Genomic DNA, 55,591 nt, shown 5'->3' on the forward strand with positions numbered 1-55,591 from the left:
ACGACCGCCTTGGCGGCGGGCGCGGTGTCGGCGAGGTCCCAGCCCAGCGGCGCCTTCTCCGGCCAGCTCTCCTCGAACTCCTTGAAGCCCGGGATCGACTTGGCCGCCATCGTGCGCAGCGGCCCGGCCGAGACCAGGTTGACGCGGATGCCGTGCTTGCCGAGGTCGCGGGCGAGGTAGCGGTTGGCCGACTCCAGGCCCGCCTTGGCCACGCCCATCCAGTCGTAGACCGGCCAGGCCTTGGTGGCGTCGAAGTCGAGGCCGACGACCGAGCCGCCGGCCTTCATCAGCGGCAGGCAGGCCACCGCCAGCGACTTGTAGGAGAAGGTCGAGGCGTGCAGCGCGGTGGCCACGTCCTCCCAGCTCGTGTTGAGGAAGTTGCCGCCGAGGGCGGTCTGCGGCGCGAAGCCGATGGCGTGGACCACGCCGTCGAGGCCGTCGAGGTGCTCGCCCACCCGGTCGGCGAGGGTGCCGAGCTGGTCGGGGGAGGTCACGTCGAGCTCCAGCACCGGCGGCGGCTCGGGGAGCCGCTTGGCGATGCGCTCGACCAGGCTGAGCCTGCCGTACCCGGTCAGGACGACCTGAGCGCCCTGCTCCTGGGCGATCTTGGCCACCTGGAAGGCGATGGAGGCGTCGGTGAGGACGCCGGTGACGAGCAGGCGCTTGCCGTCGAGGATGCCCATGGTCAGTGCCCCATTCCCAGTCCGCCGTCGACGGGGATCACGGCCCCGGTGATGTAGGAGGCGTCGTCGCTCGCCAGGAAGCGCACGACGCGCGCGATCTCCGCCGATTCGGCCTGGCGGCCCAGCGGGATGTTCTTGATGATCGCCTCGCCGTCGAGCTCGGCGGTCATGTCGGTCTTGACGAAGCCGGGGGCCACCACGTTGACGGTGATGCCCCGCGAGCCGTACTCCCTGGCCAGGGAGCGGCCGAAGCCGACCAGGCCGGCCTTGGAGGCGGCGTAGTTGGCCTGCCCCGCCTGGCCGGACAGGCCCACGACGGAGGAGATGAGGATGATGCGGCCGCGCTTGAGCTTCATCATCGGGCGGATCGCGCGCTTGGCCACCCGGAAGGCGCCGGTGAGGTTGGCGTCGATCACCTCGGTGAAGGTCTCCTCCTTCATCATCGCCAGGAGCGTGTCCTTGGTGATGCCGGCGTTGGAGACGAGCACCTCGACGGGGCCCTGCTCGGCCTCGACCTTCGCGAAGGCGGCGTCGACGTCCTCGGCGCTGGTCACGTCGCAGCGGACGCCGAACAGGCCCTCGGGGGGCTCGCCCGATCGGTAGGTGACCGCGACGGCGTCGCCGCCCGCGGCCAGTTCTCTGGCGATCGCGAGGCCGATGCCGCGATTGCCGCCGGTGACGAGTACAGAGCGTGCCATAGGACCTGACGCTATCCCCTACCCGCGGGTATCCCCTTGTCCGGCCCGTACAAGATCGTAGGGCTAGGATCGTTGACATGCGCCAGATCGACGACGACTTCCGAGCTCTGCCGCTCGCCCGCCTGGCCGACGCCGCGCTGCAGCGGGCGCGTGAGCTGGGCGCCGAGCACGCGGACTTCCGGCTGGAGCGGGTGCGAGCCGAGTCCCTCAGCCTGTACGACGCCCGGCTCGAAGGCGCGATGGACGCCGACGACCTGGGCCTGGCGGTCCGGGTGGTGAAGGACGGCACCTGGGGCTTCGCCTCGGGCGTCGAGCTCACCCCCGAGGCGGCGGTCCGGGTGGCCGAGCAGGCGGTCCGGGTGGCCGAGGTGAGCGCGCCGATCAACCGCGAGCGGATCGAGCTGGCCGCCGAGCCGGTCTACCGCGACGTGGTCTGGGTCTCGCCCTACGAGGTGGACCCGTTCGAGGTGCCGCAGAGCGAGAAGGTCGCGCTGCTGGCCGAGTGGTCGGCGGGGCTGCTCAAGGGGCTCGACCACGCCAGCGCCCGGCTGCTGCAGGTCAAGGAGCAGAAGTTCTACGCCGACAGCGCGGGCACCAGCACGCTGCAGCAACGGGTGCGGGTGCATCCGGAGCTGACCGGCGTGAAGATCGGCGAGACCGGCTTCGAGGACATGTCGACGATCGCCCCGCCGGTCGGCCGGGGGTACGAGTACCTCACCGGCGCCCACTGGGACTGGGCCGGCGAGCTGGGCCGGCTGCCCGAGCTGCTGGCCGAGAAGCTGGCCGCGCCGAGCGTCGAGGCCGGGCCGCACGACCTGGTCATCGACCCCTCGAACCTGTGGCTGACCATCCACGAGTCGATCGGCCACGCCACCGAGCTCGACCGCGCCCTCGGCTACGAGGCCGCCTACGCCGGCACCTCGTTCGCCACCTTCGACCAGCTCGGCTCGCTGGTGTACGGCTCGCCGGTGATGAACGTGACCGGCGACCGCACCGTCGAGCACGGCCTGGCGACGATCGGCTACGACGACGAGGGGGTCGAGGCGCAGAGCTTCGACCTGATCCGCGACGGCATCCTGGTCGGCTACCAGCTCGACCGGCGGATGGCGCTGATGCAGGGCCTCGGCCGCTCCAACGGCTGCTCCTTCGCCGACTCGCCCGGCCACATGCCGATGCAGCGCATGGCCAACGTGTCGCTCCAGCCCGCGCCCGGCGGCCCCTCGACCGAGGAGCTCATCGGCCGCGTCGAGCACGGCCTCTACCTGGTCGGCGACAAGAGCTGGTCGATCGACATGCAGCGCTACAACTTCCAGTTCACCGCCCAGCGCGCCTACCGCATCGTCGACGGGCAGCTCGCCGGGCAGGTGCGCGACTTCGCCTACACCGCGACCACGACCGACTTCTGGGGGGCCATGGAGGCGGTGGGCGGGCCGCAGACCTATGTGCTCGGCGGCGCGTTCAACTGCGGCAAGGGCCAGCCCGGCCAGGTCGCGCCGGTCAGCCACGGCTGCCCCTCGGCGTTGTTCCGCGGCGTCCGGATCCTCAACACGGTGCAGGAGGGTGGCAAGTGATGGGCATGCAGGGCATGGTCGACAAGGCTCTGGAGTTGTCGCGGGCCGACGACTGCGTGGTCATCGCCGAGCACTCCTCCACGGCCAACCTGCGGTTCGCGGGCAACACGCTGACGACCAACGGCATGGCCGAGTCGACGCGGGTCACGGTGATCTCGGTGGTGGGCGGCGCGACCGGGGTGGTGTCCCGCTCCGCCGTACTGCCTGAGCAGTTGGAGGACCTGGTCGCGGCGGCCGACCGGGCGGCGCGCGAGGCGCAGCCGGCCGAGGACGCGCGGCCGCTGGTGTCCGGGCTGCCGGAGAGCCCGGGCTGGGCGCAGCCGCTCGCGCCGACCGACATCGGGGTCTTCGACCGGTTCGCCGCAGACCTCGGGCGCGCCTTCACCGCCGCCGAGGGCGCCGGCCGCCGGTTGTACGGCTTCGCCGAGCACTCGCTGACCTCGACCTTCCTCGGCACCTCCAGCGGCCTGCGGCTGCGTCACGACCAGCCGGGCGGGCGGCTGGAGCTCAACGGCAAGTCGGCCGACCTCAAGCGCTCGGCCTGGACCGGCGTCTACACCCGCGACTTCACCGACGTCGAGGTGGGCGCGCTGGAGGAGAGCCTGGCGACGCGGCTGGAGTGGGCCCGCACCCGGGTCGAGCTGCCGGCGGGCCGCTACGAGACCATCCTGCCGCCGAGCGCGGTCGCCGACCTGATGATCTACCTCTACTGGTCGGCCGGGGCGCGCGACGCCCTCGACGGGCAGAGCGTGTTCGCCAAGCCCGGCGGCGGCACGCGCGTCGGCGACCGGCTCTCGTCGCTGCCGGTGCGGCTCTACAGCGACCCGGCCGAGCCGGCACTCGACTGCGCGCCGTTCGCCGTGGTGCACGCCTCCGGGCGGGATTCGTCGGTCTTCGACAACGGCCTGCCGACCCCGGCGGTGGACTGGATCTCCGGCGGCAGCCTCTCGGCGCTCCGGCAGACCCGCTACTCCGCCGAGCTCAGCGGCCTGCCCGCGACGCTGCCGGTGGACAACCTGATCATGACCGGCCCCGAGGGCGGGCGTTCGGTCGAGGAGATGGTGGCCGCCACCGAGCGCGGGCTGCTGCTGACCTGCCTGTGGTACATCCGCGCGGTCGACCCGCAGACGCTCCTGCTGACCGGGCTCACCCGCGACGGCGTCTACCTCGTCGAGGACGGGCAGGTCGTGGGCGAGGTCACCAACTACCGGTTCAACGAGAGCCCGGTGGACCTGCTCGGGCGGGTGACCGAGGTCGGGGCCAGCGAGCTGACCCTGCCCCGGGAGTGGAACGACTACTTCACCCGCACCCGGATGCCCGCGCTGCGGGTGCCCGACTTCAACATGTCGACGGTCAGCCAGGCGAGCTGAGCCGGAAGGTGTGCACCCGCTCCCAGCGCTTGGCGGTGACGAGGCGGGCGTCGAGCTTGGCCAGGTCGTAGACCACCGACCACCTCGTGTGGCCCTGGGCGACCTGGCTGAGCAGGTCCAGGCCGCCCGCCGGGCTCTCGGCCAGCGTGCGGTAGCGGGTGTCGCGCAGGCGGTCGGCGACGGTCGTGCCGGCCATCGTGATGTTGGTCAGCTTGTCGTCGTCGATCACGTTGAGCTTGCCGTCGCCGTACTCCACCACCACCGAGTCGCCCGAGCGATCGGCGATCAGGTAGTGCACCTGGATGCCGCTGCTGAAGTCGAGGTGGTAGCGGCCCATCAGCTCCACGGCCTCGCGCACGGTCGCGGCGCGGTCGAGGATCAGCCGGATGATGCGCGCGCTGGAGACCGTCGTACGGCCGGCCGGCTTCGGCAGGATCGCGGTGGGCGTCGTCGCCAGGCCGATCGCCAGGCCCTTCTCGTTCATCCCGTCGAACGGCACCAGCACCGCGTGCGCCAGCCGCCGGGCGTCGGCCTTCAGGTCGGCCGGGCCCTTGCGGTTGAGCACGTAGAAGGCGTCCACCAGCGAGATCGAGGCGTACCCGTCGGGCGGGTCGGCGTGCACCACCATCGCGGGGTTGGCGTGCCAGTCGAAGTTGCGGCCGAACTCGGTGCCGCGCAGGAACAGCGAGCACGCCCAGCCGTCCTCGCGCCTGGCCAGCTCGGCCTCCGTCATCGGGGCGTCGGCCTCGTAGCCGCCGTGGTAGGTCATCTCGTACAGCGGCAGGTCGTCCACCTGGCGCAGGCTCGCGGCGGTGGCGGCTCGCTGCTCGGCGGTCTGGTGTAACAGGCTCTTCGGGGCGGCGGCCGTCGCCGACGCGGGCGCGCCTTGTCCAGGTGCGCTTGTGCCTGACGCGGCTGTTCCGGACGCGGCTGTTCCGGACGTGCCCTTTCCGGGCGCGGCTTTCCCAGGCGCGGCGCCGGTGGCCGGCGCGCACGCCGCTGTCCCGAGCGCGACGGCGACGAGCAGGGCGGCGGTACGGCGGAGCCTCACCCCAGCAGTGTCGCGCCTGCCGCGGCGGCTGTCACGCCCCGGTTCCGTCGCCCTCCCCGCACCGACGGTCACGCGCCTGGTCCGGCTGCCTCGATCCGGTGGGCCTCTGTCAGGCGTCTTCGAGCCGGAAGCCGACCTTCATCCCGACCTGGAAGTGCGCGACCTCCCCCTGGTCGATGTGCCCCCGGATCTCGGTGACCTCGAACCAGTCGAGGTGCCTGAGGGTCTGCGAGGCCCGCCGGATACCGTTACGTATGGCCTGGTCGACGGAGTCTGACGAGGTGCCGACGATTTCGGTCACCCGGTAAGTTCGATCGGTCATATCGGCATGATCGCACGTGAGGCGTAGGGTGGAAGGCGTGAAGGGCTGGCACAGGAAACCGGTCGTCCATCAGGTGACCGACGCACGGCCGTCGCTCAGCACGGACATCGGGCGGCGGGAGAAGCGGTACCTCATCCAGATGGGGATCCGCACCCTCTGCCTGATCCTGGCGGTCGCACTGCCGGTGCCGTGGCCGTACCGGCTGCTGTTCATCGCGGCGGCGGTGTTTTTGCCATACATAGCGGTAATCGGTGCCAATGAGCGTGGCAAGGATCTTCCTCCGCCTAGCTTTGACACACCGGAGGCTAACCAAAGCGAGATACCACTCCATCGACGCGAGATCGGGTCGTGACTTAGTCTTGACGCATCCCACGGGTACTAGGTGTACGCTTTAGCCAAGCGCTCCGGTCCCCCGTCGGAGTGCTGGTGCCGGCGTTCCGGGCCCCCGTCGGAACGCCGATGAAGCGACGCCGGGTGGTTTGCCCCCGTAACCACCCGGCGTCGCCCTTTTCCAGAACCCCTTATGGACGGTCGGTCCGATAGGGCGACTTTCCGAAATCGTTTACAGTCCCCGGCTGGATATTCACAGCTAATCCTCAGCTTGGGTTGACAAGTACTGATTTGTCGGGAGTCAGCCGTCGGTCAGGGTCTCGGTCGTCGCCCGCTCCCAATTGCGGGCCAGCGTCGTCAGTTTCGCCACCGCGTCTTCCGGCGCCGTCCCTGCCCCTTGTGCCAGGCCCAGCAGATAGGCCGTCAGCGGCGCCGCCGGCCTGGCCACGCCGTGGGCCACTTCCTTGGTCAGGTCCAGGATCAGGTCCCGGTCCACCGCCGCCGGGTCCACGCCCAGTTCCTTGCAGACCAGCGCGGTCCACTCGGTCAACACGTTCATGCGTGCCTCCTCCAGATCGTCCATAGTGTCGCAGTCGAACCACGCCCGCCCCGGCAGCGCCACCCGCCGCGGTTCCAGGGGGCCGAGCAGCCCCCGCAGCGAGTCCCCCTCATACCGCGCCAACGCCTCCCGCAGCACGCTGGTGGGCCACACGCTCGTCAACCACTGTTCCCGCCCACCCTCATCCACCAGCACCACCCCGCCACTGCTTTCAGCCTCACCGCCCCCGCCGAGGCCCAGGGCGCTGTCTCCCCCCCGGCTAGAGATCGTGTCCTCGCTGCGGCCCGCGCTGGGTCCCCGCCTCTGCCCCGTCCTCGCGCCCGGCCCCTCCGAGCCGGTCGCGCCACCGCCCACGCCGACCGCTGGGTCCCCGCCCTCGCTCCCCGCCGCCGTCGCGATCGGTGGGACAGCTCCGGCCGCCGCGGCCCGGAGCGCGACCACGTGGTCGGGCAGCAGGAACGGCAGGTCCGCCGCCAGCACCACCACCTGCGGGGCCGTCACCTCCGCCAGCCCGGCCCGCAACGCCCGCACCGGCCCACCACCCGGCGGGTCCTCCCTGGTGAACACCACCCCGTCCAGATCTCGCGCGGGCCCGACCACCACCACCCGCCCGGCATCCGCAACCGCCGCAACCACCCGTTCCAGCAGGGATCTAGCCCCTACCGTCATCCCAGGCTTGTCCGCCCCGGACATCCGCCGAGCCGCTCCCCCGGCCAACACGACCGCGTCATAACCGATCACCCGCCCAGGCTACGCCCGCCCCTCTCCCCACCACTCAGGGCCGAGCCTTCCTCAGAGCCAGGCTCGCCGAAGGTGCTCGGGTGCTGGGGGCTGGACGTGGGTGCTCGGGAGCTGGACGTGGGTGCTCGGGAGCACAGTGGCGGCTCCGGACATTCGGCTGGGGTGTCTGTCGGATCGTGACGTCCGTCCGTCTGACCCGTAGCCAGGGTTCCCGCCAGCCCTCCCCGGCGGCCTCAGCGTCCCGGTTACCGCGCCACCCGGCACCACGGGCAGCCGCTCCGGCCGAAAGGGACGAGCGCCGGAACGGGGAGCGGCCACCCACTCCGGCGTACAACGGCCCAGCCGGGGGGCCGAGTCCGGCCGCCCCGGACAACCCAGGGGGTGGTCAGCCGCCGATGGCCGACATGGGACGGTTGGGCTGCAGGAAGCTGGGGTCGTCGATCCCGTGCCCGGCCCGCTTCCCCCGCACAGCCACGATCCACCGCTCGGCCAGCTCCTCGTCCGAGGCCCCACCGCGAAGGGCGGCCCGGAGGTCGGACTCCTCGGTGGCGAAGAGGCAGTTGCGCACCTGCCCGTCCGCGGTCAGCCGTACCCGGTCACAAGACCCGCAGAACGGCCGCGTGACCGACCCGATGACGCCCACCCGAGCAGGCCCCCCGTCCACCACGAACCGCTCGGCCGGAGCGCTCCCGCGCTCCTCAGCATCATCGGGGGCGAGGTCGAAAGAACCAGAGAGCAGGTCGAGGATCTCGTCGGCGGTCACCATGCTCGCCCGATCCCACCCGTGCTGGGCGTCCAGCGGCATCTGCTCGATGAAGCGAAGCTCATACCCCTGCTCCAGGCAGAACCGCAGCAACGGCACCGCCTCGCCCTCGTTGATCCCCCGCATGAGGACCGCGTTGACCTTCACCGGCCGCAGCCCGGCGGTGTGCGCCGCGGCGAGGCCGGCGATGACGTCGTCGAAGCGGTCGCGGTGGGTCAGGCGCTTGAAGTGGTCGCGGTCGAGGGTGTCGAGCGAGACGTTCACCCGGTCGAGCCCGGCGTCCTTCAGCGGGACCGCCAGGCGCGACAGCCCGATGCCGTTGGTGGTGAGCGAGATCTGCGGCCGGGGACGGAGCTCGGCGGTACGCCGGACGATGTCGACCAGCTCGCGCCGGATGAGCGGCTCGCCCCCGGTGTAGCGGACCTCGGTGATGCCCAGCATCTCCACGCCGATCCGCACGAGACGGACGATCTCGTCGGCGGTCAGCAGTTTGGCGTTGGGCAGCCAGTCGAGCCCTTCGGGTGGCATGCAGTACGTGCAGCGCAGATTGCACTTGTCGGTGAGAGACACCCGAAGATCCGTGCTCACCCGCCCGAACGTGTCCTTCAACAAGGGTGCCACCTCCCATCCCGTGAGTGGCTTCAGCCTACGGCCTGCCTCCGACAGGAAAACCGGAGGGATCTACCAAGCGGCGGTCACCCCTTGATCGAGACGGGTTGCCACAGCCCCGCTGCCACGTCCACCAGGTCGTCCGGGCCCTCGTCGATCGGCCGGCCGGGTTAAGCCCGGCGCGGGCGCATCAGCCAGACGGCGGCGGCGATGGTGAGCACCCAGCCGACCACTTCGATGAGCAGGTGGTCCGTCGCGCTGGGGACGGACTGCAGCAGGTACACCCGGACGCTGTTGATCGCTCCGTGCGTCAGGACCGCGGGCCAGACGCTCCCCGACCGCCGGCGAAGGGCGAGCAGCAGCGGCGCCCAGGGCAGCATGCCGGCGAAGTAGATGACGATGTCCCGGAGCGGCCGGTCACCGATGACGGCGAGGACCGGCAGGTGCCAGACGATCCAGACCAGGCCGCTGACGAAGGCCAGCGGCCAGAACCCCCATGACGCGGCGCGCGTGGCCAGCCAGCCGCGCCAGCCGAACTCCTCTCCGATGGCGAAGACGGACTGCATGACGAAGACCGGGAGGATCCAGATGGTCGCCGCGAGGATCTGGTCGAGCGGGTTGAGCGGCCAGATCCCCGTCGCCAGGGCGATGGCGGTCTGGATCGCGGCGATCAGGGCGATGAGGCCGATGCCGATGCCGGCCCACTTGGGCGTGCCGCGCCACGTGGTGGCGAACGTCTCCCGGAACGTCCCCGGCCGTCGGGCGAGCCACATGATGATCGCCGCGAGCATCGGGGTCAGCTGCAGGATCGGCGTGATCAGGTTGTTGAGGTCCGGGGAGACGAGCCGGAAGACCATCGGAACGGACAGCGCGAAGCACAGCAGGACGGCGATCGCGAAGAACCACGTGACTTCGGCGACAGTGGATCTGGAAGAGCTGGGGCGCGTGCGGGACGCGGTCATGAGGATCTCGTTTCGTGCGGGCGCGAGGGTCTAGCTCGACGGGTGAACTGTGGTGCGGCCCGGAGCGGCCGTCCTGGACTCGGGAAGAGGCGTGACGACGCCGGGAGGCGGGAAACGCACAAGCTCGACGCTAGGACCGGCGGAGGCGGTCCTGCCTCACCCGAAGGGGTGAACCGGTACCGCCCGTCCGGATGGAATTCGTGGCGGGTGACGAGCCCCCGGCCCGTGTGCTCGCACGGCTGGAACCGGGCGGCCTCGATAAAATGAGTGGGATTTCCTTTCTGGTCAGGCCACACTGATCACCAACCAGAAGGAGAGACTTTCAAATGTCGCCCAACCAGCCCGCACCGAACCTGCTGTCGTGGGCCAGCGAGATCGACGAAGCCGCGATCATGCAGGCCGCACGTGCCGCCCGCCTGCCATTCGTTTCCGGTCACGTCGCTCTAATGCCGGACGCGCATGTCGGCATCGGTGCGACGGTGGGCTCGGTAATTCCGACCAAGAATGCCATCATCCCCGCCGCGGTCGGCGTGGATATCGGCTGCGGAATGGTCGCCACGGAAACGACGCTCACCGCCGCCGATCTGCCGGACACCTTGGCCGCGCTGATGCCGATGGTGGAGCGCCGCATTCCCGCCGGGGTGGGGAAGGGTCACAGCGATCCGTCGATGGACCGCGCTCTGGGCGAGCTCGGGCTGCCCCACACCGCCCTGGACGCCCGGCTCACCAAGAAGGTGTCCGACCAGTTCGGGACCCTCGGCTCCGGCAACCACTTCGTGGAGGTCTGCCTCGACGAGCGCGACCGGGTCTGGACCGTCCTGCACTCGGGCTCGCGCGGCATCGGCAACCAGCTCGCCACGATGCACATCGTGGGTGCGAAGAAGCTGATGAAGAAGCAGGAGATCGGCCTGGAGGACCCGGACCTGGCCTACCTCGTCCAGAACACTCCGGAGTTCACCGCGTACATCGAGGACATGCTGTGGTCGCAGCGCTACGCCATGGCCTCGCGGGCGCGGATGGACAAGGTCCTGATCAACGCGCTGTTCCACGTCGTCGGCACGGGCCGGCGCGTCCGCACGATCAACTGCCACCACAACTTCACCCAGCAGGAGACCCACTACGGCAAGTCGTTGTGGATCACCCGCAAGGGCGCGATCAAGGCCGACCACGGTGACGAGGGCGTCATTCCCGGGTCCATGGGGACCCAGTCGTACATCGTGCGTGGGCGGGGGAATCCGGAGTCGTACAACTCGTGCTCGCACGGGGCGGGGCGCCGGATGTCGCGGACCAAGGCGAAGAAGGAGCTTTCGGCGGCTTCGCTCACTCAGGCGATGCGCGGGCGTACGTGGAACGTTGACCGGGCCGCTGCTTTGGTGGACGAGCACCCTGAGGCGTACAAGTCCATTGATCAGGTGATGGCGGATCAGAAGGATCTGGTCGAGATTCAGCACACGCTTCGGCAGATCTTCAATTACAAGGGGTAGGCCGGTCGCCGGCGAGCTAGACCTTTGTTTCGCCTTTTCATAAGTGGCCGATATCGAAACTGGGAAAGTCCCGGCGGGGGTCACTTGCTCTGGGCGGCCTGTTCGTAGTCGGCGCAGCGGCGGGTGCCGCCCTCGGGGACGGTCACCCGGACGGTGTCCACGGGCACGCGGCGCTGGGCGGCGGTGGCGGCGGCGATGGTGCAGACGAGTTGGCCGGTGGCCAGGTGTGGCAGGCGGGTTGCCTGGGACACCTGGCCACCGGTCACGGTGTAGGAGGTTTCGTCGACGCGGAGGGGGAGGTTGGCGGGCAGGTGGGTGTCGAGGGCGCGTTCGCGTTCCTTGTCGGTGGGGCCTGCTCTCAGGAGGTTCACGGCTTCTGCGGCGGTCAGGGGGCCGTCGGGGCGGCCTACGGGGACCAGGTGGTTGTCGCGGACGAAGTACAGGTGGCTGCCCTCGGTGAAGCCGCGGGCCGGTTCGCCGGCGTCGACCACGCCGGTGGGGGCGATGCCGCAGGCGGCCACGGTTAGCAGGAGGAGGGCGGCCGCCAATCCGCGCGCTCGTGGAAGCCTCAAAGGGCGGCGAGAAGAGGATCCCGACGCACAGGGGCCACGGGTGGGGAGGCGGCGGGTCACGGGCGGAGGCCCCCAAAGGTTGGACTCCCGAAGCTGAGGGGTCATGGGCGGGAGCTCCCCATGGTGGGAGGACCGGAGTGGGGGCTTCGGGGCAAGGTGAGGGTGAAGAGGGCGGTGGGGGTGGCGGTGAGGGTGCCGCCGTGCAGGAGGGCGTTCTCGCGGGCGATGGCGAGGCCCAGGCCGCTGCCGGCGGAGCGGGTGCGGGCGGTGTCGGCCTTGTAGAACCGCTCGAACACGTGCGGCAGGACGTCCGCCCCCAGGCCGGGCCCGTGGTCGGCCACCTCGACGAAGGCCAGCTCGTCCGTGGCGCGGACCCTGACGGTGACGGGCGGTGAGCCGTGCCGCAGGGCGTTGCCGACGAGGTTGGCGACGATGACGTCCAGCCGCCGCGGATCGACCGGTACCCGCAGCCCGGTGGGCAGGTCGGCGGTGACCTGGTCGGTCCATCCCCGCGACCGCAGGCAGCCGGCCACCGCCGCGCCGAGGTCCACGTCGTCGAGGTTGAGCACGGCCGCCCCGGCGTCGAAGCGGGAGATCTCCATGAGGTCGTCGACGAGCCGGCTGAGCCGGGCGATCTCGGCGGTGACCAGGCGGGCCGCCTCCCCCGCGCCGCCGTCGAGCCGCTCGGCCCCGGCCTGCAGCACCTCGGTGACCGCGGTGGCGGCGGCCAGCGGGGTGCGCAGCTCGTGGGAGACGTCGGCGACGAACCGCCGCGACCGGGCCTCCATCTCGCGCAGCTCGCCGACCGACCGTTCGAGCGCCGCGGCGGTCTCGTTGAACCGTCCGGCCAGCCCGGCGAGCTCGTCGCCACCGCGCACGGGCAGCCGCGTCTCCAGCCGCCCCTCGCCCAGTCGCCGCGCGGCGCGGTCCAGGTCGGCGACCGGCCGCAGGACGCCTCGCGCGGCCAGCAGGCCGGCCAGGACCGCGAGCAGGACCACCGGGAGCGCCGCCGCCTGCGCGGCACGGGCCACCGCGGCCTCGTCGGCGGCGGCCTGGGCCAGCGACTCCACCAGGTACACGGTGAGGCCCGAGGGCGTGCCGCCGGCGCGGAGCATGACCCGGCTCCCGCCCACCAGGTACGGCACGCCGTCGCGCGCGACGCGCTGCCAGGCGAGCCGGGGCCGGTCGAGGAGGCGCTGCCGCAGCTCGGCGGTGATGCGCGCGTCGCTGGGCACGGCGCCGTCCCGGACCACGTACACCTTGCGGTCGCCCACTTCGAGGTCCTCGGCGAGCGAGGCCAGCTCGTCGTCGGTGGCCGGGAGCGCCACGTCGCGCGAGAGCAGCAGCACCCGGTGCCGGAAGTCGTCGAGCAGCCGGTCCTGGACGCCGCTGAGCAGGTTGCTGCGCGCCTTGTAGTAGGTCAGCCCGGCCGCCCCCACCGCGCTCAGCCCGCCCACCAGCACGAACGTGATCACCAGCCGGGCACGCAGCCCGCGAAGCCACCTCATACCGGCCCGAACCGGTAGCCGAAGCCGCGCACGGTCTGGATGTAGACCGGTTCGGCCGGGACCTGTTCGATCTTGGCGCGGAGGCGCTGCACGCAGGCGTCCACGAGCCGCGAGTCGCCGAGGTAGTCGTGCTCCCAGACCGCCTCCAGCAGGTGTTGCCGGCTGAAGACCTGGCCGGGGGCGGCCGACAGGTGCAGCAGCAGCTTCAGTTCCATCGGCGGCAGCGCGACCGGCCGGCCGGCCAGCCGTACGGTCAGGGAGGTCCGGTCCAGGGACAGCTCGCCGTACGTCTCGACCGGGGAGGGCTGGCTCTCGCCGCGGCGCAGCACCGCCCGGATGCGCGCCTCCAGCACCTGCGGGCGCACCGGTTTGACCACGTAGTCGTCGGCGCCCGCCTCCAGCCCGCCGACCACGTCGAAGTCGTCGCCGCGGGCGCTCAGCATGACGATCGAGGTCGCCGTGGTGGCCCGGATGCGCCGGCAGACCTCGAAGCCGTCGATGCCGGGGAGCATCAGGTCGAGCACCACCACGTCGGCGGCGAAGCGGGGCAGGAGCGCCAGACCGTCCTCGCCGGAGGCGGCCGACTCGACCTCGTGGTCCCTGCTCTTGAGGGCGAGCGTCAGCGCGTCCCTGACGGCGGGGTCGTCCTCGATCAGCAACACGCGAGCCATGCGTTCCAGTATCGGAGGCTTCGGCGGGCGGTTTGTCCGGTCTCGGAAGCTATTACACGTTCATGACATCGTGCTGACGGCCTGCTCATCGGGGTCGGCCAGGGTGAGGGGCACGTCAGCGATCCCCTTTGGAGGAACACGTGTTGATCACCAAGCGCCGGCTCGCCGGACTGGCCGCCCTGCCCTTCCTCGCGCTCGGTACGGCCTGCGGCGCGCAGAGCTTCGCGGCCACCGAGACGCCCGCCGCGTCGAGCGGCCAGGCCAAGCCGAGCTGGCACGAGACCGCGGTGAAGTTCACCGGGTGCATGCGGGCCAACGGCGTCGACATCCCGGACCCGGTCAAGGGGCAGGACCTGGACACCAGCGCGGTCACCAAGGTCACCCAGGCCAAGCTCGACGCCGCGATGAAGGCGTGCAAGGAGTGGGACTCGGTCATCCTCGGCGGGTCAGAGCCGGCCACGCCCGAGGAGGAGGCCAAGTTCGCGGCGTGGGCTCGGTGCCTGCAGCAGGGCGGGGTGTGGCAGCCGGTCGGGTCCGAGGCCAAGCCTGAGGGGTTCCAGCAGGTCAAGCCGAGGTCGGCGGAGGAGCGGAAGGTCTTCGAGAGCTGCGCCTCGCTGGCGCCGCCCGCGCCGTACGAGCAGGGCTGACCGGCCGGGCCGCACCCCGGCGGGCCATCCCCCTCCGGCAGGAGGGGTGCCGGGGAGCGGCCCCAGGCCACCGCTTCGTGAGAACCGAGTGGACCCCGGGCGGTCTGGGCGGGGGCCTGACCGTGACGTCTGATCGGCGCGTGAAAGGCCGACGCAGGGCCTGACCGTGAGGTCTGATCCCGGCGCGTGAAAGGCCGACGCAGGGCCTGACCGTGAGGTCTGATCCCGGCGCGTGGGGGGCCGGGGCGGCTGCGTAGAGTCGCCCCATGACGACCCGAGCCGAAACCTTCGCCGCCCTGCACCGCCCCGGAGACCCCCTCCTGCTGCCCAACGCCTGGGACGTGGGCTCGGCCGCGGCCATCGCCGCCGCCGGGGCCAGGGCCATCGCCACCACCAGCGCCGGGGTCGCGTGGTCCCTGGGCTTCGCGGACGGCGCCGACCTGGGCGCGGACCGCAACGCCGCCCTGGTCGAGCGGATCGCCGCCACGGTGGACGTGCCGGTCTCGGCGGACATCGAGGCGGGCTACGGCGCGGTCGCCGAGAGCGTCGCCGCCGTGGTGCGGGCGGGCGCGGTGGGCGTCAACCTGGAGGACCGGGTGGGCGCCGACCTGCTGCCCCCGGCCGAGCAGGCCGATCGGCTGCGCGCCGCGCGGGCCGCCGCCGACCGCCTGGGCGTGCCCGTCTGGATCAACGCCAGGACCGACGTGTACCTGGCCGGCAGCGGGCGGCTGGAGGAGGTGCTGGAGCGCGCCGAGGCCTACGCGGCGGCGGGGGCCTCCAGCCTGTTCGTGCCGGGCCTGATCGACCTGGAGGCGCTCAAGCGGCTCTCGGACGGGCCGCTGCCGGTCGCGGTGATGGCCTGGGCGGGCGCGCCGTCGGTCGCGGAGTTCGCCGCGGCCGGGGTGGTGCGGATCAGCCTGGGTTCGTCGATCGCGCAGGCGGCCTACGCGCTGGCCGCGCGGGCGACCACCGAGCTGCTGGAGAAGGGCGTCTACGACGCCACCGCGGACGGCCTGCCGTACGGCGAGCTGAACGCGTTGCTCGGCTGAGCGAGCACGGAATGCGCGAAGGAGCCCGGCCGCCGAGCGGCCGGGCTCCTTCGTCTTCGAGCGGGTACGGCTAGCGGTGCAGGACCTTGACCCAGTCGCTGGCCTCGTCGCCGTTGTAGTAGCGGCCACCCTCGTAGATGGCGCGGAAGGTGCCGGAGGTGTAGGCCGGGACCTTCAGGTGGAAGTAGCCGGAGCCGCCGGTGCGGACCTTGTCCACGAACTCCCAGCGGTGGGAGCCGTCGGGCTGGAAGAGGATGATGATCTTCCGGCCGCCGAGGCGGTTCCAGCCGTTGGCGCGCTCGCACCAGTCGGACTTGATGACCTGGACGACACCGTCGATGTAGCCGCCCTCGCAGTGGACCGAGAGCCGGCCGTCGAGGTGGAGGGTACGGCCGGCCCAGGCGGGCTCGGGGTTGACGTCGAAGCTCAGGCGGGTGTAGCCGCCGTCGTGGTCGTAGTCGAAGTCACCGTTGTGCCACCCGTTGTCGTAGTAGGGCGGGTTGGTGACGGCCGACGCGGGCGCGGCGGCGGTGGCCAGGACGGTGGCGCCCAGCGCCGCAGCGAGGGCGCCGGCAGCGAGACGTCGCATCATGATCTAGGAATTCCTCTCCCCGTGGGCAGCACGCTCCGGGACAAAGCGTGCCTACGGCAACGACGCTCCACGGTAAAGAAAGGTTTGAACAATTAAGATCACGATTCGATAACTCCACCACTCCGAAGGGATATTTATCCCCTTTATCGGCTTAATGTCCTTTTTTCTGGCCGGCGATGTGCACCGCGGGACCCCAGCCGGGCGCGTAGTGCTTGTTGCCGGGGAAGCGGAGCTGCCACCATCCGCGGGCGCGGTTCGGGATCACCCGGGCGAAGCCGCCGTCACGTCCGGTCGTCGCGGTGCCGACCTTGGTCCAGACGACGCCGTTCGGCTTGCGGTGCATGATCTTGACCTTGGTGCCGGCGAAGGCCGCGTAGTCGCTGTAGCCGGCCGGGTCCACCCGGTCGAGCTCGCCGCTCAGGCGCACCGCCTTCTGGCCTCTGATCTTGCTCACGTGGGCCGAGGTCAGCCTGGTGGCGCGGCGGAGCTGGAAGGTGGTGTGCCGGGTGACCGTACTGCCGTCGGCGGCCTTCGCGGTGGCGGTCACCGTCCAGAGGCCGGAGGGGTAGAAGCGGTTCAGGCCGCGGGCGGGCAGGAAGCGCCAGGTCTCCCAGCCGTCCGCGCTCGACGCCATCCGCTCCACCCGGCGCGGCTGTCCCGTCATGGGCGCCTCGACCTCGGGGCGTGGCCCGGCGGGACCCGACGCGTCCGGCGGCGGACCCGAGGGCTCGGGAGCGGGCGGCCGATCCCCAGAACCTCCAGGGACCCCCGGACGCCCCGGAGTCCCGGGAGCTTCGGCGACGGGCGGCGAGGGGTGCGGCCGGGAAGCAGGCGCCGGCGGCCGCTCGGCGGAGGGCGTGGAAGCGGGCGGTCCGGAGACAGGCGGGCCGGAAGCCGGCGGCGCGGGCTCACCGGGCGCGGAAGTGGGCGGTGCGGGCTCACCAGACGGGGCCGGCTCACCGGGCGGTGCGGGCTCACCGGGCGGGGCGGAGGGTTCGCCCGGCGGCCCGGACGGCGGCTCCGAGGGCGTGGACGGCCCCGGCGGAGAGGACGGGGGCGCAGTGGAAGGTTCCTGGACGGGCGCACCGCGCCGGGGCCGGCCGGGCGCGACGTCGATGGTCACCCCGTCCTCCCCCGCGGCCCCCCGCGCGACCACGTCGATCACCAGCCGTACCGACCCGCTGGGCCCCACCACCGGCTGCGCCGGCCGTACGACGATCTCCTTGATCTCCGGCCCGGCGGCAGCGGCGGTCCCGGTGACGGGCACCGCGAGCGCTCCCGCCATGAGCGAGGTGAGCAGAACTCGATTCGTCATGATCAACACGGTAGGAACCGCCCGGTAATGCCCGGGGACATGACACCCGCCCCGGTTGGCAAAGCATCGGGTGATCCACGTCCGAACCTGGGTAGCCCACGGCAGAGCTGGAAAGACGCCTTGTAAGTGACTTAGAGTGACTGATCGAATACAAGGGGGGATCATGACAGCAGAGCGCACGTTCTTCGGTCACCCGAGGGGTTTGGCCACCCTCTTCGGGACCGAGATGTGGGAGCGCTTCAGCTTCTACGGCCTGCGCGGCATCCTCGTGCTGTTCCTGATGGCCCCGCCGGTCCGTAACGGCCTGGGCCTGGACGAGACGACCGCGGTCCCGATCGTCGCGCTGTACGGCGGCACCGTCTACCTGACCTCGCTGCCCGGCGGCTGGCTGGCCGACCGGGTGCTGGGGGCCAGGCGCACGGTGTTCTGGGGCGGCGTGATCATCATGCTGGGCCACATCTCGATGGCCATCCCGATCCACTCCTCCGCCCTGATCTGGCTCGGCCTGTTCCTGATCATCTGCGGCACCGGCCTGCTCAAGCCGAACATCTCCTCGATGGTCGGCTACCTCTACCGCGACGACGACGACGCCCGCCGCGACGCCGGCTTCTCGCTGTTCTACATGGGCATCAACATCGGCGCCGCGCTGGGCCTGTTCGTCACCCCGCTGCTGGCCGGCGACGACCGCTGGCACCTCGGCTTCGGCGCCGCCGCGGTCGGCATGGCGCTCGGCCTGATCATGTACACCGCGCGCCGCAAGAGCCTGGACGGCGCCGGCGAGGCGCCCCCGCGGCCGCTGTCGCCGGCCGAGTCGCGCAAGGCCGTGCGGGTGATCGTCTTCTCGCTGCTGCTGCTCATCGCCGCGGTCCTGATCTGGGGGGCGACCGGCACGCTCACCGTGGGCACGGTCCCGACCGTGGTGACCGTGCTGAGCATCCTGGTCGTGGTCGGCTACTTCGTCTACGTCTTCCGCAGCGCCGGCGAGATCACCGCCGACGAGCGGCAGGGCATGCGCGCCTACATCTGGCTGTTCATCGCCGCCGCCATCTTCTGGATGATCTTCCAGCAGGCGGCCGGCCCGCTCACCGTCTTCACCGAGAAGCGCGCCGATCTGAGCGTGCTCGGCTGGACCGTCCCGGCGGGCATGGTCCAGAACTTCAACTCCATCTTCGTGATCATCCTGGCCCCGCTCTTCAGCGTCCTGTGGCTGCGGCTGGGCAACCGGGTCAACACCCCGCAGAAGTTCACCGCCGCGCTCTTCCTGGTCGGTCTCAGCTTCGTGCTGGTGAGCTGGCTGAACGCCAGTCCCGGGCAGATCGCGCTGCTGTGGCTGGCGCTCATCTACCTGATCCAGACGCTCGGCGAGCTGTCGCTGAGCCCGGTGGGCCTGTCGGTCACCGCCAAGCTCGCGCCCGCCTCGCTCAAGGGACAGATGATGGGGATCTGGTTCCTGGCCCCGGCGGTCGGCGAGCCGGTGGGCGGCCAGGCCTACAAGTTCCTCGTCCCGGCCTTCGGCCCGACCGGCTACTTCCTGACGCTGGGACTGGCGGCGGTGGTGGCGGGCCTCATCCTCATCGTCTTCACCGGCAGGCTCAAGCGGCTCATGAACGAACACGCGTGAGACCATCCTCACCGTGTCAGAACTGCTCGACCTCGTCGGAATCTTCATCTTCGCCCTGACCGGGGCGCTCATGGGCGTGCGCAAGCGCCTGGACGTGGTGGGCATGCTCGTGCTCGCCGAGATCACCGCCCTGGGCGGCGGCGTGGTGCGCGACCTGATCCTCAACGTGCCGCCCATCGCCTTCCAGAGCCTGGGCTACGTGCTCACCCCGGTCCTCGCCACCGTGGTCGTCGTCTTCTGGCATCCGCACGTCGCCCGGGTCCTGCCCGCGATCATGGTTTTGGACGCGGCGGGCCTGGGCGTGTTCTGCGCGCTGGGTACCGAGAAGGCCCTCGCGCTCGGGCTGTCGCCGCTGCACGCCGCGCTGCTCGGGGTGACCACCGCGGTCGGCGGGGGCATTCTGCGCGACATCCTGGCCGGGGAGATCCCGACGCTGCTGTACGACCGGCAGCTCTACGCCGTCCCGGCCATGCTCGGCTCGGGGCTGCGCGCGGTGCTGTTCGAGGCGCACCTGCAGGGCTGGGTGGCCACGCTGGCCGCCGCGCTGATCGCCTTCGTGCTCCGGATCAGCGCCATGCGGTACGGCTGGCGCGCCCCGCTGGCCCGGGGCGTCACACCATCGGACTGACCGCCGCCACCTCCCGCCGCCCGGCGCCCTGCCGGGCCGCGGCCAGCCGGGTGACCGCGTCGAGCAGCAGCGGGGGCGACTGCGTGTACGGCAGGCGCACGTACCCCTCCAGCGTCCCCTCGACCCCGAACCACGGCCCCGGGGCCAGCCGTACGCCATGGGTGGCCGCGGCCTCGGCCAGCTCGGTGGCGCCCTCCCCCGCGGCCAGCCGTACCCACAACGAGCCCCCGCCGGACGGCAGGACGAAGGTCCAGCCAGGCAGGTGCTCGCGCACCGCGGCGGCGAGGGTGTCGCGGGCGGCGCGCAGGGTGCGGCGGCGTTCGGCGCGCGTCACGGCGAGCCGGTCGAAGAGCTGGGCGACGATGAGCTGCTCCAGCACGGGCGCGCTCAGGTCGGCCGAGGAGCGGTGCAGCGCCAGCCGGCGCACGTGCGCCGCGGTGGTGCGGATCCAGCCGATGCGCAGCCCGCCCCACCACAGCTTGCTGGCCGAGCCGATGGTGACCACCCGGTTGTCGGTGTCGAAAGCGGCCATCGGGGTGGCCCTGGCCTGCTCCGACAGCGCCAGCTCGGCCCACGTCTCGTCCACCAGGATCGTGGTGCCGGTGCGGCGCGCGGCGGCGACGATCTCGGCGCGCTCGGCGTCGGGCATGAGCGCGCCGGTCGGGTTCTGGAAGTCGGGGATCAGGTAGGCCAGCCGGGCGGCGGACTGCCGCATGGCGCTGGTGACCAGGTCGGGCTGCCAGCCGTCGGAGCCGACGCCGACCGGGGCCAGCCGGGCGCCCCGGCCGCGGGCCGCCTCGACGGCGTGCGGGTAGGTGGGCGACTCGAACAGGAAGGTGTCGCCGGGGCCGACCAGCAGGCTGATCACCAGGTGCTGGGCGGACTGGTTGCCGGTGGTGACCAGGATCTGCTCGGGCCGGGTGGCCAGGCCGCGCTCGGTGTAGCGGGCGGCGATGCGTTCGCGCAGCTCGGGCAGGCCGACGGGGTCGTAGCCGGAGCCCATCGCGTGCCGGGGCAGCTCGCGCACGGCCGCCTCGACGGCGGCCTGGAACTGGCCGGGCGCGGCGGGGGCGGCGTTCTGGAGCTGGATGAGGCCGTCGCCGCCGAAGCCGCTCCAGGCGGTCTCGGCGGGGTCGGGCAGCACGGTCCAGCTTCCGGAGCCCTGGCGGCTGTCCACGTAGCCCTGGCCGCGCAGCAGGTCGTAGGCGGCGGTCACGGTGGTGCGGCTGACGCCGAGCGTCTCGGCCAGGTGGCGTTCGGCGGGCAGCCGGACCTGCACCGGGATGCGGCCGTCCATGACCAGGCCGCGCAGGGCGTCAGCGAGTGCCCGGTAGTAAGGCCGCGCGGTGCGGTCGAGGTCGAGCAGCCGGGCCACCTGGGTGGCGGAGAGAAAGCGCACCAGGCCATTTTCGGTGATTGGCCCTGTTATGGGAAGCCGGTTGCCCGCCATTATGGGTCCATCATGCGCGAGAAATTGACACCAACCCGGCTCGCCAAGCTCTACGGCGGGCTGGCCCTCTACGGCCTGGGCATGGCCCTGCAGATCGAGTCGGCGCTCGGCGGCTCCCCCTGGGACGTCTTCCACCAGGGCCTGGCGGTCCACTTCGGGCTGTCGGTCGGCACCTGGGTGATCATCGTGGGCGCGGTGGTGATGCTGGCCTGGATCCCGCTGCGCCAGCGGCCCGGCCTGGGCACCATCAGCAACGTCCTGTTCCTGGGCCTGTTCGCCGACCTGTTCCTGTGGCTGCTGCCGGGCCCTGAGCACGTCGTGCCGCGGTCCGCCTACCTGCTGGCCGGCGTCTTCCTGGTCGCCCTGGCCACGGTGCTCTACATCGGCGCCGGGCTCGGCCCCGGCCCGCGCGACGGCATCATGACCGGGCTGGTCCGGCTCGGGCTGTCGATCCGGCTGGCCCGCACGCTCATCGAGGTCAGCGTGCTGGCGATCGGCTGGATCCTGGGCGGCACCGCGGGCGTCGGCACGTTGTTGTTCGCGCTGGCGATCGGTCCGCTCACCCAGATCCTGTCGCGCTGGTTCCCGCTGGAGGCGGCACCGCCCCGGCCGGTACCCCTGCCTGCGGATTAGCCGTCCTGGAACGCTCCACAATTCTGCACATCCTGCGAGGTTCATGAGCGAAGTTGCTTGATCGAGCCTTGAATCGCTTGACATTGATCACCGTCATCACGAGCATTTATGCAGTTCTCCTGCGAAAGGCCGTGTGATGACTTCTCGGGCTGCTGAGCTCTGGCGGCGGACGGTCCCCTGGCGCTGGCTCGCGCCCAGCACGGTCCTGATCGCCTGCGTGGTCGGCTTCCCCGCCCTGTACATGGTCCTGATGTCCTTCCAGGACATCAGCCGGATCGGGCTGGTCAAGGGTTTCGCGGGACTGGACAACTACGCCCGGTTACTCCAGGAGGACGCGCTCGGCCAGGTCGTCGGCAACACGCTGCTGTGGCTGGTCGTGGTCGTCGGCCTGACGATGCTGCTGTCGCTGGCGCTGGCGCAGTTCCTGTCCAAGGAGTTCTTCGGCCGCCGGTTCGTGCGGCTCTCACTGGTGGTGCCGTGGGCCACCTCGCTGGTGATGACCGCGACCGTGTGGCGCTTCATCTACGAGGGCGGCAACGGGCTGCTCAACCGGCTGCTGATGGACCTGGGGCTCCTGTCGGCCCCGGTCGACTGGTACAAGGACCCGGCCACCGCCCTCTACTCGGTGATGGCGATCGGCATCGTCACCTCGATGCCCTTCACCACCTACGTGCTGCTGTCCGGGCTGCAGACCGTGCCGCACGACGTGCTGGAGGCGGCCAGGATCGACGGGGCGAGCGCCTGGTCGACCTGGCGGCGAGTGACGCTGCCGATCCTGCGGCCCTCGCTGATGATCGCGCTCGTCCTGAACATGCTGCACGTCTTCAACGCCTTCACCGTGATCTGGGTGATCATGGGGAAGACCGCGGGCAACCACGCCGACACCACGGTGACCTGGCTGTACAAGATCGCCTTCACCGCGCAGCTCGACTCCGGCGAGGCCGCGGCGCTCGGCGTGCTCAACGTCGTCTTCCTGCTGCTGCTCATCACCGCCTTCGTGGTGATCCTGCGGCCCTACCAGAACCCCTCGGCGGCCGAAGAGAGGCCGTCGGCCGCCGAGGCACCCGCCGGCGAGGTCCGGCCCGCGCCGCCGTACCAGCCGGAGCCCGTCCAGCCGAAGCCGGTCCAGCCGAAGCCGGTCCGGCAGCGGCTGGTGCTGATGCGGGCGGGCCGGGGCTGGCGGCGGATCCGGCCGGCAGCGCTGCCGGTGATCGGCTTCGCCATCGCGCTGTTCTTCCTGGCTCCCTACGCGGCGATGCTGTTCGGCTCGCTGAAGACCGACGCGGAGCTGTACGCGGTGCCGGCCGACTACTTCCCGCGGACGTGGGCGTGGTCGAACTACGCCGACGTGTGGCAGCGCATCCCGCTGGCCGACTACTTCCGGGTCAGCCTGACCGTCGCCCTGGTCTCGACCGCGCTCGTCCTGGTCGTCGGGGCGCCGGCCGCCTACGTCCTGGCGCGCTCCAGGTTCCGGGGGCGCGGGGCCTTCCTCGGCGTGATCCTGGTGACGCAGATGTTCCCGGCGGTCGCGCTGCTGATCGGGCTCTACCGGCAGGCGCTGTTCGTGGACGGGATCAACAGCTACGCGGTGATCATCGCCATCAACGCCGCCTTCAACCTCGCCTTCGGCGTCTGGATCATGCACGCGCACTTCAGCGCCATCCCGGTGGAGATCGACGAGGCGGCGATGATGGACGGCCTGGGCCGCTTCCGCATCATGCTGCGGATGATCCTCCCGCTGGCCGCGCCGGGCCTCGTCACCGTGATGATCTTCACCTTCATCCAGGTGTGGAACGAGTTCGTGATCGCGCTGACCCTCTTCAACGACCCGGCCTCCGGGCGCGTGCCGCTCACCGTCGGGGTGCAGCAGTTCGTCGGCCTCTACGAGACCAACTACCAGTACCTGTTCGCGGCGGCGCTGATGGCGATCGTGCCGGCCGTGATCCTGTTCGCGCTCATCGAGAAGCATCTGGTGAGCGGCCTCACCGCAGGCAGCACCAAGTGACCAAGGACAAGGACCGGTGTGAGATGACCTCTCGGACAAGACCTCGGCTGGCCGCGATCGCCGCCCTCGCGCTGGCGCTGACCGCCTGCGGCAGCGGCGGGGGTGAGGGCGGCGACGGGCAGCAGTCCATCAAGCTCGTCGTGGCCCAGTACACCGAGGGCACCCGCCCCTACTGGGAAGAGCTGATCAAGTCCTTCGAGACCGCCAACCCGGGCAAGAACGTCGACCTGCAGGTCATCGACTGGGGCAACATCTCCGCCCAGGTCGCCACCATGATCCAGACCAAGCAGTTCCCCGACGTGCTCAACCTCAACGTCTTCGCCGACTACGCCGAGGCCGGGCTGCTCTACCGCGCCGAGGAGGTGGTCTCCAAGGAGGTGCTGGGCGACTTCCTGCCCTCCTTCGCCGCCAACGCCGCCTACGAGCAGACCCAGTACGGCCTGCCGTTCGTGGCGACGGTCAACGGCCTGTACTACAACAAGAAGATCCTGAAGGAGGCCGGCCTCGACAAGCCCCCGGCCACCTGGGACGAGTTCAAGGCCGCGGCCAAGGCGATCAAGGCCCTGCCCGGCGGCTACGTCCCCTACGCGCTGGCCATGGGCGCCGAGGGCGGCGACTACGAGTTCGGCACCTGGCTGCGCGCCAACAACGGCGACTGGCGCGTCAACGGCAAGTGGGCCGTCAACGGCGAGCGCAGCCTGGAGACGCTGCAGTTCCTCAAGACGCTCACCCAGGAGGGCCACACCCAGCCCAACCCGGGCCAGACCAACCGCGCCGACGGCACCTGGCCGCTGTTCGCCCAGGGCAAGGCGGCCATGGTCTACGCCTCCTTCGGCACCCGAGCCTTCCTCGACCCGGTGGAGAAGGCCGGCATCGAGTACGGCACCGCCCCGCACCCGGTCAACAACGGCGCGACCCCGGCCACGCACGGCATCCAGGACTACCTGATGGCCTTCAAGAAGGACGGCAACCAGGAGCTGGTCCGCCAGTTCCTGACCTACTTCTACCAGGCCGGCAACTACGCGAAGTACCTGAAGGTGGAGGGCCTGCTGCCGACCACGCAGTCGGCCTCCGACGTGCTGCGCCAGGACGCCAAGGTGGCCCCGATCGTCGACATGGTGGCCCGGGCCCGCTTCGACCCGACCTCCGAGCCGGTCTGGTCGGAGCTGCGCGGCACCATCGCCGCCGAGCTGGGCACCGGCCTGGCCGCCGACAGCGACCCGGCCGCGCTGCTGGGCAAGTTCCAGCAGATCGCCGAGCGTCCGTAGCCAACACACTGGCCGGGTCTCCCCAAATCGGGCGACCCGGCTAGTAGCGTCACAGGTATGCGGATCGAGGACTACGCACTCATCGGGGACATGCAGTCGGCCGCGCTCGTCGGCCGCGACGGCTCCATCGACTGGCTCTGCCTGCCCCGGTTCGACTCCCCCTCCTGCTTCGGCGCGTTGCTCGGCGACGGCCGGCACGGCCACTGGTCGCTCGGCCCCACCGGGCGCAGGCCCGCCGACCGGCGCCGCTACCGGCCGGACACGCTGATCCTGGAGAGCGAGTGGGACACCCCCACCGGCACCGTCCGGGTGATCGACTTCATGCCGCCGCGCGACCGCAACCCCGACGTCGTGCGCATCGTCGAGGGCGTCTCCGGCTCGGTGGAACTCACCACCGAGCTGCGCATCCGCTTCGACTACGGGCGGATCGTGCCGTGGGTGCGCCGCGACGGCGAGCACCTGCAGGCGGTCGGCGGGCCCGACTCGGTCTGGCTGCACTCGCCGGTGCCGCTGATCGGCGGCGACTACGCCCACCGCGCCACCTTCACCGTCGAGGCCGGGCAGCGCCTGCCGTTCCTGTTCACCTGGCACCCCTCGCACGAGCCGATGCCCAAGCTGATCGACCCCGAGACGCATCTGGCCGAGACCGAGGCGATGTGGACCGAGTGGGTGGCCCAGTGCACCTACAAGGGGCCGTGGCGCGAGGCGGTGGTGCGCTCGCTGATCACCCTCAAGGCGCTCACCTACGAACCGACCGGCGGCATCGTCGCCGCGCCGACCACCTCCATCCCCGAGGACCTCGGCGGCGTGCGCAACTGGGACTACCGCTTCTGCTGGCTGCGCGACGCCACCATGACGCTGGAGGCGCTGATCGACTCCGGCTACTCCGACGAGGCCCTGGCCTGGCGCTCCTGGCTGCTGCGCGCCATCGCCGGCCGCCCCCAGGACCTCCAGATCATGTACGGCGTCGCCGGCGAGCGCCGCCTGCCGGAGAGCCAGCTCGACTGGCTGCCCGGCTACGAGAACTCCCGCCCGGTCCGCATCGGCAACGCCGCGGTCAACCAGCTCCAGCTCGACGTCTACGGCGAGGTGATGAGCTGCCTCTACCTCTCGCGCACCTCGGGCCTGGCCGCCGACGACCGCGCGTGGGCGATCCAGCGCCAGCTCATCGCCTACGTCGAGGAGCACTGGGACGAGCCCGACGAGGGCCTGTGGGAGGTGCGCGGGCCGCGCCGGCACTTCACCCACTCCAAGGTGATGTGCTGGGTGGCGCTCGACCGGGCCATCCGCCAGGTGGAGAACTTCGGCCGCACCGGCCCGGTGGAACGCTGGCGCCGGGTGCGCGACGAGATCCACGCCGAGATCTGCGACAAGGGCTTCGACGCCACCCGCAACACCTTCACCCAGTCGTACGGCTCGCCCGAGGTGGACGCGGCGTTGCTGCTGATCCCGCTGACCGGGTTCCTGCCGATCGACGACCCCCGGGTGGCCGGCACGGTGGAGGCGATCGAGCGCGAGCTGATGAGCGACGGCTTCGTGCTGCGTTACCCGATCGCCGAGGACAACGACGTGGACGGCCTGCCCGGCGCCGAGGGCGCGTTCCTGGCGTGCAGCTTCTGGCTGGTGGAGGTGCGGGCGCTGCAGGGCCGGCACGCGCAGGCCTGCGAGCTGTTCGAGCGGCTGCTCGCGCTCCGCAACGACCTGGGGCTGCTGGCCGAGGAGTACGACCCGCGGTACGCCCGGATGGTCGGCAACTTCCCGCAGGCCTTCAGCCACGTGCCCCTCGTGCACGCGGCCAAGGCGCTGTCCTAAAACCGAGCCTCAGGAGGAGCTGAGGCGCTTCAGCACCCGGGCGAAGTCCTTCGGCGGCACGACGACCAGGCGGGTCTGGCCGTCCTGGACCACCAGGTCGGCCTTGATCCGGGTCAGCGTGCCGGCGTGCCACCAGTAGACCTGCTCGCTGGGGCCGCCCGCGCGCAGGGCGTGCACGCGCAGCCGTTCGATGGCCCGCACGACGCCGATGCCCTCCACCGGGTGCACCAGCACGGTCCGCGGGTCGGGCAGGACGGCCAGCACGCCGTCGCCGGGCACCTGGAGGTAGTCCTCCAGCCAGTGCAGGTGCGAGCCGGCCGAGGCGGTCGCGCCGCCCAGCCGCCAGACCGGGGTGCCGGACAGGTCCTCGCGGCCGGCGTGCAGGCGCTCGTTGCGCCGCACGTTGGCCAGGGCCACGCCGAGCGCCTGGGCGGGCGGGATCGGCCAGCAGCCGGCCTCCTCGGGCCGCACCGGCCGGCCGTGCACGGTCATCAGCTCGACCAGGTCGGCGCCCAGGTGCCGGCCGACCACGCGGGTCAGGTCGGGCACCTCGTCGACGGCTTCCACCCGGGTGCCGAGCAGGTGCCTGACCTGGTCGAAGTCGCACGGGTCGGGCAGGGAGGCGTCGGCCAGGGCGCGGCCGAGGTGCTCGGAGACCAGCATCGGCCAGTCCTCGCGGGGGCGCCGCCCGGCCTCGCGGCGCAGGCCGGCCAGCCGTACCGGGATCTCCTTGCCGCCCCCGAGGGTCAGCAGGGTCCCGTCGGCGGCGAACGCGCAGGTGTAGCCGAGCGAGTCGGCCACAAGGGAGAGCAACGAGTCGAGGTCCACGTCCTCGACCGATCGCGACGGCCGGGAGGGCCGGAACAGGTTCACGCCGCATGCCCCTTCTGTCGGATTCGTCCCCCTGCGTGTCTCTACGATGCCTGGTCCCAGCCCCCGAACTGACCAGCCAGGGAGCACGATTCAGTATCGATAGCCCCAAGAGCCCCAAGCCAGATGCTCAGCTGCGGGCTGCCGTGCCCGACCGGCAGCCCCGCCAGGATCGGCACTCCGAGCGGGACGAGCCGGTCCCTCAACACCGGCATCGGATCGCCACAGCCGACCCACGAGCCGAGCACGAACCCACGTGCCCCGTCGAAGGCGCCGGCCTGCAGGAGCTGGGTCAGCATCCGGTCGATCCGGTAGGGCTCCTCCCCCACGTCCTCCAGGAAGACCAGCCGGTCGGCGAAGGCCGGCTGGTACCGGGTGCCGCACAGCGAGGCGAGCAATGACAGGTTGCCGCCGGCCAGCACGCCCTCCGCCCGGCCCGGCACCAGCATCTCCTCGCCCGGCACCGGCAGCGGGCGGCCTTCGAGCGCCGCCAGGAGGTGCTCCCAGGTGCGCGGCTCGGGCTCGGCCCCGTCGGTGATCACCGCGCAGGCGGGCATCGGGCCGTGCAGCGTGGGCAGGCCGAGTTCGAGGCCGAACACGTGGTGCAGCGCGGTGATGTCGCTGGAGCCCAGCAGCACCTTCGGCCCGGCCTCGCGCATCGCCGCCCAGTCCAGCAGGCCGAGCAGGCGGCCCGCGCCGTACCCGCCCCTGGCGCAGAAGACCGCCGCCACCGCCGGGTCGCACCAGGCGGCCTGCAGGTCGGCGGCGCGCTCCTCGTCGGAGCCGGCCAGGTAGTCCAGCCCGCCGCGGGCGAGCACGTTGCGGCCGGTCACCACCTTCAGCCCGAGCGCCTCCAGCCGCCGCACCCCCTGGCGCAGCCGGACGGGGTCGGGCGGGCCCGACGGGGCGACGATCGCCACCGTGTCCCCACCGACCAGGTCTAGACCCCTCATTGCACACCTCCCAGGGCAAACGGTGTCACACTTGACCCGGGTATGCGACACATCCTGGTGGTCAACGGGATCAAGGTCCGCAGGCCGGTCTTCCTCCTGGGAGCCCCGCACTCCGGCGCGGACCTGCTGGCGCGTGCCCTGAAACGGTCCACCGGCTTCCACGTGACCATGGGCCGCGCCTCGGTCGCGCACGTCGTCTACGCCTTCGCCCGGCGGCCCTCCATCGGCCGCAGCTCGGGCGCGGCCCGCGTGCTGCGTGACGCGCTCGCCGAGGCCTGGCAGGTCGTGCCCGGCGCCTGCGGGCAATGCCCGGCGCCGTGCCGCGAGGCCGGCGGCGTCACCGGGCCCGGCCCCTGCGTGTCCACCTCGGCGCTCAGCCGCTTCGGCGACGCCAGCCCCGACCTGCTCTACAGCGCCGGCCCGCTGCTCGGCGCCTTCCCCGACGCCCGCTTCGTCCAGGTCATCCGCGACGGCCGTGACGTCGTCGCCGACATGATCGCCGACCCGGCCTGCCTGGCGTGGTTCAAGCCGGTCATGCTCACCGAGGAGACCGAGTTTCCCAACGCTTTCCTCGGCGTGAACCGCGGCGAGCACCGCGACCGCTGGAAGACCATGCCGGTGGCCGGCAAGGCGGCCCTGCGCTGGCGCAGCGCCGTGCGGATCAGCGCCGAGCTGCGCCAGGAGCTGCCCGCCGACCAGCTCATGACCGTCCGCTACGAGGAACTGCTGCGCACCCCGGGCCCGGTGATCGACGCGCTGTCGGCCTTCCTGGAGGTCCCGGTCTCCAAGGTCGCCCTGTACGGCAGGCGCCCCCGCCCCTCGGCCGCCCGCCTCCGACAGGCCGACCTCGACCTGGTGGAGAAGGTCGCCCGCGAGGAGCTCACGCGTCTGGGCTACCTGGCGAAGAGCTGAACTGGGTGCGGTAGAGCTCGGCGTACAGGCCGCCGCGCGCCAGCAGGTCGTCGTGCCGCCCGCGCTCGGCCACCCGCCCGTCCTGGACGACCAGGATCTCGTCCGCCTCGCGGATGGTGGACAGCCGGTGCGCGATGACCAGCGAGGTCCGCCCGGCCAGCGCGATCTTGAGCGCCTGCTGCACGGCCGCCTCCGACTCGGAGTCGAGGTGCGCGGTGGCCTCGTCGAGCACGACCACGCGCGGCGTCTTGAGGAGGAGCCGGGCCAGCGCCAGGCGCTGCTTCTCGCCGCCGGACAGCCGGTAGCCGCGGTCGCCGACCACGGTGTCGAGCTGGTCGGGCAGCGCCTCGACCAGGTCGCCGATCTGGGCCGCGCGCAGCGCCTCCCAGATCTCCTCGTCGCTCGCCTCGGGCCGGGCGTAGCGCAGGTTGGCGCCGATGGAGTCGTGGAAGAGGTGGGCGTCCTGCATCACGACGCCGACGGTGTCGCTGATCGAGCCCAGCGTCGCCTCGCGCACGTCGAGGCCGTTGAGCCGTACAGAGCCCTCGTCGACGTCGTAGAGCCGCGAGACCAGCGAGGTGATGGTGGTCTTGCCCGCGCCGGACGGGCCGACCAGGGCGATGAGCTGGCCGGGCCGGGCGGTGAACGACACGCCCTTCAGCACCGGGTGGCTGGGACCGGTGTCCTGGCGGGCGACCGACTCCAGGGAGGCCAGCGAGACCTCCTCGGCGCTCGGGTAGCGGAAGTGCACGTCCTCGAAGTCGATGGTGACCGGGCCGGAGGGCACCGGCCGGGCGTCGGGCTGCTCGGCGACCATGGGCTTGAGGTCGAGCACCTCGAAGACGCGGTCGAAGCTGACCAGCGCGGTCATCACGTCCACGTGCACGTTGGACAGACTGGTCAGCGGGCCGTACAGGCGCATGAGCAGCGCGGCCAGGGCGACCAGGGTGCCGAGCTCGAAGACGTCGTTCACGGCGAGCACGCCGCCGACGCCGTAGACCAGCGCGGTGGCCAGGGCGGCGACCAGGCCGAGGGCGACGCGGAAGATCGCGCCGTACATGCCGACGGTCACGCCGATGTCGCGCACCCGGGCGGCGCGCTCGCCGAACATCTCGGCCTCCTCGGCGGGCCTGCCGTACAGCTTGGCGACCATGGCGCCGGCGACGTTGAACCGCTCGGTCATCACCGAGCTCATCTCCGCGTCGAGCTTCATCTGCTCGCGGGTGAAGGCGGACATGCGGCGGCCGACGTACTTGGCCGGGATGATGAAGATCGGCAGCAGGACCAGGGCGACCAGCGTGACCTGCCAGGACAGCACCAGCATCGCGCCCAGCACCAGGACCAGGCTGACGATGTTGGACACCACGCTGGACAGGGTGCTGGTCAGCGCGCGCTGGGCGCCGATGACGTCGGTGTTGAGCCGGGAGACCAGCGCGCCGGTCTGGGCGCGCATGAAGAAGGCCACCGGCATGCGCTGGACGTGGTCGAAGACCTCGGTGCGCAGGTTGAAGATCAGGCCCTCGCCGATGCGCGAGGAGAACCAGCGCTGGGCGAGGGTGAGCCCCGCGTCCAGCAGGGCCAGGACGGCGATGGCGACGGCCAGGCCGATCACCACGCCGGTGTTCTTCAGCAGGATGCCGTCGTCGATGACCGCCTTCATCAGCAGCGGGTTGGCCACGACGATCACCGAGCCGAGCACGACCAGCGCCAGGAAGACGGTGATCAGCCTGGTGAAGGGCTTGGCGTAGCGGGCGATGCGCCGGACGGTGCCACGCTTGAGCCGCTGCTGCATGACGGACTCGTCACGCCGCAGCGACCGCATGGATCCAGGTCCGAAACTCATCGCCATGGTCATTCCAGCGTCCGCCGGGCTCGCGCGATTCCCCGCTCAGCTCCGGGCGAACAGCGCGAGAGCCGGGTCAGCCGCCGTTGAGCGCGCGGATGCGGAGCACCTGTTCGGCCCGCTCTGCCGCGCACTGCTCCTCCAGGGAGCGCCCCGTCGCGCCCTGGAGCAGCCGCTTGGTGGCGGTGGCCGCGGCGCGGTCCACCGACAGCAGTTGCGCCGTCTTCTCCTTGACCGCCGTCGCGAGTTCGTCGCGCGGCACGACCCGTTCGGCCAGCCCGAGGCGCAGCGCCTCCTCCGCCTCGACGACACGGGCGGTGAGACAGATGTCGACCGCCTTGGCGAGGCCGACGAGGTCCACCAGCGGCTTGGTGCCGGTCAGATCGGGCACCAGCCCCAGTGCGGGCTCTTTCATGCAGAACTTGACGTCATCCGCGACGATGCGCAGGTCGCAGGAGAGCGCCAGTTGGAAACCGGCGCCGATGGCGTGTCCCTGAACCGCCGCGATGCTGACGATGTCGGGACGGCGAAGCCAGAGGAATCCTCGCTGGAATTCCGCGATCGAACTGTCGAGATCGCTTCCGGGCTGAAGGCTGCCGAACATGGAAAGATCGATTCCCGCCGAGAAGGACGGTCCCTCACCTCGCACCACGACGACACGGACCTGCTCCGGCAGGTTGTTCCCGATGCGGGTCAGTTCCGACCAGAGCGCGAACGTCTGAGCGTTGCGCTTCTCCGGCCGGTCCAGTGTGATCGTCGCGATCTCACCGTCCACCTCGAAGCGGAGGCCGGTCGCCTCCGGATTCCCCCCAAGCACGCGCTCAGCCTCCCTGGTAACGCCGGTCTGCCACACCCGAGCCTACTAGAACATTGCTCGGGCGTGACAGACTCCGCGGACTGGGACGAGCGGCTGCGGACGCGCGTTCCATACTGTGCCGACTGGCAGCCCATCTACCTCTTGGACTTGCCACGGGTCGCGCCGCCGCGCCCCCGCAGAGTCACACCGGACTCGCTGAGGATGCGGTGGATGAACCCGTACGACCGGCCGGTCGAAGCCGCCAGCGCGCGGATGCTCTCGCCCGCCGCATACCGCTTCTTGAGATCACCGGCCAGCTTTTCGCGGTCGGCCCCGGTCACCCGGGTGCCTTTCTTGAGAGTCTCGGCCACGAGTACCTCCTGTAGTGCCAGACTTCCGCAGCGTTACTCCGCCATGATCAGTCATTTCCGCGGGATCGGCTACCTACTCCACGGGAAAAGATCCGTACCCACTCAAATTAAGATCAGGCAAGAGCCACAAGATCGGAAAATTCCTCGCTCCAGGCGTCTTCTGTTCCGTCTGGTAGCAAGATCACCCTATCCGGTGCAAGAGCGTCAACGGCCCCCTCATCATGAGTGACCAGGACGATTGCTCCTGAATATGATCGCAAAGCGGTGAGGACTTGCTCCCTGCTGACGGGGTCGAGGTTGTTAGTGGGCTCGTCCAGGAGAAGCACGTTCGCGCTCGACAACACCAGTAGCGCAAGGGCCAGCCGAGTTTTCTCGCCTCCTGACAGAACGCCCGCGGGCTTGTCGACATCGTCGCCGGTGAAGAGGAAAGATCCGAGGACTTTTCTCAGCTCCGTGTCGGTGAACTCGCCCCCGGCCGAGCGCATGTTCTCCAGGAGGGTGCGGTCGGCGTCGAGCGTCTCGTGCTCCTGCGCGTAGTAGCCGACCTTGAGGCCGTGACCGGCCCGCACCTCGCCGGTGTCGGGCGCCTCGATGCCGCCCAGGATGCGCAGCAGCGTGGTCTTGCCGGCGCCGTTGAGGCCGAGGATGACCACCCGGTGGCCGCGGTCGATGGCCACGTTGACGTCGGTGAAGACCTCCAGCGAGCCGTAGGACTTCGACAGCTCCACCGCGGTCAGCGGGGTGCGCCCGCACGGGGCCGGCTCGGGGAAGCGCAGCTTGGCGACCTTGTCGCTGACCCGCTCGGCCTCGGTGCCGGCCAGCAGCCGGTTGGCCCGGCGCATCATGTCCTGGGCCGCCTTGGCCTTGGTGGCCTTGGCCCGCATCTTGTCGGCCTGCGCCAGCAGCGCCCCGGCCTGCTTCTCGGCGTTGGCGCGCTCGCGCTTGCGGCGCTTCTCGTCGGTCTCGCGCTGGGCCAGGTAGGCCTTCCAGCCGACGTTGTAGTGGTCGATGACCTGCCGGTTGGCGTCGAGATGAAGGACTTTGTTGACCGTGGCTTCGAGAAGGCCCACATCGTGGCTGATGATGATCAAGCCACCTTGATGAGAGCGCAAAAAATCACGAAGCCAGGCGATGGAGTCCGCATCCAGGTGGTTTGTGGGCTCGTCCAGCAGGAGAGTCTCGGCCCCGCTGAACAGGATCCTGGCCAGCTCGACCCGGCGGCGCTGGCCGCCGGAGAGGGTCTCCAGGGGCTGCTTGAGCACCCGGTCGGGCAGGCCCAGGCTGGAGGCGATGGAGGCCGCCTCGGCCTCGGCCGCGTAGCCGCCCAGCACGTGCATCTGGTCCTCGAGGCGGCCGTAGCGGCGCACCGCCTTCTCGCGGGTCTTGTCGTCGGCGCTGGACATGCCGAGCTCGGCCTCGTGCAGCTTGCGCAGGACCTCGTCCAGCCCGCGCGCCGACAGGATCCGGTCGCGCGCCAGCACCTGCAGGTCGCCGGTGCGGGGGTCCTGGGGCAGGTAGCCGATGCTGCCGCTGGAGGTCACGCTCCCCGCCGCGGGCAGCCCCTCGCCGGCCAGCACCTTGGTCAGGGTGGTCTTGCCCGCGCCGTTGCGGCCGACCAATCCGATCTTGTCGCCCGGATTGACGCGGAAATTGGCCTTCTCGATCAGCAGCCGCGAGCCCGCGCGCAGTTCGATGTCATTAGCAATGATCATGGTGAGAATGGCTCCCGAAGGTTGGAAGTGGGATGGCAGGCGCGCCAGGTCAATCGGGAGCGTGCATGGGGATCAGTCTACGGGCCCTCGCCCACCGCCTCTCCTGCATTAATCACCCGCACCCGGACAGCGCGGAACAGGGCGGGCGTCTCCCGCAGGACGGCGAGCCGGGGATCGGGGACCGTCAGGAAAGGCTCGGCCGCTTTCGCCAGGAGCCCGGCCAGCCGCGGATCGGCGCTCAGCGCCTCCACCGCCCGGCGCTCGCCGCCCAGGATCACCGCCTCGATCTCGCCCTCGTGCGGCAGCAGCACCCGGGCCGCCGTCCCCGCCGCGCTCTCGGCCGCCTTGCCGGCCTGGTTGCCGCGCCGCCGCGCGAAGCGCTGCTGTGACCAGCCGCCCGCCGCGGTCCGGCCCTGGACGTAGGTGGAGCCCACCTTCGAGGCGATCAGCTCCGTGCCGCGGAACACCCCGGCCGCGTGCCCGCCCAGCCGCGCCAGGATCACCCCGACCGTCCGCGCCCGCTGCGCGTGCGCCACGAACCTCGACAGGTACGGCGGGGCCGCGTCGAAGGGCGGGAAGGGCACGGTCAGCTCGGCCAGCGACCCGTCGGCGGCCACCAGCCGCAGCAGCCCGGGCGCCGGGTCCGGCTCGTAGGCGGTGTCGATCGGGCCGTGGCGGCCGGCGAAGCCGTCGATCCACTTGTTGAGGCGCTCGGGGGCGACGTCTACCCAGCGCCCGCCGCCTTTCGCGGGCCGGGCAGTCATGCCAGAAGGCTAACCCACTGCGCGGGTGGGGAACTCGGGGGGAAATGTCGGTGAACTTCGCCATCCACCCCTTCTGTAACTGCGGCGACACGGAGCAGCATCAGACCGTGCTTGCCCAGATGACCGACCTCTCCCCCGTCGTCGACCTCGACACCGGGGGTGTCGTGGCCTTGCGGACCACGCCCGAGTCACTGGAGGCGGCCGGGCAGGAGAGCACGCTGCCGCTCCTGCTCGACCTGCCCGCCGGGCTGGTCATGAACGGCACCGGCGCGCTCGCGCCGCTGCACGAGACGCTGCGCCGTGCCGGGCGGCGGCCCCGCGAGGTGATCCTCGTCGTCAGCGGCTCGTGCTCCGAGCCGGAGCGGCGGCTGCTCACCGTCGGCCTCGACGGGCTGCGCGCCATCGGCTACCTGCTGGCCTTCGGCGGGGCGGGGACCGAGAGCATCCCGTTCGACGTGCTCGCGGACGCTTCGCCGTACCTGCTGGTGCTGTCGCCGGAGACGGTGGCGCGCGCGCCGCGCGACCCGCGCCGGGCGGCGGTGGCCGAGTCGGTCGCCCGCCTGGCGCGCGGCATCGGCGCGCACGTGCTGGCGCCCGGCGTCACCGACGAGCAGCAGCTCGCGATGGTGCGCTCCTGGCACGTACGGCTGGCGCAGGGCCCGCTGCTGCGGCCGGGCCGCGACGGCCGGGTGCACGTGCCGCTGCCGGTCGTCGTCCAGGAGCCGGCCACGGCGCTGCTCGGGCCCAGGGTGCTGGAGCTGCTCATGCCGGCCGTGACGCTGCCCGCGCAGGCGACGGCGGAGGAGGCCATAGAGGCCTTCGGCACCGAGCCGTCGATCACCAGCCTGATCCTGGTCGACGAGTACCAGCGGCCCAAGGGCAGCCTCGACCGCAGCCGCTTCCTGCTGTCGTTCGCCGCCCGCTACGGGCACGCGCTGCACGGCCGCAAGCCCGCGCTGCGCCTGGCCGACCCGCCCCGCACCGTGCCGAAGACCACGCCGGCCATCGCCGCGATGCAGGTCGCCGGCCAGGACAGCGCCCGCGCCTACGACGACCTGGTGGTGACCGACGAGCTCAACCGCTGCCTGGGCGTGGTGCGCGTCTCGGAGCTGATGCGCCAGGTGAGCGGGCTGCGCGCCTGATCGGGCGTGGCCGTCGTTGCCCGGCGGCCGGGCGGCGGGGTAGGAAGGTCCCGTGACCCAGTCGCTGAACCGGCGGGCCGTGCTCGGCGCGGGCCTGCTGGCCCCGCTGTCGGCCTGCACGTCCACCTCCGCCGCTCCCGCCGCCTCCGCACCGGCCGCCCCTGCCCCCGGCGACTGGGAGTCGGTGGCCGCCCAGTTCGCCCTCAAGCCCGGCGTCGCCAACTTCGCCGCCTACGTCCTGGCCCCGCACCCGGCCCCGGTACGGCGAGCCATCCAGCAGCACCGCGACGCGCTCGACGCCGACCCGCACTACACCCCGGCCGGCGGCATGGTGCCCGACGACGCCTCGCGCAAGGCCGCCGCCGACTACCTGGGCGCGCGCTTCCCCAACATCGCCCTGACCGACAGCACCACGATGGGCCTGGGCCTGCTCTACTCGGGCCTGCGGCTGCGCCCCGGCCAGGAGGTGCTCACCACCGAGCACGACTTCATGGCCACCCACGAGAACCTGCGGCTGCTGGCCGCCCGCACCGGGGCCAAGGTGCGCCGCGTACGGCTCTACGACGACCCCTTCACCGCCTCCGCCGACCGCGTGCTCGCGGCGATCAAGGCCGGGCTCTCCCCCGCCACCCGCGTCGTGGCGGTGACCTGGGTGCACTCCAGCACCGGCGTGCGCCTGCCGATCCGCGCCATCGCCGACCTGCTGGCCGCCGAGAACCAGAGCCGCAACGCCAACGACCGCATGCTGCTGTGCGTGGACGGCGTGCACGGCTTCGGCGCCATGGCCGACGGCGTCGAGGAGCTCGGCTGCGACTTCCTGGCCAGCGGCACGCACAAGTGGCTGGCCGGGCCGCGCGGCACCGGCATCCTGTGGGGCCGCGACTGGAGCCGGCTCGACCCGGTCATCACCAGCTTCGGGCCCAACGCCTTCGAGTCGTGGCAGACCGGCCGCCCGCCGGCCGCGCCCACCGCCGACTACTACACGCCCGGCGGCTACAAGGCCTTCGAGCACCGGTGGGCGATGCCGGCCGCCTTCGAGTTCCACCAGGCGCTGGGCAAGCAGCGCGTGCAGGCGCGCATCCAGGAACTGGCCACCCGGCTCAAGGCCGGGCTGAAGGACCTGCGGCACGTCAAGCTGGCCACTCCCCTCGCACCGGAGCTGTCGGCGGGCCTGGTCTGCTGCTCGGTCGAGGGACTCTCGCCCGGCGCGGCGGTCACGCGGCTGCGGGAGCGGCACCGCATCGAGACCAGCGTGACGCCCTACCGCGAGCAGTTGCTGCGCTTCGGCACCACGATCATGAACTCGCCCGAGCAGGTCGACCAGGCGATCAAGGCCATGGCGAGCCTGGCCTGAGACGCACAGTCGGGTGAGGGCGACGGCGTAGGGCGCCTGGACGCGGGCCACCTCGCCGCGCCTGGCGACGTCCTGGTGGGGACGGCCGGCCCGGCCGGTGGGCCGGGCGCCGTTGCCGCGTGCGGGAGCCGCCCACGCCTGCTCAGGGCCGTGCGGGACGTATTCGGACAGAACCGCCTCGGCCGGACGGGGCGACCGATGGCGACACCGCCCCGCGAATCCGCCCCGGCCAGGACCCGGCGGCGATCTGGGCGTCACAGCGGGCCTCACCCGCCGTGCCGTGCCGGATCTGCGGGCGGTCGCTAGATCCGGCAGGCGTAGATGTCGGTCACCAGGATCGCCCGGGCGCCGATGTCCCAGAGCTGGTCCATCACCTGCTGGTGACCCTTGCGCCGGACCATCGCGCGCACCGCGACCCAGCCCTCCCGGTGCAGGGGCGAGACCGTCGGCCCCTCCATGCCCGGCGTGAGCGCGATGGCCTCCTCGATCCGCTCGGCGCGGATGTCGTAGTCCATCATCACGAAGTCGCGGGCGTGGATCACGCCCTGCAGCCGGCGGACGAGCTGCGTCAGGCCGCTGTGCTCGGCGGCGGCGCCGCGCTGGCGGATCAGCACGGCCTCCGAGCGCATGATCGGCTCGCCGAAGACCTCCAGCCCGACGTTGCGCAGCGTGGTGCCGGTCTCCACGACGTCGGCCACCGCGTCGGCGACGCCCAGCCGGATCGCGGTCTCGACCGCGCCGTCCAGCTTGATCACCCGCGCGTCCACCCCGCTCTCCTCCAGGTAGTGGCGGAGCAGGCCGGTGTAGGAGGTGGCCACGCGCAGGCCCGCGAGGTCCTTCACGCTGGACAGCGAGCCGGACTTGGCGGCCAGCCGGAAGGTGGAACCGCCGAAGCCGAGCGGCAGGATCTCCTCGGCCTCGGCGCCGGAGTCGAGCAGCATGTCGCGGCCGGTGATGCCGGCGTCGAGGGTGCCCTCGCCGACGTAGACCGCGATGTCGCGGGGCCGCAGGAAGAACAGCTCGCAGGAGTTGTCCTGGTCGATCAGGACCAGCTCCTTGCTGTCACGGCGGGTGCGGTAGCCCGCCTCCTTGAGCATGAGCTGGGCCGCCTCGGTGAGCGCGCCCTTGTTGGGGACAGCCAGTCGCAACATCACAGCCACCTGTACACGTCGTCGAGCTTGAGACCGCGGGCGATCATGAGGACCTGGACGTGGTAGAGGAGCTGGGAGATCTCCTCGGCGGCCCGCTCGGCGCCTTCGTGCTCGGCGGCCATCCAGGACTCGGCCGCCTCCTCCACCACTTTCTTGCCGATGGCATGGACGCCGCTGTCGAGCGCGGCCACGGTGCCCGAGCCCTCGGGCCGGGTGCGCGCCTTCTCGGACAGCTCGGCGAACAGCTCATCGAAGGTCTTCATGGTCTCTCTTCCGTGTGCGGACGTGACCACCAAGCCTAGTGCCCGCCGGGCCCGCGTTCCGGCCATGTCCACGACCCGAGACCGCCGCGAGCCGCCCAGGTCAGCCGAGGTTGGGCTGGGCCCAGAAGACGGTGCCCCGGCCGTGCAGCTCCACGTCGCCCACCCCGGCCGCGACGAAGGCCGACTCCCCCGCCGCCAGCCGGCGCCGGCCGGCCAGCACCTCGCCCTCGGTGCACAGCAGGATGCGCGGCAGCCCGCCGGTCAGCCGCAGCCGCGGGTTGACCGCCCGGCCCAGCGCGAACTCCGGCGCGGGCGGGCTGAACAGGTGCGCCCGCGCCTCGACGGCCAGCGGCTGGGCCTCCGGCACCATGACGCTCAGCAGCTCGTCCACGTCGATCGGCTTGGGCGTCAGGCCCGCGCGCAGCACGTTGTCGGAGCCGGCCATGATCTCCACCCCGAACCCGTCGAGGTAGGCGTGCAGCACGCCCGCGCCGAGGTAGAGCGCCTCGCCGGGGCGCAGGTCGTGCCGGTTCATCAGCAGCGGCGCCAGCACCGCCGGGTCCTGCGGGTAGCGCTCGGCCAGCTTGGCGACCTCCTCGCCGCCGCGCTCGGCCACCTGGGCCACCAGCTCGGCGCGCTCCTCGCGCGGCCACTCCAGCAGGACGCGCAGCGCGCTCAGCGTCTCGCCCAGCCGCAGCCGGTCGATCACCGGGCGCAGGCTCGCCACCTCCAGCTCCGCCAGCAGCCCGGCGGCCTCGGCCGGGGTCTTGAACCCGGCCAGCGCCACGAACGGCGTCAGCGCGCAGACCAGCTCCGGCTTGGCGTACGGGTCACCGTACGCGCCCCGCTCGTAGCCCGCCCGCGCCTGCTCCGGCGAGGGGTGCACCTGCAACGACAGCGGGGCGCCGACCGCGATCAGCTTCATCAGGTACGGCAGGCGCGCCCCGAACCGCTCGACGCACGCGCGGCCCAGCTCCCCCTCGGGGTCGGCCGCGATCACCTCGTCGAGCGAGCGGGGCTCGCCGCCGCGCTCCAGCAGCGACGGGCCCGCCGGATGGGCGCCCAGCCACATCTCGGCCTCGGGCCCCGGCGAGGGCACCGGCCGGCCGGCCAGCGTGGCGATCGCGGTGCGCGAGCCCCAGGCGTAGTCCTTGATCGGATTGGTCAGGCGGTCAATCACACGGCAGACCCTATCGCGCGTCCCGACCCGCCTCCCTCCAGGCGTAATCGGACGCCCCACCACCGAACCGCCCTCCGGGCGTAATCGGACGCCCCACCACCGAACCGCCCTCCAGGCGTAATCGGACGTCCCGCCAGCGAACCGCCCCCTTCAGGACGCCCGCCCCCCGTCTGCCTGTTCCACGAACCACCGGGCGGCGAGGAGCCGATCGGCCGGTGCACGCGAAACAGCCCCCGGCCGACAGGCCAGGGGCTGTTTCAGAAAGGCTCGGGGAGCCCTACCGCGATGGGTCAGCGCTCGTCGCGACGCGCGTCGGCCGAGAACGGCCGGCCACGGTCGGCGCGGAAGCCACCGCTCCGGGCGCCGTTGTCACGGGCGCGGAAGGCCGGACGGTCCTCACGGGTCCGGTCGCCCGCGGGGCGGAAGCCGCCACGGTCGTCCCGGCCGCGCTCGCCGCCGGCGCGGAAGCCGCCCTCGCGGGAGAAGGGCCGCTGGCCGTCACGGGAGAACGAGCCGCCCTCGCGGCCGAAGGACCGGCCACGGTCGTCGGCACGGTAGCCGCCCTCACGCGCCGCCGGCCGGGAGCCGCCGTCACGGTTGAACGAACCGCCGTCACGGTTGTAGGAGCCGCCCTCACGGGGAGCGCTGTCGCGGCCGAAGGAGCCACCCTCGCGGGGAGCGCCGTCACGGCCGAAGGAACGGCCGCGGTCGTCGCCACGGTAGCCCGGGCGCTGCTGGCCGTAGCCGCCGCGGCCACGGCGGTCGTCGCCGAAGGTGCGGGGCTTGTAGCCGTCGCGGCCCTCGCCACCGGCCGGGCGGCCCTCGGAGCCGGCCGGACGGTCGTAACCGCCCTGACGGCCCTCGAAGCCACCCGAGCGCTCGCGCGGCTCGTACCCGCCGGAGCGGGGGTGGCCACCCTCGTGGCGGCGCTGGCGGTCGCCCTCGTGGGCGCGGCCGACGTGGTCGCCGTTCTCGCGCGGACGGCGGTCGCCGTACGCGCGGGGGGCGCGGTCGTCGTAGGAGCGGGCCGGACGGTCGCCGTGCGAACGACGCTCCTCGAAGGTGCCGTCCTCGTGGCGGCGCGGGCGGCGCTCGCCGTCGAACTCGCGCCGGCGGCGCGGGCCACGGTCGAAGGAGCCCTCACGGCGGGGCCGCAGCGGCTTGCGCACGTCGGGCTCCCACACGGGGATGGACTCGCCGCTCGGGGTGCGGGCGCCGGTGACCTCGGCCACCCGGGGGTGCCCGATCTCGGCCTTGAGCTTGAACGGCTTGATGCCCGCGCGCCGGGTCAGCGCGTCGGTCGAGCGCCGCTCGTTGGGCAGGACGAGGGTGACGACCGTGCCCTTCTCGCCGGCGCGGGCGGTACGGCCGCCGCGGTGCAGGTAGCTCTTGTGGTCCTGCGGCGGGTCGAGGTGCAGGACCAGCGAGATGTTGTCGACGTGGATGCCGCGGGCGGCGACGTCGGTGCAGACCAGCACGTCGATGGCGCCCTCGCGGAACTCCGCCAGGATGCGGGTGCGCTGGTTCTGGCGCTTGCCGCCGTGCAGGCCGCCGGCCTTCACGCCGACGCGGGCGAACTGCTTGCAGAGCCGGTCGACGCCGTGCTGGGTGCGGACGAAGATGATCGTCTTGCCCTCGCGGTTGGCGATCTCCGCGGCGATGTCGAACTTGTCGTCGCGGGTGACCTGCATGAGGTGGTGCTCCATCGTGTCGACCGGGGAGGTCGCCGGGGCGATGGAGTGGGTGATCGGGTTGCGCAGGAAGCGCTTCACCAGCTTGTCGACGTCGCCGTCGAGGGTGGCGGAGAACAGCAGGCGCTGGCTGTCGGTCGGCGTCTGCGCGAGCAGCTCCGTCACGACCGGGAAGAAGCCCAGGTCACACATATGGTCGGCCTCGTCCAGGATGCTGACCTCGATCTCGTCGAGGGTCACCTCGCCCTGGCGGATGAGGTCGCCGAGGCGGCCCGGGGTGGCGACGACGATGTCGACGCCGCGGCGCAGCGCCTCGATCTGCTTGCCCATGGACATGCCGCCCACGATGACCTTCATGCGCAGGCCCAGGCCACGGCCCAGGGGCTCGATGGCGTCGTGGACCTGCAGGGCCAGCTCGCGGGTCGGAACCAGGATCATGGCGCGCGGGGCGCCGGGGGTGGGACGGCGACCGGCGATGCGGGCCATCGTGGGCAGGCCGAAGGCCAGCGTCTTACCGGAGCCCGTCTGTCCGCGACCCAGCACGTCGTTGCCGGCGAGCACGTCGGGGATGGTGGCGCTCTGGATGGGGAACGGGGCTTCGATGCCCTGCTTGGCCAGTCCGGTCACGAGCGGCTTCGGCAGGCCGAGCAGCTCGAACTCCGAAACGGTCGCTTCGGAGATCTCGGGCATGGCAGCGTCAAGCATGGTCACGAAATCGTGCCTTTCAGTAGAAGTGGCACGTCACTTCTGCGAAAGGACGAGCCGGGGCATAACTCACCGGAGGGATTCTTCGGACCCTCGATCATGCAGACGTATCGGACGCCTGCCGGGTGGGGACTGGGCCATGTCGTTCAGCCCGTCTACGCGCACCCGATAGCCGGCGCAGGCGGCGTCACGCACCCCATAGGTGCGTCAGGTACACGTGTGTGCCAACACGCTCAGGGGAGCTGGATATTCCCGGACCTTCCGAAATCATCCGTCGGCACGCTGAAACGGCTGACGTTTTGGTGAACGCCAGCCGTACCAGATCAGATCAGACGTTGAAGCCTAGCATACGCAACTGGTCGCGGCCCTCATCGGTGATCTTGTCCGGCCCCCACGGGGGCAGCCAGACCCAGTTGATCTTCACATCGGAGACCATGCCCTCCAGGGCGGAGTGCGCCTGGTCCTCGATGACGTCGGTCAGCGGGCAGGCCGCGCTGGTCAGCGTCATGTCGATGGTGGCCACGGGCCGATCGGCGCCTTCGACGGCGTCGAGGTTGAGCCCGTAGATCAGGCCGAGGTCGACCACGTTGATGCCGAGCTCGGGGTCGACGACGTCCTTGAGCGCCTCCATGACCTCGTCGTGAGTGGTCTCACCGTCGAAGCCGGTCGGGGTCTCTACTGGCTTGCTCATCCGGCAGCACTCCTCACAACTGCGTCCTTGTACGCCATCCAGGAAAGCAGGGCGCACTTCACCCGGGCGGGGAACTTGGCCACGCCCGAGAAGGCGACCGCGTCGCCCAGCACGTCCTCGTCGGGCTCCACCTGGCCCCTGCCCTGCAGGAGCCGGGTGAACTCGTCCACGACCTCCAGAGAGCCCTCCACGGTGGTGCCCACGGCGAGCTCGTGCAGCACCGAGGCGGCGGCCTGGCTGATGGAGCAGCCCTGTCCCTCGTAGGAGACGTCGGCCACCTTGCCGTCCTCCAGGTGCACCCGGAGCGTGATCTCGTCGCCGCAGGTGGGGTTCACGTGGTGAACCTCCGCCTCGTACGGCTCGCGCAGCCCCCGCCCCTGCGGGTGCTTGTAGTGCTCCAGGATCAGCTCCTGGTACATGGAGTCGGTGATCATGTCAGGCGAACACCTTCTGAACGTGGTGGAGGCCGCGCACCAGGGCGTCGATCTCGCCCGTGGTGTTGTACAGGTAGAACGACGCCCGCGTGGTCGCCGGTATTCCGAACCGCAGGTGCAGCGGCCGGGCGCAGTGGTGGCCGACCCGTACGGCGATCCCGAACCGGTCGTCCAGGATCTGCCCGACGTCGTGCGGGTGAATCCCTTCCAGAGTGAAAGAGACGGTGCCGCCCCGGTCGTGCAGATCGGTCGGACCGATCACCTTGAGCCCGGGGATCTCCTGGAGCGCCCCGAGCGCGTGCGCGGTCAGCTCCCGCTCGTGCGCCTCGATCGCGGCCAGGCCGATCCCGTCGAGGTAGTCCACCGCCGCGCCCAGGCCGATGGCCTCGACGATGGGCGGCGTGCCGGCCTCGAACTTGTGCGGGAGCGGCGCGTAGGTCGAGCGGTCCATCCAGACCGCCTCGATCATCTCGCCGCCGCCCAGGAACGGGGGCATGGCGTCGAGCAGCTCGGCCCGGCCCCACAGGACGCCGATCCCCGACGGGCCGACCATCTTGTGACCGGTGAAGGCCACGAAGTCGGCGCCGAGCGCGGCGAGGTTGACCGGGTGGTGGGGAACCGACTGGGAGGCGTCGAGCGCCACCAGGGCGCCCACCGCATGGGCCCGCTCGATCACGGCCGCGACCGGGTTGACCGTGCCCAGCACGTTCGACTGGTGCGCGATCGAGACGATCTTCGTCCGCTCGGTGATCACGTCACCGGACAGGTCGAGCCGGCCCTCGTCGGTCACGCCGAACCACTTCAGCGTGGCCCCGGTCCGCTGCGCGAGCATCTGCCAGGGCACGATGTTGGAGTGGTGCTCCATCTCGGAGATGACGATCTCGTCGCCCTCCCCCAGGGTGAACCGGGGGTCGGTGTTGGAGCGGTTCCCGAAGGAGTAGGCCAGCAGGTTGAGCGCCTCGGAGGCGTTCTTGGTGAAGATCACCTCGTCCCGGGACGGGGCGCCGACGAACGCGGCGACCTTGTCCCGGGCGTTCTCGTAGGCCTCGGTGGACTCGCTGCCCAGCGTGTGGTGCGCGCGCCCGACGTTGCTGTAGTGCATCGCCAGGTGCTCGCGCATGGTCTCGATGACCTGCGCCGGCTTCTGGGAGGAGTTGCCGGAGTCCAGGTAGACGAGGCTCCGCCCACCCGGTAGCTCGCGTGAGAGGACCGGAAAATCCTTCCGGATCCGCTCGACGTCGAAACCGGTCACTGCCCGACCGCTTCCTTGGTGTAGGCGGCGTACCCCTCGGCCTCCAGCTTCTCGGCGAGCTCGGGGCCACCTTCCTCGACGATCCGGCCGCCGGCGAAGACGTGCACGTGGTCGGGCTTCACGTAGCGCAGGATCCGGGTGTAGTGCGTGATCAGCAGCACGCCGGTCTCGCCGGTGGAGCGGAAGCGGTTGATGCCCTCGGAGACGATGCGCAGCGCGTCGACGTCGAGGCCGGAGTCGGTCTCGTCGAGCACGGCGATCTTCGGCTTGAGCAGTTCGAGCTGGAGGATCTCGTGGCGCTTCTTCTCGCCGCCGGAGAAGCCCTCGTTCAGGTTGCGCTGGGCGAAGGCGGGGTCGATGGACAGGGAGTCCATGCCGGCCTTGAGGTCCTTGGCGAACTCGCGCAGCTTCGGCGCCTCGCCGCGCATGGAGGTGACCGCCGAGCGCAGGAAGTTGGAGACGCTGACGCCCGGCACCTCGACGGGGTACTGCATCGCCAGGAACAGCCCGGCGCGCGCCCGCTCGTCGACGGACATCTCCAGCAGGTCCTCGCCGTCGAGCAGCACCTGGCCGCCGGTGATGGTGTACTTCGGGTGGCCGGCGACGGCGTAGGCCAGGGTGGACTTGCCCGAGCCGTTGGGGCCCATGATGGCGTGGGTCTCGCCGGCGCGCACGGTCAGGTCGACGCCGCGCAGGATCTGCTTGTCCTCGACGGCGACGTGCAGGTCACGGATTTCCAGGGTGCTCACTATGACTCCTTCGAGAGTGAGACGAGCACGTCGTCGCCCTCGATCTTGACTCGGTAGACGGGAACGGGCTTGGTGGCGGGCGGGCCGGTGGGCTTGCCGGTGCGGACGTCGAAGCACGAACCGTGCAGCCAGCACTCGAGCGTGCCGTCGTAGACCTCGCCCTCGCTCAGCTTGACCTCGGCGTGGGAGCAGACGTCGTGCAGGGCGAAGACCTCCTCGCCCTTGCGGACCAGCGCCACCGGGGTCTCGCCGACCTCCAGGCCGAGGACGCCACCGTCCTCGATGTCGCTGATCGTGCAGACCTTCTCGAAGCTCACTTCTCGAGCTCCGCTTCGACCTTGGCGAGCACCCGCTCACGCAGCTCGTCGAGCTCGATCTTCTCGATGAGCTGGCCGAGGAAGCCCCGGATGACCAGGCGGCGCGCCTCGTCGTAGGGGATGCCGCGGGCCTGCAGGTAGAAGATGTGCTCGTCGTCCAGGCGCCCGCTCGCCGACGCGTGGCCGGCTCCGGCCACCTCGCCGGTGAGGATCTCCAGGTTGGGCACCGAGTCGGCGCGGGCGCCGTCGGTGAGGATGAGGTTGCGGTTGAGCTCGTAGGTGTCGGTGCCCTCGGCCGCGACCCGGATGATCACGTCGCCGATCCAGACGGCGTGGGCGTCCTGGCCCTGCAGCGCGCCGCGGTAGTCCACGTTGGACTTGCAGGTGGGCTGCGAGTGGTCGACCAGGAGGCGGTGCTCCAGGTGCTGGCCGGCGTCGACGAAGTAGACGCCCGACAGGTCGGCGTCGCCGCCCGGCGCGGTGTAGGACACGCTCGGCGAGAGCCGTACGAGGTCGCCGCCGAGGGTGACCACGAAGCTCTTGAAGGTGGCGTCCTTGCCGAGCTGGGCGTGGTGCTGGGAGACGTGCACGGCGTCGTCGGCCCAGTCCTGGAGGCTGACGACCTTGAGGGTCGCGCCGTCGCCCACGACGAACTCGACGTTGTCGGCGTAGACGGCGCTGCCCTGGTGGTCGAGGACGACGACGGCCTCGGCCATCGGCTCCAGCTTGACCAGCAGGTGGCCGTAGGCCGCGCCGTCGCCGGCGCCGGTCAGCGTGACCACCGTCGGCTTGGAGGCCACGGCCTCGCGGGCGACCGTCAAGACGGTCGCCTTCTCGAAGCTGGTCCAGGCCTGGGCGCTGATCCGGTCGGTCGGCGCGAAGGACTTGCCCAGGCGGGCGTCCTCGCGGCCGACCGTCTCGACGGTGACCTCGGGGGCCGCGTCGACGCTCACGGTGACGTGACCGGCCGCGGCGGTGCCCTTGTGCAGGCCCTTGAGCCGGGAGAGCGGCGTGAAGCGCCACTTCTCCTCGCGGCCGGTGGGGACCTCGAAGTCGGCGAGGTCGTATGACGCGTGCTCGTGCAGCGTCGACAGGGGCTTCTCGTTCAGGCCCATCAGCCGACGGCTCCTTCCATCTGCAGCTCGATCAGGCGGTTCAGCTCGAGCGCGTACTCCATGGGCAGTTCGCGGGCGATCGGCTCGACGAAGCCGCGCACGATCATCGCCATGGCCTCGTCCTCGCCCAGACCGCGGCTCATCAGGTAGAACAGCTGGTCATCGCTGACCTTGGAGACCGTGGCCTCGTGCCCCATGGAGACGTCGTCCTCGCGGACGTCGACGTAGGGGTAGGTGTCGGAGCGGCTGATCTGGTCGACGAGCAGCGCGTCGCACTTGACCGTCGAGGCGGAGCCGTGGGCGCCCTCCTCGATCTGGACCAGGCCGCGGTAGCTCGTCCGGCCGCCGCCGCGGGCGACGGACTTGGAGATCACGGTCGAGCTGGTGTTGGGCGCCAGGTGCACCATCTTGGAGCCGGCGTCCTGGTGCTGGCCCTCGCCGGCGAAGGCGACGCTCAGCGTCTCGCCCTTGGCGTGCTCGCCCATCAGGTAGACGGCCGGGTACTTCATGGTGACCTTGGAGCCGATGTTGCCGTCGATCCACTCCATGGTCGCGCCCTCGTAGGCGACGGCGCGCTTGGTGACCAGGTTGTAGACGTTGTTCGACCAGTTCTGGATGGTCGTGTACCGGCAGCGGGCGCCCTTCTTCACCACGATCTCCACGACCGCGCTGTGCAGCGAGTCGCTGGAGTAGATCGGGGCGGTGCAGCCCTCGACGTAGTGGACGTAGGAGTTCTCGTCCACGATGATCAGGGTCCGCTCGAACTGGCCCATGTTCTCGGTGTTGATCCGGAAGTAGGCCTGGAGCGGGATGTCGATGTGCGTGTTCGGGGGCACGTAGATGAACGAGCCGCCGGACCAGGTCGCGGTGTTGAGCGCGGCGAACTTGTTGTCGCCGACCGGGATCACCGAGCCGAAGTACTCCTTGAAGAGCTCCTCGTGCTCGCGCAGGCCGGTGTCGGTGTCGACGAAGATGACACCCTTCTCCTCCAGGTCCTCGCGGATCTGGTGGTAGACGACCTCCGACTCGTACTGCGCGGCCACACCGGCGATCAGCCGCTGCTTCTCGGCCTCGGGGATGCCGAGCTTGTCGTAGGTGTTCTTGATGTCCTCGGGCAGCTCGTCCCAGGAAGCGGCCTGCTTCTCGGTGGAGCGCACGAAGTACTTGATGTTGTCGAAGTCGATGCCGGTCAGGTCCGAGCCCCAGGTGGGCAGCGGCTTCTTCGCGAACAGGCGCAGACCCTTCAGGCGCAGGTCCAGCATCCACTCCGGCTCGTTCTTGAGCGCGGAGATGTTCCGGACGACCTCCTCCGACAGGCCACGCTTGGCCGCGGCCCCGGCTTCGTCGGAGTCGGCCCAGCCGAACTTGTAGTTCCCGAGGCCCTCAAGCTCCGGGCGGTCGGTGACAGTCACCTTCCGGTCTCCTTGCTCTTATCTCTCAACATTTGCGGACTCACATGCGTGGTGCAGACCCCGTCGCCGTGGGCGATGGTGGCCAGCCGTTGCACCGGCGTGCCGAGGAGTTGCGCGAACGCCTCCGTCTCGGCCTCGCACAGCTGCGGGAACTCGGCCGCCGCGTGCGCCACCGGGCAGTGGTGCTGGCAGAGCTGGTCACCGCCGGACTTGGCCTTGGAGGCACTCGCCGCGTAACCCTCTGCCGACAGCGCCTCGGCCAGCATCTGCACTCGCCGGTCTGCGGGCACTGCGCTCATCACCGGCTCCAGCCGCGCCACCAGGCTCTGCACCTGGGAGCGGGCGAAGTCGGACACCGCCTGGTCGCCCAGACGCTCGGCCAGGAAGCGCAGGGCGCTGCCGGCCAGGTCGTCGTAGGCGTGCTCGAAAGCACTGCGCCCCGTCTCGGTGATGGCGAACATCTTCGCCGGTCGCCCGCGCCCGCGCTGTCCGCGCGGCCGCACTGTCCGGGGCTCGATCATCCCGTCCGCCACCAGCGCGTCGAGGTGGCGTCGCACGGCCGCGGGGGTGAGCCCGAGCCGCTCGCCGAGCGCTGCCGCCGTGACGGGACCATGCTCGAGGATGAGGCGGGCCACACGCGCGCGTGTCGTCCTCTCGATCCCCTGCATGTTTTTCACAACATCAGTGTGCCGTAATTACTTCCCGGCCACCAAACGAAGCGGGAATGCAATTTCTCACGCAGGGTAGCCTTACCTAACTCGGCGGAGCACGGTGAAGGCGGTGAACGCCGCGCCCATGAGGATGAGGATCACCACCGCCATCGCCACCGCGCCGCCGCCGAGCAGGCCGACCAGCGGGGCCGACAGCGCGCCGAGCGCGAACTGCAGCACGCCGAGCAGGGCGCTGGCGCTGCCGGCGATCTGGGAGGGCTGGCTGCCGAGGGCCAGGGCGCCCGCGCCGGGCATGACCAGGCCGGCGCCGGCCATCAGGACGAACAGGCCGGCCAGCACGCCGTACAGTCCGAGACCGGTCAGCCCGGCGGCCAGCACGAGCAGGCCGCCGGCCAGCGAGGCGAACAGCCCGCCCAGGACCAGCTTGCCGGGGTTGACGCGGCCGGCCAGCCGGCCGCCGACCTGGGCGCTGATGGTCAGGGCGAGGGCGTTGGCGCCGAAGACGAGCGAGTACTGGCCGGTGGAGAGGCCGTAGACCTCCTGCAGCACGAACGGCGAGCCGGAGATGTAGCCGAACATGGCGGCGAAGCCGAGGCCGGAGGCCAGGGCGGGGGCCATGAAGGTGCGCTCGCGCAGCAGCCGCCAGAAGGTGCGCGCGGTCGGGGCCAGGCCGCCGCGGACGCGCTCCTCCCTGGGCAGGGTCTCGCGCACGCCCGGGATGGTGACGGCCAGCAGGACCAGGCCGGCGATGCTCAGCGCGACGAAGACGCCGCGCCAGGAGGTGAACTCCAGGAGCTGGGCGCCGGCGATCGGGGCGAGGATCGGGGCCAGGCCGCTGACCAGCATGAGGTTGGCGAAGATGCGGGCGATGGCCGCGCCGTCGTACAGGTCGCGCACCACCGCGCGGACGATGACCAGGGCCGCGCCGCCCAGCACGCCCTGCAGCAGGCGCAGCACGATCAGCGCGCCGACGTTGGGCGCGAAGGCGCACAGCAGCGAGGCGACGGCGTAGCCGCCCACGCCGATCAGGAGCGGCAGACGGCGGCCGCGGCTGTCGCTGAGCGGGCCGGCGAGGATCTGGCCCATCGAGACGCCGATGAGACAGGCGGTCAGGGTGAGCTGGACCTGCGCGGGCACCGTGGCCAGCTCGTGGGTGATGGTCGGCAGCGCCGGGAGGTACATGTCGATGGAGAGCGGGCCGATGGCCGAGAGCGCTCCCAGGATCAGCAGGAGCAGTCCCCTGCGTTCCTTGGCCGTGCGCTTCGCGGACGCGGCCTCTACTGCCACTGACATGCGGAATACCTCTCCCTCGCTGGAGCCGTCACTGGCCCCGGCGAGGGCCGAGGAATCTCAACACCATCCGGTCATCCCATATTCCGGATTTTTACCCTATTTCGGGTTACTCGGTGCGCTGGAGGTCCATGACGTAGGCCAGCGCGCCCTGCGGGTCCTGCAGCAGCGCGAAGGGGCCCGCCGGGGAGTCCATGCGGTCGATGAACACGTTCGCGCCGAGCTCCCGCGACTTGGCCACGGTGCCGTCGAGGTCGGCGACGGCGAAGTACGGCACCCAGAACGAGGGCACCTGGTCGGGGTAGTTCGGCGACATCTCCACCATGCCCGCCACCAGGTGGCCCTCGCTGAGGAAGGAGCGGTAGGTGTAGGGGCCGAGGCCCGGGACCTCCATCGTGGAGGCGTCGACGGTCCAGCCGAAGACGTCCCGGTAGAAGCGCTCGGCCGCCTCGACGTCGCGGGAGTTGAGCTCGTTCCAGCACCAGGCGCCGGGCTCGTTGACGAGCTGGGCGCCGTGGTGGGCCGCGGCCTGCCAGACGGAGACGAACCCACCGTCGGCGGCCTGCAGGACGGCCATCGTGCCCTGGTCCAGGACCTCCATGGGCTCGATGACCACCTGGCCGCCGGCGTTCTTGGCCCGGTCGGCCACCGCGGCGGCGTCGTCGGTGGCCACGTAGGTGTTCCAGACCGAGGGCATGCCCTCGGTGAAGGTCGGGCCGATCCCCGCGACGACCTTGCCGCCGGCGAAGAACTGCCCGTAGCCGCCCGCGGCCGGATCGGGACTGAACTTCACCCGCCAGCCGAGGAGCTCGGTGTAGAACCGGGCCGAGGCCTCGGTGTCCGTGCTCGACAGATCCACCCAGCAGGGAACGCCGGGGGCGTAGCCATTGCGTTCTGACATTCCACCCTCCTTCGTGACGTGACCACCCTTTCACGCTTCGCGGTCAACGGCCCGCCAAACGGACGCCCGGCTTGGGTATCCCGCCGGGTCCCCCGAGCGGTACGGCAGGCGCGTTCGAGGCTGCCTGGCGCGGTGACCACGACCGGGTGTCCTTACACTCGTGGGCATGGACTCCCCGGCCGTCGAGGTCATCGATCTGGTCAAACGTTACGGCGATCGCGTCGCCGTCGACGGGCTCACCCTGTCGGCCGCGCGCGGCGCCGTCACGGCGATCCTCGGGCCCAACGGCGCCGGCAAGACCTCCACGATCGAGATCTGCGAAGGCTTCCGCAAGGCCGACGCCGGGAAGGTCCGCATCCTCGGCCTCGACCCGGCCGCCCGCGAGCTGCGCGCCCGGGTGGGCGTCATGCTCCAGGCCGGCGGCGTGCCGCCCGCGATGCGCTGCGGCGAATGGCTGCGGCTGGTCTCCCGCTTCTACGCCCGCCCCCTCGATCCGCAGGCCCTGCTGGTACGGCTGGGCCTCGACGAGCACGCCCGCACCCCCTACCGGAGGCTGTCGGGCGGCCAGCAGCAGCGGCTCTCGCTGGCCGCGGCGGTCATCGGCCGGCCCGAGCTGGTCTTCCTCGACGAGCCCACCGCCGGGCTCGACCCGCAGGCCCGCCGCGCGTGCTGGGACCTGGTGACCGACCTGCGCGCGGCCGGCGTCTCGCTGGTGCTGACGACGCACCACATGGACGAGGCCGAGCGGCTGGCCGACCAGGTGATCATCATCGACCGCGGGCGGGTCGTCGCCGAGGGCACGCCCGCCGCGCTCACCGGCGCCGAGCGCCAGCTCCGCTTCCGCGCCCGGCCCGGGCTGGCGCTGGAGGAACTGCTCACCGCCCTGCCCGACGGCAGCGCCGCCAAGGAGTCGCCGAGCGGGCACTACATCATCGAGGGGCAGGTCGGGCCTGAGCTGCTGGCCACCGTGACGGCCTGGTGCGCGGCCGAGGGCGTCACCGCCGACGACCTCAGCATCGAGCGCCGCACCCTGGAAGACGTCTTCCTCGAACTGACCGGCCGGGAGCTGCGATGACCACGCTTGACCTGTCCCCCGCGCCCGGCGCGGCGCCGCTGGGCCGCATGGTGCTCGCACAGGCGGGCGCCGAGGTCCGGGCCATCCTGCGCAACGGCGAGCAGCTGCTGCTCACGCTGATCATCCCGATCCTGCTGCTGGTCGGCTTCTCCCTCGCGCCGCTGGTGGACGTGGGCACGGACCGCCGGGTGGACTTCCTGGCCCCGGGCGTGCTCGCGCTGGCGGTGATGTCGACCGCCTTCACCGGGCAGGCCATCGCCACCGGGTTCGAGCGCCGCTACGGTGTGCTCAAGCGGCTGGGTGCCACGCCGCTGTCGCGGGGCGGGCTGCTGCTGGCCAAGACGCTGGCAGTGCTGGCGGTCGAGCTGCTCCAGGTGCTGGTGATCGTCGGGGTCGCCTACGCGCTCGGGTGGCAGCCGGCCGGGGCGGTCGTGGCGGCTCTGCCGTACCTGCTACTGGGGACGGCGGCCTTCAGCGGCCTGGGCCTGCTGATGGCCGGCACGCTGCGCGCGGAGGCGACGCTGGCCGGGGCGAACCTGGTCTACCTGGTGCTGCTGGGCTGCGGCGGGGTGATCTTCCCGATCAGCGCCTTCCCCGACGCGGCCGAGCCGGTGCTGTCGCTGCTGCCGATCACCGCGCTGACCTCCGGCGTGCGGGCCGTGCTCGGGGCCGGGGAGTTCCCGGTGGGGCCGCTGGCCGTCCTGGCGGTTTGGACGGTCGTCACCCTCGGGCTCGCGGCCCGCACCTTCCGCTGGGAGTGAAGCGGGGGTCAAGCGGGCCCCAGGGTGCGGGTTGTGTCGGAGCGGGTGAGTAGGCTCAGACATTCCCGACATTCGTGAGGAGCCTGCCCGGTGACCGTCAACGCCCTCGACCGCCCCTTCGACGGCGGCAAGTCCGGCCTCCCGCGGGCCGGCGCGCTGCTGCGCAACGCGGCCGACTCGATCCCGCCGTCGGGGCTCGTGGTGCTGGCCATCTTCTCGGTGCAGCTCGGCGCGGGCTTCGCCAAGGAGCTGTTCAGCGTGCTGCCGCCGAGCGCGGTGGTGTTCCTGCGTATCGCGGCCGGGGCGCTGATCATGGGCATCGTGGCCAGGCCGCGGCTCAAGGGGCTGGCCTGGCGCGACTGGGCGGTCGGGCTGGGCTTCGGCGCCACGCTCGCGCTGATGAACCTGTCGTTCTACGAGTCGCTGCAGCGGCTGCCGATGGGCATCGCGGTGGCGATCGAGTTCCTCGGGCCGCTGGGCGTCGCCGTGGCCGCCTCCCGGCGGCGGCTCGACCTGCTGTGGATCGGGCTGGCGGCGGCCGGGGTGCTGCTGATGGCGCCCTGGGGCGACTCGTCGTCGGTGAGCTGGCTCGGCATCGGCTTCGCGCTGGTCGCGGGGGCCTGCTGGGCGGGCTACATCCTGCTGTCGGCCGCCGCGGGCAGCCGCTTCCCCGGCACGACCGGGCTGGCCTTCGCGATGATCGCCTCGGCGGTGTTCATCGCGCCCGTCGGCATCACCACCGGCGGCAGCGACCTGCTCACCCCCGAACTGCTGCTCATCGGGCTCGGGGTGGGGCTGCTGTCCTCGGTCATCCCCTACTCGCTCGAACTGCAGGCGCTCCGGCGGATGCCCAAGCAGGTCTTCGGGGTGCTCATGAGCCTGGAACCGGCGGCCGCGGCGATGATCGGGCTGCTGCTGCTCGGCGAGATCCTGCAGGTGCAGCAGTGGGTGGCCATCACGTGCATCATCGCGGCCAGCCTGGGCGCCACCCGCAGCCGCTGACCGCGCCCCGCTCAGGCGTCGGGGCTCGCCCAGATGCCGCGGACCTTGCCGATGTGCTGGCCCATGAGCTGCCGCGCGCCCTCGGCGTCGCCGGCGGTCAGCCGGTCGAGCAGCTCCAGGTGCTCGCGCGCGGAGTCGACGAGGGTGCCCTGCTGGGCGAGCTGCGACAGGCCGTACAGCCGCGCGCGGCTGCGCAGGTCGCGCACCACCTCGACCAGGTGCGCGTTCCCGGCCAGCGACAGCAGCTCCACGTGGAAGCGCAGGTCGGCGTCGATGTACTCCAGCAGGTCGCCCCGCTCGGCGGCGGCGACGATCTCCTCGGCGATAGGCCGGATGCGCTCGAAGGCGGCGTGGTGGACCGGATCGGCCAGCCGGGCGACGGTCGGGACCTCGATGAGCTCGCGGATCTGGGTCAGCTCGTCGAGGTCGCGCTCCGACAGCTCGGTCACCCGGAAGCCCTTGTTGCGCACCGCCTCGACCAGACCCTCCTTGGCCAGGTCGAGCATCGCCTCACGGACCGGCGTGGCGGAGACGCCGAACTGGGCGGCGAGCACGGGTGCGGAGTAGACCACCCCGGGACGCATCTCGCCCGTGATGAGCGCCGCGCGCAGCGCGTCGGCCACCTGCTCGCGCAGGCTCTGCCGCTCCCCGACCATCGGCAGATCGAGCCGACCCTGCATCCCGCACATCCTTCCGTCAGCGCCACGCTTCGTAGGCGGCCGCGGCGACCACCAGATCTTCCCAGGCCATGCCCACGCTCTTGAACAGTCTCGGCCCCGGCCCGGCGACCACCCGTCCGGCCACCAGATCGGCGAGGTTCCCGGCGAGATGACCAGTCGTGATCGTACCGTTCCGGACAGGGACGATCACATCCCCGGCCTCGGCCAGCGCGGCCACGAGAGCCTCGACGACCACGGTGGAACGGGCCACGAGATCGTCGTCGACCTCGCGGGCGTCGGGCTCGTGGGAACCGACGGCGACCACGGTGACGCCGTCGCGGGCGAGCTTACCGGGGAAGAGCGGGTTTCTGGAGGTGGTGCAGCAGGCCACGATGTCGGCCTCGGCCACCGCACGGGCCGGGGTGACCTCGCGTCCGGTGGGCCTGGTGGGGCGGCGGATCGGGGTGGTCGGGCGCGGCTCGTCCAGGGGCCACACGCGGTTGCCCGGGGAACCCACCTTGGGCCTGTCCCGGTCGCCCGGCGTCCCGTCCGCCGGACCGGCCGTGGGGTCTTCCGGTGCGGGAGCCGGGAGGAGGGGTTCGGTGGGCCAGGTGGTGAGGTTGGACGAGACCGCTCCGCCG

General features: G+C 71.4%; 54 protein-coding genes and 1 pseudogene (2 of these 55 cut by a window edge). 18 read left to right on the forward strand and 37 right to left on the reverse strand.

All coding sequences use genetic code 11. From position 1 onward, the window contains the following. Both fabI and ACIBG7_RS37095 read right to left on the reverse strand, forming a co-directional pair. Window positions 1–683 carry the 5' portion of an enoyl-ACP reductase FabI gene (gene fabI / locus ACIBG7_RS37090; protein WP_397339273.1) on the reverse strand. 82 nt of this gene lie to the left of the window's left edge, so the window shows 683 of its 765 coding nt (coding positions 1–683); the start codon lies at window positions 681–683; the stop codon falls past the left edge of the window. A gap of 2 nt (window positions 684–685) precedes the next feature. After that, complete coding sequence (locus tag ACIBG7_RS37095) at window positions 686–1,381, reverse strand: beta-ketoacyl-ACP reductase (protein ID WP_357931587.1); 696 nt, start codon at window positions 1,379–1,381, stop codon at window positions 686–688. 77 nt (window positions 1,382–1,458) lie between these two features. Between ACIBG7_RS37095 and ACIBG7_RS37100 the strand changes: the two genes are divergently transcribed. Then, window positions 1,459–2,952, forward strand: a complete 1,494-nt coding sequence (locus ACIBG7_RS37100; protein ID WP_357931584.1) for a TldD/PmbA family protein — start codon at window positions 1,459–1,461, stop codon at window positions 2,950–2,952. Next, a complete protein-coding gene (locus ACIBG7_RS37105; RefSeq protein WP_357931724.1) occupies window positions 2,952–4,322 on the forward strand; it encodes a metallopeptidase TldD-related protein in 1,371 nt (456 codons plus the stop codon). The genes ACIBG7_RS37100 and ACIBG7_RS37105 overlap by 1 nt, the downstream gene beginning before the upstream one ends. On the opposite strand, the gene ACIBG7_RS37110 is transcribed toward ACIBG7_RS37105, so the two are convergent. Further along, complete coding sequence (locus tag ACIBG7_RS37110) at window positions 4,306–5,373, reverse strand: linear amide C-N hydrolase (protein ID WP_397339274.1); 1,068 nt, start codon at window positions 5,371–5,373, stop codon at window positions 4,306–4,308. The genes ACIBG7_RS37105 and ACIBG7_RS37110 overlap by 17 nt on opposite strands. A gap of 109 nt (window positions 5,374–5,482) precedes the next feature. Beyond that, window positions 5,483–5,695 carry a dodecin gene (locus ACIBG7_RS37115; RefSeq protein ID WP_357931578.1) on the reverse strand — a complete coding sequence of 71 codons (213 nt, stop codon included), beginning with the start codon at window positions 5,693–5,695 and terminating at the stop codon, window positions 5,483–5,485. 37 nt (window positions 5,696–5,732) lie between these two features. Here ACIBG7_RS37115 and ACIBG7_RS37120 point away from each other — a divergent pair, with 37 nt between their 5' ends. Continuing rightward, window positions 5,733–6,047: a DUF3099 domain-containing protein gene (locus ACIBG7_RS37120; protein ID WP_357931575.1), complete on the forward strand. Its 315-nt coding sequence runs from the start codon at window positions 5,733–5,735 to the stop codon at window positions 6,045–6,047. A 279-nt stretch (window positions 6,048–6,326) separates the two neighbouring features. Here ACIBG7_RS37120 and ACIBG7_RS37125 read toward each other — a convergent pair whose 3' ends face one another. From ACIBG7_RS37125 to ACIBG7_RS37140, 4 genes and pseudogenes are all read right to left on the reverse strand, one after another. Continuing rightward, window positions 6,327–6,608 (reverse strand): DUF6457 domain-containing protein, encoded by a 282-nt coding sequence (locus tag ACIBG7_RS37125; RefSeq protein ID WP_397339339.1) that lies wholly within the window; start codon window positions 6,606–6,608, stop codon window positions 6,327–6,329. Between the two features lie 315 nt (window positions 6,609–6,923). Continuing rightward, window positions 6,924–7,325 (reverse strand): annotated as a pseudogene (locus tag ACIBG7_RS37130) (molybdenum cofactor guanylyltransferase); the annotation flags it as partial. Between the two features lie 385 nt (window positions 7,326–7,710). Next, window positions 7,711–8,700 (reverse strand): GTP 3',8-cyclase MoaA, encoded by a 990-nt coding sequence (gene moaA, locus ACIBG7_RS37135; protein ID WP_357931572.1) that lies wholly within the window; start codon window positions 8,698–8,700, stop codon window positions 7,711–7,713. A gap of 167 nt (window positions 8,701–8,867) precedes the next feature. Beyond that, window positions 8,868–9,659, reverse strand: a complete 792-nt coding sequence (locus tag ACIBG7_RS37140; protein ID WP_397339275.1) for a type II CAAX prenyl endopeptidase Rce1 family protein — start codon at window positions 9,657–9,659, stop codon at window positions 8,868–8,870. Window positions 9,660–9,985: 326 nt separating this feature from the next. Between ACIBG7_RS37140 and ACIBG7_RS37145 the strand changes: the two genes are divergently transcribed. After that, entirely contained in the window at window positions 9,986–11,143 is a 1,158-nt protein-coding gene (locus ACIBG7_RS37145; protein WP_357931566.1) for an RtcB family protein, read from the forward strand. Between the two features lie 80 nt (window positions 11,144–11,223). Here ACIBG7_RS37145 and ACIBG7_RS37150 read toward each other — a convergent pair whose 3' ends face one another. From ACIBG7_RS37150 to ACIBG7_RS37160, 3 genes are all read right to left on the reverse strand, one after another. Beyond that, entirely contained in the window at window positions 11,224–11,691 is a 468-nt protein-coding gene (locus tag ACIBG7_RS37150) for a hypothetical protein (RefSeq protein ID WP_397339276.1), read from the reverse strand. Between the two features lie 125 nt (window positions 11,692–11,816). Then, window positions 11,817–13,223: an ATP-binding protein gene (locus ACIBG7_RS37155; protein WP_397339277.1), complete on the reverse strand. Its 1,407-nt coding sequence runs from the start codon at window positions 13,221–13,223 to the stop codon at window positions 11,817–11,819. Further along, complete coding sequence (locus tag ACIBG7_RS37160; protein ID WP_357931557.1) at window positions 13,220–13,894, reverse strand: response regulator transcription factor; 675 nt, start codon at window positions 13,892–13,894, stop codon at window positions 13,220–13,222. The genes ACIBG7_RS37155 and ACIBG7_RS37160 overlap by 4 nt, the downstream gene beginning before the upstream one ends. Window positions 13,895–14,034: 140 nt before the next feature. Here ACIBG7_RS37160 and ACIBG7_RS37165 point away from each other — a divergent pair, with 140 nt between their 5' ends. Next, on the forward strand, window positions 14,035–14,541 hold the full coding sequence (locus tag ACIBG7_RS37165; RefSeq protein ID WP_397339279.1) for a hypothetical protein: 507 nt from the start codon (window positions 14,035–14,037) through the stop codon (window positions 14,539–14,541). A gap of 266 nt (window positions 14,542–14,807) precedes the next feature. After that, window positions 14,808–15,590 (forward strand): isocitrate lyase/phosphoenolpyruvate mutase family protein, encoded by a 783-nt coding sequence (locus tag ACIBG7_RS37170; RefSeq protein ID WP_357931551.1) that lies wholly within the window; start codon window positions 14,808–14,810, stop codon window positions 15,588–15,590. Window positions 15,591–15,660: 70 nt separating this feature from the next. Here ACIBG7_RS37170 and ACIBG7_RS37175 read toward each other — a convergent pair whose 3' ends face one another. After that, a complete protein-coding gene (locus tag ACIBG7_RS37175; protein ID WP_357931548.1) occupies window positions 15,661–16,182 on the reverse strand; it encodes a hypothetical protein in 522 nt (173 codons plus the stop codon). A gap of 151 nt (window positions 16,183–16,333) precedes the next feature. Next, window positions 16,334–17,497, reverse strand: coding sequence for a hypothetical protein (locus tag ACIBG7_RS37180; RefSeq protein WP_397339280.1), 1,164 nt, complete (start codon window positions 17,495–17,497; stop codon window positions 16,334–16,336). Window positions 17,498–17,660: 163 nt separating this feature from the next. Between ACIBG7_RS37180 and ACIBG7_RS37185 the strand changes: the two genes are divergently transcribed. Continuing rightward, on the forward strand, window positions 17,661–19,118 hold the full coding sequence (locus ACIBG7_RS37185; RefSeq protein WP_397339281.1) for a peptide MFS transporter: 1,458 nt from the start codon (window positions 17,661–17,663) through the stop codon (window positions 19,116–19,118). A 13-nt stretch (window positions 19,119–19,131) separates the two neighbouring features. Next, a complete protein-coding gene (locus tag ACIBG7_RS37190) occupies window positions 19,132–19,746 on the forward strand; it encodes a trimeric intracellular cation channel family protein (protein ID WP_397339282.1) in 615 nt (204 codons plus the stop codon). Here ACIBG7_RS37190 and ACIBG7_RS37195 read toward each other — a convergent pair. Next, window positions 19,730–21,145, reverse strand: a complete 1,416-nt coding sequence (locus tag ACIBG7_RS37195) for a PLP-dependent aminotransferase family protein (protein ID WP_397339283.1) — start codon at window positions 21,143–21,145, stop codon at window positions 19,730–19,732. The two genes, ACIBG7_RS37190 and ACIBG7_RS37195, sit on opposite strands and share 17 nt — an antisense overlap. Window positions 21,146–21,208: 63 nt before the next feature. Between ACIBG7_RS37195 and ACIBG7_RS37200 the strand changes: the two genes are divergently transcribed. From ACIBG7_RS37200 to ACIBG7_RS37215, 4 genes are all read left to right on the forward strand, one after another. Next, complete coding sequence (locus ACIBG7_RS37200) at window positions 21,209–21,829, forward strand: hypothetical protein (RefSeq protein ID WP_357931531.1); 621 nt, start codon at window positions 21,209–21,211, stop codon at window positions 21,827–21,829. Window positions 21,830–21,965: 136 nt separating this feature from the next. Further along, entirely contained in the window at window positions 21,966–23,834 is a 1,869-nt protein-coding gene (locus ACIBG7_RS37205) for an ABC transporter permease subunit (RefSeq protein WP_397339284.1), read from the forward strand. 23 nt (window positions 23,835–23,857) lie between these two features. Beyond that, window positions 23,858–25,102, forward strand: a complete 1,245-nt coding sequence (locus ACIBG7_RS37210) for an extracellular solute-binding protein (RefSeq protein WP_397339285.1) — start codon at window positions 23,858–23,860, stop codon at window positions 25,100–25,102. A 57-nt stretch (window positions 25,103–25,159) separates the two neighbouring features. Continuing rightward, window positions 25,160–26,914 (forward strand): glycoside hydrolase family 15 protein, encoded by a 1,755-nt coding sequence (locus tag ACIBG7_RS37215; RefSeq protein ID WP_357931522.1) that lies wholly within the window; start codon window positions 25,160–25,162, stop codon window positions 26,912–26,914. Between the two features lie 9 nt (window positions 26,915–26,923). On the opposite strand, the gene ACIBG7_RS37220 is transcribed toward ACIBG7_RS37215, so the two are convergent. Then, window positions 26,924–27,787, reverse strand: coding sequence for a hypothetical protein (locus ACIBG7_RS37220; protein WP_397339286.1), 864 nt, complete (start codon window positions 27,785–27,787; stop codon window positions 26,924–26,926). Window positions 27,788–27,828: 41 nt separating this feature from the next. Then, on the reverse strand, window positions 27,829–28,737 hold the full coding sequence (locus ACIBG7_RS37225) for an LD-carboxypeptidase (RefSeq protein ID WP_397339287.1): 909 nt from the start codon (window positions 28,735–28,737) through the stop codon (window positions 27,829–27,831). Between the two features lie 42 nt (window positions 28,738–28,779). Here ACIBG7_RS37225 and ACIBG7_RS37230 point away from each other — a divergent pair, with 42 nt between their 5' ends. After that, window positions 28,780–29,649, forward strand: coding sequence for a sulfotransferase (locus ACIBG7_RS37230; RefSeq protein WP_357931513.1), 870 nt, complete (start codon window positions 28,780–28,782; stop codon window positions 29,647–29,649). Here ACIBG7_RS37230 and ACIBG7_RS37235 read toward each other — a convergent pair. The 5 genes from ACIBG7_RS37235 to ACIBG7_RS37255 form a co-directional block, all read right to left on the reverse strand. Then, window positions 29,618–31,504 (reverse strand): ABC transporter ATP-binding protein, encoded by a 1,887-nt coding sequence (locus ACIBG7_RS37235; RefSeq protein WP_397339288.1) that lies wholly within the window; start codon window positions 31,502–31,504, stop codon window positions 29,618–29,620. The genes ACIBG7_RS37230 and ACIBG7_RS37235 overlap by 32 nt on opposite strands. 64 nt (window positions 31,505–31,568) lie before the next feature. After that, the gene (locus ACIBG7_RS37240; RefSeq protein ID WP_397339289.1) at window positions 31,569–32,345 is read right to left on the reverse strand and encodes an enoyl-CoA hydratase/isomerase family protein; all 777 of its coding nucleotides are present in this window, start codon (window positions 32,343–32,345) and stop codon (window positions 31,569–31,571) included. A gap of 98 nt (window positions 32,346–32,443) precedes the next feature. Then, a complete protein-coding gene (locus ACIBG7_RS37245) occupies window positions 32,444–32,659 on the reverse strand; it encodes a helix-turn-helix domain-containing protein (RefSeq protein WP_020547488.1) in 216 nt (71 codons plus the stop codon). A gap of 113 nt (window positions 32,660–32,772) precedes the next feature. After that, window positions 32,773–34,371 (reverse strand): ABC-F family ATP-binding cassette domain-containing protein, encoded by a 1,599-nt coding sequence (locus tag ACIBG7_RS37250; protein ID WP_357931504.1) that lies wholly within the window; start codon window positions 34,369–34,371, stop codon window positions 32,773–32,775. Window positions 34,372–34,448: 77 nt separating this feature from the next. Continuing rightward, a complete protein-coding gene (locus ACIBG7_RS37255; protein WP_357931501.1) occupies window positions 34,449–35,135 on the reverse strand; it encodes an acVLRF1 family peptidyl-tRNA hydrolase in 687 nt (228 codons plus the stop codon). A gap of 107 nt (window positions 35,136–35,242) precedes the next feature. On the opposite strand from ACIBG7_RS37255, the gene ACIBG7_RS37260 reads away from it, so the two are divergent. Together ACIBG7_RS37260 and ACIBG7_RS37265 are read left to right on the forward strand one after the other, a co-directional pair. Next, the gene (locus ACIBG7_RS37260; RefSeq protein ID WP_357931498.1) at window positions 35,243–36,277 is read left to right on the forward strand and encodes an EAL domain-containing protein; all 1,035 of its coding nucleotides are present in this window, start codon (window positions 35,243–35,245) and stop codon (window positions 36,275–36,277) included. 52 nt (window positions 36,278–36,329) lie between these two features. Next, window positions 36,330–37,631, forward strand: a complete 1,302-nt coding sequence (locus tag ACIBG7_RS37265) for an aminotransferase class V-fold PLP-dependent enzyme (protein ID WP_397339290.1) — start codon at window positions 36,330–36,332, stop codon at window positions 37,629–37,631. Window positions 37,632–37,933: 302 nt separating this feature from the next. On the opposite strand, the gene hisG is transcribed toward ACIBG7_RS37265, so the two are convergent. The 14 genes from hisG to ACIBG7_RS37335 form a co-directional block, all read right to left on the reverse strand. Then, on the reverse strand, window positions 37,934–38,782 hold the full coding sequence (hisG, locus tag ACIBG7_RS37270) for an ATP phosphoribosyltransferase (RefSeq protein WP_397339291.1): 849 nt from the start codon (window positions 38,780–38,782) through the stop codon (window positions 37,934–37,936). Next, on the reverse strand, window positions 38,782–39,045 hold the full coding sequence (locus ACIBG7_RS37275) for a phosphoribosyl-ATP diphosphatase (protein ID WP_357931490.1): 264 nt from the start codon (window positions 39,043–39,045) through the stop codon (window positions 38,782–38,784). The genes hisG and ACIBG7_RS37275 overlap by 1 nt, the downstream gene beginning before the upstream one ends. Before the next feature lie 100 nt (window positions 39,046–39,145). Continuing rightward, a complete protein-coding gene (gene manA / locus ACIBG7_RS37280; RefSeq protein WP_397339292.1) occupies window positions 39,146–40,225 on the reverse strand; it encodes a mannose-6-phosphate isomerase, class I in 1,080 nt (359 codons plus the stop codon). Between the two features lie 290 nt (window positions 40,226–40,515). Then, entirely contained in the window at window positions 40,516–42,621 is a 2,106-nt protein-coding gene (locus ACIBG7_RS37285) for a DEAD/DEAH box helicase (RefSeq protein WP_397339293.1), read from the reverse strand. A 328-nt stretch (window positions 42,622–42,949) separates the two neighbouring features. Next, window positions 42,950–43,312, reverse strand: a complete 363-nt coding sequence (locus ACIBG7_RS37290; RefSeq protein WP_357931481.1) for a metal-sulfur cluster assembly factor — start codon at window positions 43,310–43,312, stop codon at window positions 42,950–42,952. Continuing rightward, window positions 43,309–43,746 (reverse strand): Fe-S cluster assembly sulfur transfer protein SufU, encoded by a 438-nt coding sequence (gene sufU, locus ACIBG7_RS37295; protein WP_357931478.1) that lies wholly within the window; start codon window positions 43,744–43,746, stop codon window positions 43,309–43,311. Before sufU ends, ACIBG7_RS37290 begins: the two co-directional genes overlap by 4 nt. A 1-nt stretch (window position 43,747) precedes the next feature. Further along, window positions 43,748–44,998, reverse strand: a complete 1,251-nt coding sequence (locus tag ACIBG7_RS37300; RefSeq protein ID WP_357931476.1) for a cysteine desulfurase — start codon at window positions 44,996–44,998, stop codon at window positions 43,748–43,750. Further along, window positions 44,995–45,747: a Fe-S cluster assembly ATPase SufC gene (gene sufC, locus ACIBG7_RS37305; protein ID WP_357931473.1), complete on the reverse strand. Its 753-nt coding sequence runs from the start codon at window positions 45,745–45,747 to the stop codon at window positions 44,995–44,997. The genes ACIBG7_RS37300 and sufC overlap by 4 nt, the downstream gene beginning before the upstream one ends. Further along, window positions 45,747–46,064, reverse strand: a complete 318-nt coding sequence (locus tag ACIBG7_RS37310; RefSeq protein ID WP_357931471.1) for a non-heme iron oxygenase ferredoxin subunit — start codon at window positions 46,062–46,064, stop codon at window positions 45,747–45,749. The genes sufC and ACIBG7_RS37310 overlap by 1 nt, the downstream gene beginning before the upstream one ends. Further along, a complete protein-coding gene (gene sufD / locus ACIBG7_RS37315; protein WP_357931468.1) occupies window positions 46,061–47,179 on the reverse strand; it encodes a Fe-S cluster assembly protein SufD in 1,119 nt (372 codons plus the stop codon). Before sufD ends, ACIBG7_RS37310 begins: the two co-directional genes overlap by 4 nt. Then, window positions 47,179–48,591, reverse strand: a complete 1,413-nt coding sequence (gene sufB, locus ACIBG7_RS37320; RefSeq protein ID WP_357931465.1) for a Fe-S cluster assembly protein SufB — start codon at window positions 48,589–48,591, stop codon at window positions 47,179–47,181. The genes sufD and sufB overlap by 1 nt, the downstream gene beginning before the upstream one ends. Beyond that, a complete protein-coding gene (locus ACIBG7_RS37325; protein ID WP_357931719.1) occupies window positions 48,588–49,259 on the reverse strand; it encodes a metalloregulator ArsR/SmtB family transcription factor in 672 nt (223 codons plus the stop codon). Before ACIBG7_RS37325 ends, sufB begins: the two co-directional genes overlap by 4 nt. An 81-nt stretch (window positions 49,260–49,340) precedes the next feature. Beyond that, window positions 49,341–50,555 carry a multidrug effflux MFS transporter gene (locus tag ACIBG7_RS37330; RefSeq protein ID WP_357931462.1) on the reverse strand — a complete coding sequence of 405 codons (1,215 nt, stop codon included), beginning with the start codon at window positions 50,553–50,555 and terminating at the stop codon, window positions 49,341–49,343. Between the two features lie 106 nt (window positions 50,556–50,661). After that, entirely contained in the window at window positions 50,662–51,453 is a 792-nt protein-coding gene (locus tag ACIBG7_RS37335) for a VOC family protein (protein ID WP_397339294.1), read from the reverse strand. 166 nt (window positions 51,454–51,619) lie between these two features. Between ACIBG7_RS37335 and ACIBG7_RS37340 the strand changes: the two genes are divergently transcribed. The 3 genes from ACIBG7_RS37340 to ACIBG7_RS37350 all read left to right on the forward strand — a co-directional run bounded on the left by ACIBG7_RS37340 (window position 51,620) and on the right by ACIBG7_RS37350 (window position 54,291). Further along, complete coding sequence (locus ACIBG7_RS37340; RefSeq protein WP_357931456.1) at window positions 51,620–52,528, forward strand: ABC transporter ATP-binding protein; 909 nt, start codon at window positions 51,620–51,622, stop codon at window positions 52,526–52,528. Further along, window positions 52,525–53,289, forward strand: coding sequence for an ABC transporter permease (locus tag ACIBG7_RS37345; protein WP_397339295.1), 765 nt, complete (start codon window positions 52,525–52,527; stop codon window positions 53,287–53,289). The genes ACIBG7_RS37340 and ACIBG7_RS37345 overlap by 4 nt, the downstream gene beginning before the upstream one ends. A 90-nt stretch (window positions 53,290–53,379) precedes the next feature. Then, a complete protein-coding gene (locus tag ACIBG7_RS37350) occupies window positions 53,380–54,291 on the forward strand; it encodes an EamA family transporter (RefSeq protein WP_357931450.1) in 912 nt (303 codons plus the stop codon). Between the two features lie 11 nt (window positions 54,292–54,302). Here ACIBG7_RS37350 and ACIBG7_RS37355 read toward each other — a convergent pair whose 3' ends face one another. Together ACIBG7_RS37355 and ACIBG7_RS37360 are read right to left on the reverse strand one after the other, a co-directional pair. Beyond that, window positions 54,303–54,971: a GntR family transcriptional regulator gene (locus ACIBG7_RS37355; RefSeq protein WP_357931447.1), complete on the reverse strand. Its 669-nt coding sequence runs from the start codon at window positions 54,969–54,971 to the stop codon at window positions 54,303–54,305. 16 nt (window positions 54,972–54,987) lie between these two features. Beyond that, on the reverse strand, window positions 54,988–55,591 hold the 3' portion of the coding sequence (locus ACIBG7_RS37360) for an ornithine cyclodeaminase family protein (RefSeq protein WP_397339296.1). 545 nt of this gene lie beyond the right edge of the window; 604 of the gene's 1,149 nt are visible here — the last part of the coding sequence; its start codon lies off the right edge, out of view; its stop codon occupies window positions 54,988–54,990.

This window comes from Nonomuraea sp. NPDC050328 (genome assembly GCF_044459405.1).
Classification (GTDB): Bacteria; Actinomycetota; Actinomycetes; order Streptosporangiales; family Streptosporangiaceae; genus Nonomuraea.

Bases quoted from the DNA above. Each gene is read 5' to 3' on its own strand.
- ACIBG7_RS37275 (WP_357931490.1), bottom strand. From the start codon at position 39,045: ATGAAGACCTTCGATGAGCTGTTCGCCGAGCTGTCCGAGAAGGCGCGC.
- ACIBG7_RS37185 (WP_397339281.1), top strand. From the start codon at position 17,661: ATGACAGCAGAGCGCACGTTCTTCGGTCACCCGAGGGGTTTGGCCACC.
- ACIBG7_RS37095 (WP_357931587.1), bottom strand. From the start codon at position 1,381: ATGGCACGCTCTGTACTCGTCACCGGCGGCAATCGCGGCATCGGCCTC.
- ACIBG7_RS37200 (WP_357931531.1), top strand. From the start codon at position 21,209: ATGCGCGAGAAATTGACACCAACCCGGCTCGCCAAGCTCTACGGCGGG.
- ACIBG7_RS37125 (WP_397339339.1), bottom strand. From the start codon at position 6,608: ATGGACGATCTGGAGGAGGCACGCATGAACGTGTTGACCGAGTGGACC.
- hisG (WP_397339291.1), bottom strand. From the start codon at position 38,782: ATGTTGCGACTGGCTGTCCCCAACAAGGGCGCGCTCACCGAGGCGGCC.
- ACIBG7_RS37170 (WP_357931551.1), top strand. From the start codon at position 14,808: ATGACGACCCGAGCCGAAACCTTCGCCGCCCTGCACCGCCCCGGAGAC.
- ACIBG7_RS37290 (WP_357931481.1), bottom strand. From the start codon at position 43,312: ATGAGCAAGCCAGTAGAGACCCCGACCGGCTTCGACGGTGAGACCACT.
- ACIBG7_RS37325 (WP_357931719.1), bottom strand. From the start codon at position 49,259: ATGCAGGGGATCGAGAGGACGACACGCGCGCGTGTGGCCCGCCTCATC.
- ACIBG7_RS37235 (WP_397339288.1), bottom strand. From the start codon at position 31,504: ATGACCATGGCGATGAGTTTCGGACCTGGATCCATGCGGTCGCTGCGG.
- ACIBG7_RS37335 (WP_397339294.1), bottom strand. From the start codon at position 51,453: ATGTCAGAACGCAATGGCTACGCCCCCGGCGTTCCCTGCTGGGTGGAT.
- sufD (WP_357931468.1), bottom strand. From the start codon at position 47,179: ATGGGCCTGAACGAGAAGCCCCTGTCGACGCTGCACGAGCACGCGTCA.
- ACIBG7_RS37175 (WP_357931548.1), bottom strand. From the start codon at position 16,182: ATGATGCGACGTCTCGCTGCCGGCGCCCTCGCTGCGGCGCTGGGCGCC.
- ACIBG7_RS37140 (WP_397339275.1), bottom strand. From the start codon at position 9,659: ATGACCGCGTCCCGCACGCGCCCCAGCTCTTCCAGATCCACTGTCGCC.
- ACIBG7_RS37330 (WP_357931462.1), bottom strand. From the start codon at position 50,555: ATGTCAGTGGCAGTAGAGGCCGCGTCCGCGAAGCGCACGGCCAAGGAA.
- ACIBG7_RS37355 (WP_357931447.1), bottom strand. From the start codon at position 54,971: ATGCAGGGTCGGCTCGATCTGCCGATGGTCGGGGAGCGGCAGAGCCTG.
- ACIBG7_RS37345 (WP_397339295.1), top strand. From the start codon at position 52,525: ATGACCACGCTTGACCTGTCCCCCGCGCCCGGCGCGGCGCCGCTGGGC.
- ACIBG7_RS37205 (WP_397339284.1), top strand. From the start codon at position 21,966: ATGACTTCTCGGGCTGCTGAGCTCTGGCGGCGGACGGTCCCCTGGCGC.
- ACIBG7_RS37250 (WP_357931504.1), bottom strand. From the start codon at position 34,371: ATGATCATTGCTAATGACATCGAACTGCGCGCGGGCTCGCGGCTGCTG.
- ACIBG7_RS37155 (WP_397339277.1), bottom strand. From the start codon at position 13,223: ATGAGGTGGCTTCGCGGGCTGCGTGCCCGGCTGGTGATCACGTTCGTG.
- ACIBG7_RS37285 (WP_397339293.1), bottom strand. From the start codon at position 42,621: ATGCTTGACGCTGCCATGCCCGAGATCTCCGAAGCGACCGTTTCGGAG.
- ACIBG7_RS37180 (WP_397339280.1), bottom strand. From the start codon at position 17,497: ATGACGAATCGAGTTCTGCTCACCTCGCTCATGGCGGGAGCGCTCGCG.
- ACIBG7_RS37210 (WP_397339285.1), top strand. From the start codon at position 23,858: ATGACCTCTCGGACAAGACCTCGGCTGGCCGCGATCGCCGCCCTCGCG.
- ACIBG7_RS37115 (WP_357931578.1), bottom strand. From the start codon at position 5,695: ATGACCGATCGAACTTACCGGGTGACCGAAATCGTCGGCACCTCGTCA.
- ACIBG7_RS37215 (WP_357931522.1), top strand. From the start codon at position 25,160: ATGCGGATCGAGGACTACGCACTCATCGGGGACATGCAGTCGGCCGCG.
- ACIBG7_RS37225 (WP_397339287.1), bottom strand. From the start codon at position 28,737: ATGAGGGGTCTAGACCTGGTCGGTGGGGACACGGTGGCGATCGTCGCC.
- ACIBG7_RS37230 (WP_357931513.1), top strand. From the start codon at position 28,780: ATGCGACACATCCTGGTGGTCAACGGGATCAAGGTCCGCAGGCCGGTC.
- ACIBG7_RS37340 (WP_357931456.1), top strand. From the start codon at position 51,620: ATGGACTCCCCGGCCGTCGAGGTCATCGATCTGGTCAAACGTTACGGC.
- ACIBG7_RS37255 (WP_357931501.1), bottom strand. From the start codon at position 35,135: ATGACTGCCCGGCCCGCGAAAGGCGGCGGGCGCTGGGTAGACGTCGCC.
- ACIBG7_RS37105 (WP_357931724.1), top strand. From the start codon at position 2,952: ATGGGCATGCAGGGCATGGTCGACAAGGCTCTGGAGTTGTCGCGGGCC.
- sufU (WP_357931478.1), bottom strand. From the start codon at position 43,746: ATGATCACCGACTCCATGTACCAGGAGCTGATCCTGGAGCACTACAAG.
- ACIBG7_RS37145 (WP_357931566.1), top strand. From the start codon at position 9,986: ATGTCGCCCAACCAGCCCGCACCGAACCTGCTGTCGTGGGCCAGCGAG.
- ACIBG7_RS37100 (WP_357931584.1), top strand. From the start codon at position 1,459: ATGCGCCAGATCGACGACGACTTCCGAGCTCTGCCGCTCGCCCGCCTG.
- ACIBG7_RS37160 (WP_357931557.1), bottom strand. From the start codon at position 13,894: ATGGCTCGCGTGTTGCTGATCGAGGACGACCCCGCCGTCAGGGACGCG.